The sequence below is a fragment of the Mycobacterium attenuatum genome, from assembly GCF_900566085.1.
In the GTDB taxonomy this organism is placed as follows: domain Bacteria; phylum Actinomycetota; class Actinomycetes; order Mycobacteriales; family Mycobacteriaceae; genus Mycobacterium; species Mycobacterium attenuatum.
Map to the genome: position 1 here is coordinate 1 of NZ_UPHT01000101.1, position 57,671 is coordinate 57,671.

General features: G+C 67.6%; 54 protein-coding genes, 1 other RNA gene and 2 pseudogenes (1 of these 57 running past the window's edge). 27 read left to right on the forward strand and 30 right to left on the reverse strand.

All coding sequences use genetic code 11. The features are described from left to right. From sucB to EET13_RS16935, 6 genes are all read left to right on the forward strand, one after another. Positions 1-1,139: 2-oxoglutarate dehydrogenase, E2 component, dihydrolipoamide succinyltransferase (gene sucB, locus EET13_RS16910; RefSeq protein ID WP_122443366.1), on the forward strand; the 1,139-nt coding region annotated here is incomplete at its 5' end. 36 nt (positions 1,140-1,175) lie between these two features. Then, on the forward strand, positions 1,176-2,087 hold the full coding sequence (locus tag EET13_RS16915; protein ID WP_122443367.1) for a TIGR01777 family oxidoreductase: 912 nt from the start codon (positions 1,176-1,178) through the stop codon (positions 2,085-2,087). A 111-nt stretch (positions 2,088-2,198) separates the two neighbouring features. Next, a complete protein-coding gene (locus EET13_RS16920; protein WP_122443368.1) occupies positions 2,199-2,951 on the forward strand; it encodes a flavodoxin family protein in 753 nt (250 codons plus the stop codon). A 32-nt stretch (positions 2,952-2,983) separates the two neighbouring features. Beyond that, positions 2,984-3,442, forward strand: coding sequence for a hypothetical protein (locus EET13_RS16925; protein WP_122443369.1), 459 nt, complete (start codon positions 2,984-2,986; stop codon positions 3,440-3,442). 21 nt (positions 3,443-3,463) lie between these two features. Next, positions 3,464-4,123, forward strand: a complete 660-nt coding sequence (locus EET13_RS16930) for an RraA family protein (protein ID WP_122443370.1) — start codon at positions 3,464-3,466, stop codon at positions 4,121-4,123. After that, positions 4,123-5,799 carry an acetolactate synthase large subunit gene (locus EET13_RS16935; protein WP_122443371.1) on the forward strand — a complete coding sequence of 559 codons (1,677 nt, stop codon included), beginning with the start codon at positions 4,123-4,125 and terminating at the stop codon, positions 5,797-5,799. The genes EET13_RS16930 and EET13_RS16935 overlap by 1 nt, the downstream gene beginning before the upstream one ends. A gap of 20 nt (positions 5,800-5,819) precedes the next feature. On the opposite strand, the gene EET13_RS16940 is transcribed toward EET13_RS16935, so the two are convergent. Further along, positions 5,820-6,197, reverse strand: a complete 378-nt coding sequence (locus EET13_RS16940) for a DUF1622 domain-containing protein (protein ID WP_122443372.1) — start codon at positions 6,195-6,197, stop codon at positions 5,820-5,822. A 104-nt stretch (positions 6,198-6,301) separates the two neighbouring features. Between EET13_RS16940 and lipB the strand changes: the two are divergent. The 3 genes and pseudogenes from lipB to EET13_RS16955 all read left to right on the forward strand — a co-directional run. Continuing rightward, positions 6,302-7,010, forward strand: a pseudogene (gene lipB / locus EET13_RS16945) (lipoyl(octanoyl) transferase LipB); the annotation flags it as partial. Between the two features lie 76 nt (positions 7,011-7,086). Beyond that, positions 7,087-8,022, forward strand: coding sequence for a lipoyl synthase (lipA, locus tag EET13_RS16950; RefSeq protein WP_122443373.1), 936 nt, complete (start codon positions 7,087-7,089; stop codon positions 8,020-8,022). Between the two features lie 26 nt (positions 8,023-8,048). Beyond that, positions 8,049-8,801: a DUF4191 domain-containing protein gene (locus tag EET13_RS16955; protein ID WP_122443374.1), complete on the forward strand. Its 753-nt coding sequence runs from the start codon at positions 8,049-8,051 to the stop codon at positions 8,799-8,801. 20 nt (positions 8,802-8,821) lie between these two features. Here the strand turns inward: EET13_RS16955 and EET13_RS16960 are convergent, their stop codons facing one another. Further along, complete coding sequence (locus tag EET13_RS16960; RefSeq protein ID WP_122443375.1) at positions 8,822-9,241, reverse strand: RDD family protein; 420 nt, start codon at positions 9,239-9,241, stop codon at positions 8,822-8,824. A gap of 240 nt (positions 9,242-9,481) precedes the next feature. Here EET13_RS16960 and glnA (EET13_RS16965) point away from each other — a divergent pair, with 240 nt between their 5' ends. Then, positions 9,482-10,918 carry a type I glutamate--ammonia ligase gene (glnA, locus tag EET13_RS16965; protein ID WP_122443376.1) on the forward strand — a complete coding sequence of 479 codons (1,437 nt, stop codon included), beginning with the start codon at positions 9,482-9,484 and terminating at the stop codon, positions 10,916-10,918. 148 nt (positions 10,919-11,066) lie between these two features. Here the strand turns inward: glnA (EET13_RS16965) and EET13_RS16970 are convergent, their stop codons facing one another. The 8 genes from EET13_RS16970 to EET13_RS17005 all read right to left on the reverse strand — a co-directional run bounded on the left by EET13_RS16970 (position 11,067) and on the right by EET13_RS17005 (position 23,590). Continuing rightward, complete coding sequence (locus EET13_RS16970; protein ID WP_122443377.1) at positions 11,067-11,927, reverse strand: TIGR03619 family F420-dependent LLM class oxidoreductase; 861 nt, start codon at positions 11,925-11,927, stop codon at positions 11,067-11,069. After that, entirely contained in the window at positions 11,924-12,559 is a 636-nt protein-coding gene (locus tag EET13_RS16975; protein WP_122443413.1) for a PaaI family thioesterase, read from the reverse strand. Before EET13_RS16975 ends, EET13_RS16970 begins: the two co-directional genes overlap by 4 nt. Before the next feature lie 16 nt (positions 12,560-12,575). After that, the gene (locus EET13_RS16980) at positions 12,576-15,557 is read right to left on the reverse strand and encodes a bifunctional [glutamine synthetase] adenylyltransferase/[glutamine synthetase]-adenylyl-L-tyrosine phosphorylase (RefSeq protein WP_122443378.1); all 2,982 of its coding nucleotides are present in this window, start codon (positions 15,555-15,557) and stop codon (positions 12,576-12,578) included. A gap of 62 nt (positions 15,558-15,619) precedes the next feature. Then, entirely contained in the window at positions 15,620-16,960 is a 1,341-nt protein-coding gene (gene glnA / locus EET13_RS16985) for a type I glutamate--ammonia ligase (protein ID WP_122443379.1), read from the reverse strand. 71 nt (positions 16,961-17,031) lie between these two features. Further along, positions 17,032-18,591 carry an alpha/beta hydrolase gene (locus EET13_RS16990; protein ID WP_122443414.1) on the reverse strand — a complete coding sequence of 520 codons (1,560 nt, stop codon included), beginning with the start codon at positions 18,589-18,591 and terminating at the stop codon, positions 17,032-17,034. Positions 18,592-18,678: 87 nt separating this feature from the next. Continuing rightward, complete coding sequence (gene ctaD, locus EET13_RS16995) at positions 18,679-20,406, reverse strand: aa3-type cytochrome oxidase subunit I (RefSeq protein WP_122443380.1); 1,728 nt, start codon at positions 20,404-20,406, stop codon at positions 18,679-18,681. Positions 20,407-20,582: 176 nt separating this feature from the next. After that, complete coding sequence (locus EET13_RS17000) at positions 20,583-22,139, reverse strand: alpha/beta hydrolase (protein ID WP_122443381.1); 1,557 nt, start codon at positions 22,137-22,139, stop codon at positions 20,583-20,585. A gap of 59 nt (positions 22,140-22,198) precedes the next feature. Next, the gene (locus tag EET13_RS17005; RefSeq protein WP_122443382.1) at positions 22,199-23,590 is read right to left on the reverse strand and encodes a WS/DGAT/MGAT family O-acyltransferase; all 1,392 of its coding nucleotides are present in this window, start codon (positions 23,588-23,590) and stop codon (positions 22,199-22,201) included. Positions 23,591-23,724: 134 nt separating this feature from the next. On the opposite strand from EET13_RS17005, the gene panB reads away from it, so the two are divergent. Beyond that, on the forward strand, positions 23,725-24,579 hold the full coding sequence (gene panB / locus EET13_RS17010; protein WP_122443415.1) for a 3-methyl-2-oxobutanoate hydroxymethyltransferase: 855 nt from the start codon (positions 23,725-23,727) through the stop codon (positions 24,577-24,579). Between the two features lie 22 nt (positions 24,580-24,601). Here panB and EET13_RS17015 read toward each other — a convergent pair whose 3' ends face one another. Further along, positions 24,602-24,967 carry a heme-binding protein gene (locus EET13_RS17015; protein WP_122443383.1) on the reverse strand — a complete coding sequence of 122 codons (366 nt, stop codon included), beginning with the start codon at positions 24,965-24,967 and terminating at the stop codon, positions 24,602-24,604. A gap of 218 nt (positions 24,968-25,185) precedes the next feature. Between EET13_RS17015 and EET13_RS17020 the strand changes: the two genes are divergently transcribed. Further along, the gene (locus EET13_RS17020) at positions 25,186-26,748 is read left to right on the forward strand and encodes a CYTH and CHAD domain-containing protein (RefSeq protein ID WP_122443416.1); all 1,563 of its coding nucleotides are present in this window, start codon (positions 25,186-25,188) and stop codon (positions 26,746-26,748) included. Positions 26,749-26,777: 29 nt separating this feature from the next. Here EET13_RS17020 and rnpB read toward each other — a convergent pair. After that, positions 26,778-27,189: RNase P RNA component class A (rnpB, locus tag EET13_RS17025), an RNA gene on the reverse strand. Positions 27,190-27,288: 99 nt separating this feature from the next. Here rnpB and EET13_RS17030 point away from each other — a divergent pair. The 6 genes from EET13_RS17030 to EET13_RS17055 all read left to right on the forward strand — a co-directional run bounded on the left by EET13_RS17030 (position 27,289) and on the right by EET13_RS17055 (position 34,590). After that, positions 27,289-28,005 carry a 2OG-Fe(II) oxygenase gene (locus EET13_RS17030; protein ID WP_122443384.1) on the forward strand — a complete coding sequence of 239 codons (717 nt, stop codon included), beginning with the start codon at positions 27,289-27,291 and terminating at the stop codon, positions 28,003-28,005. Positions 28,006-28,177: 172 nt separating this feature from the next. Beyond that, positions 28,178-29,359, forward strand: coding sequence for a VOC family protein (locus EET13_RS17035; protein WP_425293692.1), 1,182 nt, complete (start codon positions 28,178-28,180; stop codon positions 29,357-29,359). Then, positions 29,356-30,309 (forward strand): fumarylacetoacetate hydrolase family protein, encoded by a 954-nt coding sequence (locus EET13_RS17040; RefSeq protein WP_122443386.1) that lies wholly within the window; start codon positions 29,356-29,358, stop codon positions 30,307-30,309. The genes EET13_RS17035 and EET13_RS17040 overlap by 4 nt, the downstream gene beginning before the upstream one ends. Then, positions 30,306-31,871 carry a bifunctional 3-(3-hydroxy-phenyl)propionate/3-hydroxycinnamic acid hydroxylase MhpA gene (gene mhpA / locus EET13_RS17045; protein ID WP_122443387.1) on the forward strand — a complete coding sequence of 522 codons (1,566 nt, stop codon included), beginning with the start codon at positions 30,306-30,308 and terminating at the stop codon, positions 31,869-31,871. Before EET13_RS17040 ends, mhpA begins: the two co-directional genes overlap by 4 nt. Positions 31,872-31,873: 2 nt before the next feature. Next, a complete protein-coding gene (locus EET13_RS17050) occupies positions 31,874-33,505 on the forward strand; it encodes an MFS transporter (RefSeq protein WP_168991291.1) in 1,632 nt (543 codons plus the stop codon). 44 nt (positions 33,506-33,549) lie between these two features. Beyond that, a complete protein-coding gene (locus EET13_RS17055) occupies positions 33,550-34,590 on the forward strand; it encodes an alpha/beta fold hydrolase (protein WP_244603963.1) in 1,041 nt (346 codons plus the stop codon). 73 nt (positions 34,591-34,663) lie between these two features. On the opposite strand, the gene EET13_RS17060 is transcribed toward EET13_RS17055, so the two are convergent. Continuing rightward, complete coding sequence (locus tag EET13_RS17060; RefSeq protein WP_122443390.1) at positions 34,664-35,323, reverse strand: TetR/AcrR family transcriptional regulator; 660 nt, start codon at positions 35,321-35,323, stop codon at positions 34,664-34,666. 136 nt (positions 35,324-35,459) lie between these two features. On the opposite strand from EET13_RS17060, the gene EET13_RS32330 reads away from it, so the two are divergent. Beyond that, positions 35,460-35,594: a hypothetical protein gene (locus tag EET13_RS32330; RefSeq protein WP_280177719.1), complete on the forward strand. Its 135-nt coding sequence runs from the start codon at positions 35,460-35,462 to the stop codon at positions 35,592-35,594. Positions 35,595-35,615: 21 nt separating this feature from the next. Here the strand turns inward: EET13_RS32330 and EET13_RS29905 are convergent, their stop codons facing one another. After that, on the reverse strand, positions 35,616-36,893 hold the full coding sequence (locus EET13_RS29905) for a Zn-dependent alcohol dehydrogenase (protein WP_168991292.1): 1,278 nt from the start codon (positions 36,891-36,893) through the stop codon (positions 35,616-35,618). Here EET13_RS29905 and EET13_RS17080 point away from each other — a divergent pair. Next, positions 36,865-38,370, forward strand: a complete 1,506-nt coding sequence (locus EET13_RS17080; protein ID WP_122443393.1) for an aldehyde dehydrogenase family protein — start codon at positions 36,865-36,867, stop codon at positions 38,368-38,370. The genes EET13_RS29905 and EET13_RS17080 overlap by 29 nt on opposite strands. 21 nt (positions 38,371-38,391) lie before the next feature. On the opposite strand, the gene EET13_RS17085 is transcribed toward EET13_RS17080, so the two are convergent. The 7 genes from EET13_RS17085 to EET13_RS17105 form a co-directional block, all read right to left on the reverse strand. Further along, complete coding sequence (locus EET13_RS17085; protein ID WP_122443394.1) at positions 38,392-38,652, reverse strand: hypothetical protein; 261 nt, start codon at positions 38,650-38,652, stop codon at positions 38,392-38,394. Positions 38,653-38,760: 108 nt separating this feature from the next. Next, the gene (locus EET13_RS30435) at positions 38,761-39,045 is read right to left on the reverse strand and encodes a hypothetical protein (protein WP_136624885.1); all 285 of its coding nucleotides are present in this window, start codon (positions 39,043-39,045) and stop codon (positions 38,761-38,763) included. Beyond that, positions 39,042-39,416: a hypothetical protein gene (locus EET13_RS30440; RefSeq protein ID WP_168991293.1), complete on the reverse strand. Its 375-nt coding sequence runs from the start codon at positions 39,414-39,416 to the stop codon at positions 39,042-39,044. The genes EET13_RS30435 and EET13_RS30440 overlap by 4 nt, the downstream gene beginning before the upstream one ends. Positions 39,417-39,711: 295 nt before the next feature. After that, positions 39,712-40,335, reverse strand: a complete 624-nt coding sequence (locus EET13_RS17095) for a hypothetical protein (RefSeq protein WP_122443396.1) — start codon at positions 40,333-40,335, stop codon at positions 39,712-39,714. 343 nt (positions 40,336-40,678) lie between these two features. Then, positions 40,679-41,398, reverse strand: a complete 720-nt coding sequence (locus EET13_RS17100; RefSeq protein ID WP_122443397.1) for a hypothetical protein — start codon at positions 41,396-41,398, stop codon at positions 40,679-40,681. 66 nt (positions 41,399-41,464) lie between these two features. After that, the gene (locus EET13_RS30445; protein ID WP_168991294.1) at positions 41,465-41,629 is read right to left on the reverse strand and encodes a hypothetical protein; all 165 of its coding nucleotides are present in this window, start codon (positions 41,627-41,629) and stop codon (positions 41,465-41,467) included. A 267-nt stretch (positions 41,630-41,896) separates the two neighbouring features. After that, positions 41,897-43,333 carry an FAD-binding oxidoreductase gene (locus tag EET13_RS17105; protein WP_122443398.1) on the reverse strand — a complete coding sequence of 479 codons (1,437 nt, stop codon included), beginning with the start codon at positions 43,331-43,333 and terminating at the stop codon, positions 41,897-41,899. Positions 43,334-43,481: 148 nt separating this feature from the next. On the opposite strand from EET13_RS17105, the pseudogene EET13_RS32845 reads away from it, so the two are divergent. The 4 genes and pseudogenes from EET13_RS32845 to EET13_RS17125 all read left to right on the forward strand — a co-directional run. After that, a pseudogene (locus tag EET13_RS32845) lies at positions 43,482-43,584 on the forward strand (antitoxin); the annotation flags it as partial. A gap of 104 nt (positions 43,585-43,688) precedes the next feature. After that, a complete protein-coding gene (locus tag EET13_RS17115; RefSeq protein WP_122443399.1) occupies positions 43,689-44,882 on the forward strand; it encodes an amidohydrolase family protein in 1,194 nt (397 codons plus the stop codon). A gap of 8 nt (positions 44,883-44,890) precedes the next feature. Then, complete coding sequence (locus EET13_RS17120; RefSeq protein ID WP_122443400.1) at positions 44,891-46,615, forward strand: N-acyl-D-amino-acid deacylase family protein; 1,725 nt, start codon at positions 44,891-44,893, stop codon at positions 46,613-46,615. Further along, a complete protein-coding gene (locus EET13_RS17125) occupies positions 46,608-47,852 on the forward strand; it encodes a cytochrome P450 (RefSeq protein WP_244603959.1) in 1,245 nt (414 codons plus the stop codon). The genes EET13_RS17120 and EET13_RS17125 overlap by 8 nt, the downstream gene beginning before the upstream one ends. 59 nt (positions 47,853-47,911) lie before the next feature. Here the strand turns inward: EET13_RS17125 and EET13_RS17130 are convergent, their stop codons facing one another. The 4 genes from EET13_RS17130 to cobC are packed head-to-tail and all read right to left on the reverse strand — an operon-like array spanning position 47,912 to position 51,952. Continuing rightward, on the reverse strand, positions 47,912-49,036 hold the full coding sequence (locus EET13_RS17130; RefSeq protein WP_122443401.1) for a bifunctional RNase H/acid phosphatase: 1,125 nt from the start codon (positions 49,034-49,036) through the stop codon (positions 47,912-47,914). Continuing rightward, positions 49,033-49,770, reverse strand: a complete 738-nt coding sequence (locus tag EET13_RS17135) for a zinc ribbon domain-containing protein (protein ID WP_122443402.1) — start codon at positions 49,768-49,770, stop codon at positions 49,033-49,035. Before EET13_RS17135 ends, EET13_RS17130 begins: the two co-directional genes overlap by 4 nt. Continuing rightward, positions 49,767-50,903, reverse strand: coding sequence for a Nif3-like dinuclear metal center hexameric protein (locus tag EET13_RS17140; RefSeq protein WP_122443403.1), 1,137 nt, complete (start codon positions 50,901-50,903; stop codon positions 49,767-49,769). Before EET13_RS17140 ends, EET13_RS17135 begins: the two co-directional genes overlap by 4 nt. Further along, on the reverse strand, positions 50,900-51,952 hold the full coding sequence (gene cobC / locus EET13_RS17145) for an Rv2231c family histidinol phosphate aminotransferase CobC (protein WP_244603960.1): 1,053 nt from the start codon (positions 51,950-51,952) through the stop codon (positions 50,900-50,902). The genes EET13_RS17140 and cobC overlap by 4 nt, the downstream gene beginning before the upstream one ends. Before the next feature lie 328 nt (positions 51,953-52,280). On the opposite strand from cobC, the gene EET13_RS17150 reads away from it, so the two are divergent. From EET13_RS17150 to EET13_RS17160, 3 genes are read left to right on the forward strand one after another with little or no spacing between them, the layout of a single operon-like run. Then, a complete protein-coding gene (locus EET13_RS17150; protein WP_244603964.1) occupies positions 52,281-52,907 on the forward strand; it encodes an HAD-IA family hydrolase in 627 nt (208 codons plus the stop codon). Further along, positions 52,900-53,397: a low molecular weight protein-tyrosine-phosphatase gene (locus EET13_RS17155; RefSeq protein WP_122443406.1), complete on the forward strand. Its 498-nt coding sequence runs from the start codon at positions 52,900-52,902 to the stop codon at positions 53,395-53,397. The genes EET13_RS17150 and EET13_RS17155 overlap by 8 nt, the downstream gene beginning before the upstream one ends. Positions 53,398-53,408: 11 nt before the next feature. Further along, on the forward strand, positions 53,409-54,224 hold the full coding sequence (locus EET13_RS17160; RefSeq protein WP_122443418.1) for an SURF1 family cytochrome oxidase biogenesis protein: 816 nt from the start codon (positions 53,409-53,411) through the stop codon (positions 54,222-54,224). On the opposite strand, the gene EET13_RS17165 is transcribed toward EET13_RS17160, so the two are convergent. The 5 genes from EET13_RS17165 to EET13_RS17180 all read right to left on the reverse strand — a co-directional run. Next, positions 54,206-55,144 (reverse strand): cobalamin biosynthesis protein, encoded by a 939-nt coding sequence (locus EET13_RS17165; protein ID WP_122443407.1) that lies wholly within the window; start codon positions 55,142-55,144, stop codon positions 54,206-54,208. The genes EET13_RS17160 and EET13_RS17165 overlap by 19 nt on opposite strands. 41 nt (positions 55,145-55,185) lie before the next feature. Continuing rightward, a complete protein-coding gene (locus tag EET13_RS29910) occupies positions 55,186-55,374 on the reverse strand; it encodes a hypothetical protein (protein WP_136623179.1) in 189 nt (62 codons plus the stop codon). Positions 55,375-55,446: 72 nt separating this feature from the next. Continuing rightward, positions 55,447-55,644, reverse strand: coding sequence for a hypothetical protein (locus EET13_RS17170; protein ID WP_122443408.1), 198 nt, complete (start codon positions 55,642-55,644; stop codon positions 55,447-55,449). Positions 55,645-55,708: 64 nt separating this feature from the next. After that, entirely contained in the window at positions 55,709-56,638 is a 930-nt protein-coding gene (locus EET13_RS17175; protein WP_122443409.1) for a cation diffusion facilitator family transporter, read from the reverse strand. A 55-nt stretch (positions 56,639-56,693) separates the two neighbouring features. After that, a protein-coding gene (locus tag EET13_RS17180) for an epoxide hydrolase family protein (protein WP_122443410.1) crosses the window boundary here: on the reverse strand, positions 56,694-57,671 show its 3' portion. Its footprint extends 150 nt past the window's final position; 978 of the gene's 1,128 nt are visible here — the last part of the coding sequence; its start codon lies off the right edge, out of view — the gene reads right to left on this strand; the stop codon is at positions 56,694-56,696.

The following is a 57,671-nucleotide window of genomic DNA, read 5'->3' on the forward strand; positions in this document are numbered from 1 at the left end:
CGCCCCAGCCGGCCCCCGCACCCGAGGCCAAGCCGGAACCCAAGCCGGAACCCAAACCGGAACCCAAGCCGGAACCCAAGGCCGAGCCCGCCGCCAAGCCGGCTCCCGAACCCAAGCCGGAACCGGCCACCGCGCCCGCGCCCAAGGGCGAAACGGCGCCGGCTGAGCCCGCGGCCCGCCCCGAAGGCGAAGGCACCCCGTATGTCACGCCGCTGGTACGAAAATTGGCTTCACAGCACAACATCAACCTCACCGAGGTCACCGGCACCGGTGTCGGCGGCCGGATCCGCAAGCAGGACGTGCTGGCCGCAGCACAAGGCAAGGAACAAGCCAAGGAACCGGCCAAGCCGGCGCCGCCCCCGGCGCCGGCGGCGAAAGCTCCCCCAGCATCCGCGCCGGCTCCCGCGCTGGCGCATCTGCGCGGCACCACGCAAAAGGCCAGCCGGATCCGGCAGATCACCGCGAACAAGACCCGCGAGTCCCTGCAGGCGACGGCGCAGCTCACTCAGACCCACGAAGTCGACATGACCAAGATCGTGGCGCTGCGCGCCCGGGCCAAGGCGGCATTCGCCGAACGGGAGGGGGTGAATCTGACCTTTCTGCCGTTTTTCGCCCGAGCGGTCATCGACGCCCTCAAGATCCATCCCAATGTCAATGCCAGCTACAACGAACAGACCAAGGAGATCACCTACTACGACGCCGAGCACCTCGGGTTCGCCGTCGACACCGAGCAGGGTTTGCTCTCCCCCGTCATTCACAACGCCGGCGACTTGTCGCTGGCGGGCCTGGCCCGCGCGATCGCCGATATCGCCGCCCGCGCGCGGTCGGGCAATTTGAAACCCGACGAGTTATCCGGCGGCACATTCACCATCACCAACATCGGCAGCCAGGGCGCCCTGTTTGACACTCCGATACTGGTGCCGCCCCAGGCCGCCATGTTGGGAACCGGAGCAATCGTCAAACGCCCCAGGGTGATCGTCGATTCCTTCGGCAACGAGTCGATCGGCGTCCGCTCGGTGTGCTATCTGCCGTTGACCTACGACCATCGCCTCATCGACGGCGCAGATGCCGGACGTTTCCTCAGCACCATCAAGCACCGCCTCGAAGAGGGAGCATTCGAAGCAGACCTGGGTCTTTGATGGGCTGTCAGGCAGGGCGAGAAAGGCTATGACGCGGTGGCCGAGACGATTGTCGCGATAGCGGGTTCGTCCGGCTTGATCGGCTCGGCTTTGGCCGCCGCGCTTCGCGCCGCCGACCACACGGTGCTTCGCATTGTGCGCCGGACACCGGCGAGTTCGGACGAATTGCACTGGAATCCCGACAGCGGCGAGTTCGATCCCGACGCGCTCGCCGGCGTCGACGCCGTGGTCAATCTGTGCGGCGTCAACGTCGGCCGGCGCCGGTGGTCGGGCGCCTTCAAACAGAGCCTGCGCGACAGCCGGCTGACACCCACCGAGGTGCTGTCGTCCGCGGTCGCCGACGCCGGCGTCGGCACCCTGATCAACGCCAGCGCGGTGGGCTACTACGGAGACACCCGCAATCGCGTTGTCGACGAAAACGACTCAGCCGGAACGGGTTTCCTGGCCCAGCTGTGCGTGGACTGGGAAGCGGCCACGCTGCCGGCCCAATACGCCGGCACTCGTGTGGTCTTGGCCCGCACCGGACTGGTGCTGGCTCCGGCCGGAGGCGCGCTGCGCCCGATGCGGCCGGCGTTCTCCGTGGGACTGGGCGCGCGACTAGGCGGCGGCCGTCAGTACATGTCATGGATCAGCCTCGAAGACGAGGTGCGGGCGCTGCTGTTCGCCATCTCCAACCCGGAGCTATCCGGGCCGGTGAACATGACCGGGCCTGCCCCGGTGACCAACGCCGAGTTCACCACCGCGTTGGGCCGGGCACTGAACCGCCCTACCCTGATGATGCTGCCCGGGTTCGCGGTACGCGCCGCGCTCGGCGAATTCGCCGACGAAGTACTGCTGCGCGGTCAGCGCGCCATCCCGGCCGCGCTGGAACAAGCCGGTTTCCAGTTCCACCACAACACAATTGGTGAAGCGCTGCGCTATGCAACCGCGCAGCGCGACCACGCCTGACAATCACCTGCTTTTCGTTTGGCGTATCCCCTTCCGATTAGCAGCCATTCGTGTACTCTGCGCTTGCGGTCTCATCCACATTCCACCAGCGGTCAACAAACGGAGAAACGCGTGGCGACGTCGGTATTCCACGACCTGAAAAAGGAAGGGCCGCTTTACGCGCTCTTTCTGAACTGCACCCTGAAAAATGCGCCGGAGGTTTCGAATACCGAAGCGCTGTGCAATCTGCTGATCGAGCGTTTGCGCGCTCACGAGCCCGACATCGAAACCGAGATCGTCCGGGTTGTCGACTACAACGTGAAGCCCGGGGTGATGAACGACGAAGGCGACGGGGACGAGTGGCCAGCGATCCTGGAAAAGGTCAAGCGCTGCAACATCATTGTGCCTGCGATGCCGATCTGGATGGGGGTCCGGTCATCGGTGATGCAGCGGGTGATCGAACGACTCGACGGCACCACCAAGACGGTGATGTGCGAGCGGACCGGCCAGTTCCCGCTGTACGGCTCGGCGGCGGGCATCGTGGTCACCGGCAATGAGGACGGCAGCCATGATTGCGTGGCCAACACTTTCGCCAACCTCCTGCACTTCGGCGCGACGGTTCCGCCCAATACCGATGTGTATTGGGTCGGCGACGCCGGACCCGGAGCCAGCTACATCGAGGCCGGCGGCGAATTGTCGCCGTACGTTCGCCGCAACGCCGAGCTGACCGCGCTCAACCTGCTCTTCACGGCAAAGCTGTTGCGGGATAACCCCTACACCATCAACATCGCCGAACATAACGCAAAGATGATGGCGCGCAACAAAGTCAAGGAAGCAGCGATGAAGCTCGCGATCGAGCATATGCGCGCACACATGCCAGACTGAGCCGGCGACGGACCAGTCAGAAAGGCATCGTCATGCGGTCATCCGGCGTTCGGGTTCCCAGTATCGGTGAGGCCGAGGCCACCGGGGAAATCGCCGGCCTCCGTGCCGATATCCGCCAACCGCTCGCAATGATCGTCGTCAGCCTGATCTGGCGCAATCTCGCATCGATTCCGGGTGCGTTGCGCGCGACGGCGGAAACCATGCAACCCCTGACACATTGGCCCGGCATGCTGGTGCTCTGCCAGATGGTGCCCCAACCCCGGCACGGCAACAGCTCGCCGCCGGCCGCCGTCGACGCCGTGCTTGCCGACGGCAGACAGCGCGGGCATGCAGTCAGCGGCGCGCTAGGAACCACCGGCCTACCCGACGTCGAAACCGCTACGGCCATCAGGGATTCACTGGAAAACCGGGTACCGAACGCAATGGCACGGATGATCCCGGTGATGAGCCTGTTACTTCGCTTGATGCCCGCGCCGGACGGGCGTTCCTAACAGAAGGGATACCACGAAGTCATGCAACTCACCGAACTCGTAGCCGGTCTGGGAGTCGCCGACGTCGTCGACGCGATGATGATGACGCACCAGCACCGGGCGCACATCATCGAGCTGAGCAGCCCGGACCCCGACCGGGTGCTCGTCGGCCCGGCGGTGACCATCTCCTTTCTGCCGGTGCGCAAGGACCTGATGGATCCGCAGAAGCACAGCCTCGGTCCGGCCATCTACCGCGCGGTCGCCGAACACGAGGCCAGGGGCGCCGTCCTGGTAATGGCGTCCAACGGGCACCAGCACACGTCGCTCGGCGGCGGCACCAAGCTCAGCCGGGTGCACAACCTCGGCATGGCAGGCATCCTCGCCGACGGAATGCTGCGCGACTTCGAGGAACTGAACACCTACAGCTTCGCGACGTACTGCCACGGCGAGACGGTGCGCGCCGGCGGCAACGAGGTTCAGCCCTATCTAGCCGATGTTCCGGTGGCGGTCGGCGGGGTCACCGTGGTGCCCGGTGACATGATCTTCGCCAAAGGGTCGACGGCCGTGGTCATTCCCGGCGCCGAGGCTGAAGCGATCCTGACCAAGGCGCGCCAGGTGATGCAGAAGATGGACCAGATGAAGGAGGGCCTGAAAGCCGAAGACCCGGAAGCAGTGCTGCGCCACGGCAGCGGTGAGCTCTGATGGCACCGTCGAATACCAGCGAGCAGATTGTCGAGGCGCTGGCCGCCGAAGGCGTCGAGTATGTTTTCGGCATTCCCGGCGATGAGAACCTGCACTTCCTGGAGGCGCTGCGCAAGGACGGGCGGATCAAGTTCGTCCTGTTCCGCCACGAACAGGCAGCGGGTTTCGCGGCCGCGGCCTACGGTCGCCTGACCGGCAAACTCGCCGTTGCCATGTCGACCCTGGGCGCCGGGGCGATGAACCTGACCACCCCCGTCGCCCACGCCTACCTGGCGGCCATGCCGATGCTGGTCATCACCGGCCAAAAAGCGGCGCGCGACAACCGTATGGGGCAATACCAACTGGTCGACGTGGTCAACGTGATGCGCCCCATCACCAAGTTCGCGGCCAAGATCCCGTCCGGGCATATGGCCGGATCGCTGCTGCGACAGGCGATGATGTCGGCATTGGGCGAACGTCAGGGGCCCGCACATCTGGAACTGCCAGAAGACGTGGCCCGCGAGACCGAGCTCGGTCCACTGGTTGCGTGCCGTCACACCGACATTCCGGTGGCAACGCAGGACAGCATCGACACCGCTGCGGAGCTGATCCGCAACGCGAGCCGGCCGCTGATCATGATAGGCGGCGGCACCCGCGCCAACCGGCCGGCTGTGGCAGCGGCGGTGCGGGAGTTGATCACCCGGACCCAAATTCCCTTCGTGGCAACCATGATGGGCAAGGGCGTGGCCAACGAGGACGACCCGAACTACCTCGGCTGTTCGATCATGCCCGGCGATTACCCGAACTGCGCCATCCAGGCAGCCGACGTGCTGCTCAACGTCGGCCATGACGTCATGGAGAAACCGACCCTGTTCATGGCAGCCGACGACGGGCGCACTGTCATCCACCTCAATCCCTTTGCCGCCCAAGGAGACAACTCCTATTTCCCGCAGACACAGGTCGTCGGCGACATGGCGGACGCGTTGCGGCGCCTGACCGCCCAACTCACCCCCAACCCGGCGTGGGATCACGACGGCTTCCGCCGTCTCGGAAAAGCCATGCAGGACAGCATCAAACGTTCTGCTGCCGACGCCTCGCTGCCCGCCAAGCAGGGATATCTCGTCGCCACGCTGCGCGAATTCATGGCCGACGAGGACATCCTCTCGCTCGACAACGGCATCCACATGATGTGGGCCACACGCAACTTCAACGCCCGCCAGCCCAACACCATGCTGATCGACCATGCGCTGGGCTCTATGGGGATCAGCCTGCCGGCGGCCATCGCGGCCAAACTCGTTTACCCCGAACGTAAGGTCGTGGTGCTCACCGGCGACGGCGGATTCGCGATGAACAACCAGGACCTGGAAACCGCCGTCCGCCTCGGGCTGGATCTGATCGTCGTGGTGTTCAACGACACCAGCCTGGCCATGATCGCACTCAAGCAAATGGTGGACGGCTATCAACGCTACGGCGTGGATTTCGGCAACCCGGACTTCGTCGCGTATGCCCACAGCTACGGAGCGACCGGCCATCGCCTCGACGATCCCGCCACGTTCCGCGCGATCCTCGACGAGGCCGCGGCGGCCGGCGGAGTGCACGTCATCGATGCACCGGTCGATCCGCAACAGAACATCGCGCTGATGATGGAGATGCGCTCGGTCGACTGCCACCAACTACTAGCCGGCGGGGGGCAGTAGGCGCCACCCAGCCTCGGTTGCTAGGCGTCCTTGACCGGCTCGCCGGGTGCGGCCGCGGGCGTCTTGTTCTGCTGCCAGGGCCACCGCCCGGTCATTTCCACAGTGAGCGAGAAGCTCAAGAAGGTTCGGATGGCAACGATGCCGGCCAGGGCGGCGACACTTTGTGCGTTGGGTTTCAGGGCGATCGTCTTGATGATGTCACCGGCCACCAGCAACTCCAACCCGACCAAGATGGACCGGCCGAGCTGAACCCGAAACTCCCGGTAGGCCTGGGCGGCGTTGCGCGGCACCCGGCACAGGAAATACACGATTGCGAAGACCGCGCCGAGGATGATCACCGCGACGCCCAGACCATCGATGACCATGCCGACGTCGACCACGGTGTCGATGAAGCTCATGGCAGGCACATTATCGCGACACAACGCTGTTTGCTGGCAACGAACCGCTGCGACATAGCGGACATCACTGCAACCAGGGTCGGGCCGCGAGTAGCCTCGTCATCGTGGCTGGTTCCATCCGGTCGAGCCGGGCCGACATCGACGTGCGTCAGCTCGACACCATCGACTACGACGACGCCTGGCAGTTGCAGCGCAAGCTCGCCGACAGCCGGATCGCCGGCGGACCGGACACGCTGCTGCTGCTGGAACACCCGGCGGTCTACACCGCGGGCCGGCGCACCGAACCGCACGAACGTCCGACAAGCGATCCCGCTGGCACCCCCGTCATCGACACCGACCGCGGCGGCAAGATCACCTGGCACGGCCCCGGACAGCTGGTCGGCTACCCGATCATCGGCCTAACCGAACCGCTGGATGTGGTGAATTACGTTCGGCGCCTTGAGGAATCGCTGATCAAAGTGTGCGGCGATCTGGGCCTGCAGACCGTCCGCGTGGACGGCCGGTCCGGGGTATGGCTGCCGGCCGCGGCGGGACGCCCGGCACGCAAGGTCGGCGCCGTCGGCGTGCGGGTGTCGCGCGCCACGACCCTGCACGGGTTCGCCCTCAACTGCGACTGCGACCTGGGTGCGTTCACCGCCATTGTGCCGTGTGGTATCAGCGACGCCGGGGTGACGTCACTGTCGGTTGAGCTGGGGCGCGCGGTGACGGTGGCCGAAGTCCGCTCGGCTGTCGCCGACGCGGTGTGCGACGCCCTGGATGGCGTCCTGCCGGTCAGTGATCACGTGCCCCCGCAGGCAGGTGCCTTCGCCACTCCCCCGCAACCGGGCGGTACCCCACAGGCATCCGTGGGACGCGCGCAGCATCCCGGCGCACGCGTAGCATCAGCGATGTGACTGTCGCACCCGAGGGCCGGCGCCTGCTGCGCCTGGAGGTGCGCAACGCGCAAACCCCGATCGAACGCAAACCGCCGTGGATCCGAATCCGGGCACGCATGGGCCCGGAATACACCGAGCTAAAAAGCCTGGTCCGGCGCGAAGGCCTGCACACCGTCTGCGAAGAGGCCGGCTGCCCCAACATCTTCGAATGCTGGGAGGACCGGGAAGCCACGTTCCTGATCGGCGGCGACCAATGCACCCGCCGCTGCGACTTCTGCCAGATCGACACCGGAAAGCCCGTAGCCCTGGATCGTGACGAACCGCGACGGGTCGCCGAGAGCGTACACACCATGGGACTGCGCTACGCCACCGTCACCGGGGTGGCCCGCGACGACCTGCCCGACGGCGGCGCCTGGCTGTACGCGCAAACCGTGCGGTCGATCAAAGAGCTCAACCCGCACACCGGCGTCGAACTGTTGATCCCAGACTTCAACGGCGAGCCCGGCCGGCTGGCGGAGGTCTTCGAGTCAGGCCCGGAGGTGTTGGCGCACAATGTCGAAACGGTGCCCCGAATCTTCAAGCGGATCCGGCCCGCATTCACCTACCGGCGCAGCCTGGAGGTGCTCACCGCGGCCCGCGACACCGGCCTGGTGACCAAGAGCAACCTCATCCTGGGTCTGGGTGAAACCTCCGACGAGGTGCGCACCGCCCTGACCGACCTGCATCGCGCCGGTTGCGACATCGTCACCATCACCCAGTACCTGCGACCGTCGCCGCGCCACCACCCGGTCGAACGGTGGGTCAAGCCCGAGGAATTCGCCGAGTTCGCGCAGTACGCCGAGGGGCTGGGCTTCGCGGGCGTGCTGGCCGGGCCGCTGGTGCGCTCGTCGTACCGGGCGGGCCGGCTCTACCGCCAGGCCCGGCGCCCGGCGGCCTCGGACTCCGGTTAGCCGGTGCGTACGTATCCTTGAGGACTATGGCCAAACCCCGCAACGCCGCTGAGAACAAGGCCGCCAAAGCCGCGGCAAGTGCTGCCCGCAAGGCCGCCGCCCGGCAGCGCCGCACTCAGCTGTGGCAGGCGTTCAACATTCAGCGCAAAGAGGACAAGCGCCTGCTGCCCTACATGATCGGCGCGTTCGTGCTGATCGTCGGAGTGTCGGTGGGCGTCGGCGTGTGGGCTGGCGGGCTAACCATGATCACCCTGATCGTCTTCGGTGTGGTGCTGGGCGCGCTGGTGGCGTTCATCATCTTTGGCCGCCGCGCCCAGCGCAACATCTACCGCCAGGCCGAAGGTCAAACCGGCGCCGCCGCCTGGGTGCTGGACAACCTGCGGGGCAAGTGGCGGGTCACCCCGGGCGTGGCCGCCACCGGCCACTTCGACGCCGTACATCGGGTGATCGGCCGACCGGGTGTGATCCTGGTCGGCGAGGGTTCGGCCGGACGCGTCAAACCCCTGCTGGCCCAAGAGAAGAAGCGCACCGCCCGCCTGGTCGGCGACGTGCCTATCTACGACATCGTCATCGGTAACGGCGACGGCGAGGTGCCGTTGGCCAAGTTGGAACGCCACCTCACCAAACTTCCCGCCAACATCACCGTCAAGCAGATGGACACCCTGGAATCGCGTCTGGCGGCCCTGGGTTCACGCGCCGGTGCCGGCGCTCTGCCGAAGGGCCCGTTGCCCAACGCCGGCAAGATGCGCGGCGTCCAGCGCACCGTGCGCCGTAAGTAACCGCAAATAGCCGGGCGCTCTCAGCGCCGTACCACCGCAGTGCCGGTCAGCCGGTCGTGTAACCCGCGCCCGTCGGAGTCGGTGAACAGCGGCGGGATCACCAGCGCGATCAGCAGGCCCCGCGCCACCAACCGGCCGGCCCCCACGGGCAGCCGACCGTCGACCGCCACCACCACCAGTCCCAGCAGCAACTGGCCCGGGGTGAATCCAAACAGGCGCACCGCGGTGACGCCCAGCAGCAGCCAGATCAGCAGCACCATCGACGACAGCATGGTCTGCGACCAGGCGCCGACACCCAAGCCCAGGAGCGCCAGCCCGTAAGCCACCAGCCAGTCGATACACAGCGCGGCGAGGCGGCGCCCCATCGGGGCCAGCGAACCGGGGCCGGTCCGCGGAAAACCGAGCGTCTTGCCGGGATATCCGGTAGATTCCGCCGTCATCGGCCCGGTCCGATCGGCTGGCTCCGGATCGCACCGGGCCGGCCGCGGGACGGCCCGGACAAACCCATCGGTTGACCGGTTACGATCTTGCGGGACATGGCCCCACAATAGGACCCGGCCACCAAACGCGGACTGTTGGCGGGCGTATGGTCACGTAACGTCTGCGCAACACGGGGTTGACTGACGGGCAATAACCGCTCCCTAGCGTCGGCCGCGAATCACCAAGTAAAGGAGCACTCTGTGACGGATAAGACGCCCGACGACGTCTTCAAACTCGCCAAGGACGAGAACGTCGAATTTGTCGACGTTCGGTTCTGTGACCTGCCCGGCACCATGCAGCACTTCACGATCCCGATTTCTTTTTTCGACGAGAGCGTATTCGAAGACGGCTTGGCCTTTGACGGCTCGTCGATTCGCGGGTTCCAGTCGATCCACGAATCCGACATGTTGCTGCTTCCCGACCCGGTGACCGCAAAGGTCGACCCGTTCCGCGCCGCCAAGACGCTCAATCTCAACTTCTTTGTCCACGACCCGTTCACCCTCGAGCCCTACTCGCGCGACCCGCGCAACGTCGCCCGCAAGGCCGAGAACTACCTGGTCAGCACCGGCATCGCCGACACCGCCTATTTCGGTGCCGAGGCCGAGTTCTACATCTTCGACTCGGTCAGCTTCGACTCGCGCACCAACGGCTCCTTCTACGAAGTGGACGCGATCGCCGGCTGGTGGAACACCGGCGCGCCCAACGAGACCGACGGCAGCCCCAACCGCGGCTACAAGGTTCGCCCCAAGGGCGGCTACTTCCCGGTGGCCCCCGTCGACCACTACGTCGACCTGCGCGACGCGATGCTGCGCAATCTGATCAACGCCGGCTTCAGCCTGGAGAAGGGCCACCACGAGGTGGGCACCGGCGGGCAGGCCGAGATCAACTACAAGTTCAACACGCTGCTGCACGCCGCCGACGACATGCAGCTCTACAAGTACATCGTCAAGAACACCGCGTGGCAGGCCGGCAAGACCGTCACGTTCATGCCCAAGCCGCTCTTCGGTGACAACGGCTCTGGCATGCACACCCACCAGTCGCTGTGGAAGGACGGCAGCCCGCTGATGTACGACGAGACCGGGTACGCCGGTCTGTCGGACACCGCGCGCCACTACATCGGCGGTCTGTTGCACCACGCGCCGTCGCTGCTGGCGTTCACCAACCCGACGGTGAACTCCTACAAGCGGTTGGTTCCCGGTTACGAGGCCCCGATCAACCTGGTGTACAGCCAGCGCAACCGCTCGGCGTGTGTCCGTATCCCCATCACCGGCAGCAACCCGAAGGCCAAGCGGCTGGAGTTCCGCTGCCCCGACTCGTCGGGCAATCCCTACCTGGCGTTCTCGGCCATGCTGATGGCGGGCCTGGACGGCATCCGCAACAAGATCGAGCCGCAGGCTCCGGTCGACAAGGACCTCTACGAGCTGCCGCCGGAAGAGGCCGCGAACATCCCGCAGGCCCCCACTCAGCTGGCCGCCGTGATCGACCGGCTCGAGGCAGACCACGAATACCTCACCGAGGGAGGCGTTTTCACGTCCGACCTGATCGAGACGTGGATCAGCTTCAAGCGGGAGAACGAGATCGATCCGGTCAACATCCGCCCGCACCCGTACGAGTTCGCGCTCTATTACGACGTCTAAAGACGAGTAACCCCGGGTACAGCAGCCCGCTTGGCGATTACCTCATCGATCGCCAAGCGGGCTGTCTGTATTCGCACGCCGAAACGTCAAGCAGCGCAGATATTTCGGCGCAGCGCCGCGGCCGGTGTGTCACCGAGTTAGCGCGGGCTTAACCGTCCAGCGCCAGATCTTTGCGGAAACGCCGCATGGCGTCCACCTTTTCGGCCAGACCGGCATCCGGCCCGGCGTAAAACATCCATGGCATGGTGAGGATCCCGGTGATGCCCGCCTCCTCGGCCCGCCGATAATCGGCGGCGGTAAAAGCATCGGTGAGTGGCGTCAGGATGGTGAAATCCTGTACCGGCAAGCCATTTTCGACGCGCAACTCGCGTAGCCGGCCGGCCGCTTCGATCGCGCGGTCGGTCTTGATCAGGTCCCCGATCCAGCCGTCATAGCGGGCCGCACGGCGCAACGCGATGTCACTGAGCCCACCGACATACACCGGTATCGGCGGCGGCGTCGGCTGCATTTCGAGCCGCGGAGTCCCGTAGAACCGGCCGTCGAATTCCGTCCAGCCCGGCTTCCACAGCTCCCGCATCAACTCCAGCATTTCGTCGGTGCGTCTGCCCCGGGCCGCGAACTGCTCGCCCATCAGGGTGAACTCCTCTTCGCACCAGCCGACCCCGACGCCCAGCTCTACCCGGCCCGAAGCCAAGAAGGCTGCAGTGCCAATGGCTTTGGCCGCCGAATAGGGGTTCCGCATGGCGGGAATGTAGACCGTGGTGACGAACTTCAACCGTCGTGTGACCTGCGCGAGCGCACCCACGAGTACCCAGGGATCTGGCCAGTCGGTGAACGGTGGCCAGCGCCGCTGTCCGTCTTTGGTGTAGGGGTACGGGGAGATCAGGGTTTCCAGGTTGACGACGTGGTCCGGGATACCGATGCCGTCGTAGCCCAGATCGTCGGCAGCCTTGGCGATCTCGACGATCTCCGCGGTGGCCAGGAAGGCGCTGCTGATATAGAACTTCATTCGCCTTCTCGCGCCCAAGCCGGCTTGATGAAGATGCCTTCGGCCTCCACGGTTACTCCCGCGTTGTCCGAAATGAAGCCGCGCGCAAAGGTCTTGATCCCTTCTGTGCGGTCGATCCAGGCCTCGGAACGAAGCGGCCCCAGCGGTGTGCCGCGCAGGTACTTCACCGTGATGGTTCCGGTGAACAGCGGCTGGGTCAGCCCTCGGCTGGCCGCCTCGCCCAGCATGTGGTCCAGCACCAGGGCGGACACACCGCCATGCGCCAGCCCGGGCGGCCCCTCGTAGGCCGTGCCCAGCACGAACTCGCTGAAGCAGCGCCCATCCCGGGCATCCGGGTCATGGTGGACAATTAGCGGCGGGGCGATCGGGTTACATTGGCCCACAGCGGCATTGCCAAACGGCACCGGGCGCCCGTCGACCCGGTAACTGATCCCCGAGGGGCGGATCCGCTGACCGCGCAAGGACCGCGTCACCGCTTCGATCGCGGTGCGCGCCTGAAGGATGACGTCGTCGTCGGCCTCGGTCCGGATGGTGGCGTCGATGAGGTCACGAACGGCCGCGGCCAGCGGCGCATACGTCGCGGTGACGCGATTGTGCTCGGCTTCGCTTAACACCTCGAACGTGGCGTCCAACTCCAACTGTCCTCCCCTAACTTCCGAACACCTTGCGCACCACTGCTTTTGCGCGCCGCGTCACACGCAGATAGTTGTCCAGGAACTCCCCGCCATCGTCGTTGCGCCAGCCCGCGGCCACCGCGACGGCGTTGAGCTGACGTCCCGGTCCGGGCAGCTGGTCGGTGGGCTTGCCGCGGACCAGTACCAACGCGTTGCGCGCCCGGGTGGCGGTCAGCCAGGCCTGGCGCAGCAGGCCAACCTCGTCGTCGGGGACCAGCCCGGCCGCGGCGATCGCGTCCAGGGATTGCAGCGTCGAGGTGTTGTGCAGGCCCGGCACCTCGTGGGCATGCCGCAGCTGCAGCAGCTGCACCGTCCACTCGATGTCGGTCAGTCCGCCGCGGCCCAGCTTGGTGTGGGTGTTGGGGTCGGCCCCGCGGGGCAACCGCTCGGACTCGATACGCACCTTGATTCGGCGGATCTCGCGCACCGCCTCGGCGGACACGCCGTCGGGCGGATATCGCGTCCGGTCCGCCATCAGCAGGAACCGCTGGCCCAGCTCGGCGTCGCCGGCCACCGAGTGTGCCCGCAGCAGCGCCTGGATTTCCCACGGCTGGGCCCACTGTGCGTAGTAGGCCTCATACGAGGCCAGCGTGCGGACCAGCGGTCCGTTGCGGCCCTCGGGACGCAGGTTGGTGTCGACCTCCAGTGGCGGGTCGACGCTGGGTGTGCCCAACTGCGTTCGCACCTGCTCGGCCACCGACGTCGACCATTTGACGGCCTGAGCGTCACTGAAACCGTCGGCCGGCTCGCACACGAACATCACGTCGGCATCCGAGCCGTAGCCCAGTTCCGAACCGCCCAGCCTGCCCATGCCGATGACGGCGATGGCCGCGGGGGCGTGGCCCTCCTCGGACAGGTTGGCCCGGATGGTCGCATCCAGCGCGGACTGCAGCACCGCTACCCACACCGAGGTGAGCGCGTGGCACACGTCGGTGACCTCGAGCATGCCCAGCAGGTCAGCCGAACCGACGCGGGCCAGCTCCCGGCGGCGCAGAGTGCGGGCGGCGGCGATGGCGCGCGCCGGGTCGGCATAGCGCCCGGCCGAGGCGATCAGCGCCCGGGCCACCGCGGCGGGTTCGGTCTCGAGCAGCTTGGGCCCGGCCGGGCTGTCGGTGTAGTTCTGAATCACCTCCGGGGCGCGCATCAACAGATCCGGCACGTAGGCAGAGGTGCCCAGCACATGCATCAGCCGCTTACCCACCGTGGGTTTGTCCCGCAGCGTGGCCAGGTACCAACTCTGGGTGGCCAGCGCCTCGCTGAGTCTCCGGTAGGCCAGGAGCCCGCGGTCGGGGTCCGGGGCATACGACAGCCAGTCCAGCAGCCGGGGCAACAGCACCGACTGCACCCGCCCGCGGCGACCGCTCTGGTTGACCAGCGCCGACATGTGCTTCAACGCGGTCTGAGGGCCCTCGTAGCCCAGTGCCGCCAGCTGACGCTCGGCGGCTTCGGACGTCATGCCGCGGCCCGCGATTTCGAGCCCGGCCGGGCCGATCGACTCCAGCAGCGGCTGATAGAAGAGCTTGGCGTGCAATCGGGACACCCGCACGTTCTGGTGCTTGAGCTCCTCGCGCAATACCCCAGCGGCATCGTGTCGTCCATCGGGCCGGATGTGGGCCGCGCGCGCCAGCCAGCGCACCGCCTCGTCGTCATCGGCCGGGGGTAGCAGATGAGTGCGCTTGAGCCGCTGCAGCTGCAGCCGATGCTCGAGGAGCCGCAGGAACTCGTAGGAGGCGATCATGTTGGCGGCGTCCTCGCGCCCGATGTAGCCGCCTTCGCCCAACGCCGAAAGCGCGTCGACGGTGGAAGCAACATGCAACGAGTCGTCGCTGCGGCCGTGCACGAGCTGCAGCAGCTGCGCGGCGAACTCCACGTCGCGCAGGCCGCCGGTGCCGAGCTTGAGTTCGCGGCCGCGGATGTCGGCCGGTACCAGCTGCTCCACCCGGCGGCGCATGGCCTGCACCTCGGCCACGAAATCCGCACGCTCGCAGGCGGTCCACACCATCGGCATCAGCGCTTCCAGGTAACGCTTGCCGAGTTCGGTGTCGCCGACCGCCGCGCGGGCCTTCATTAGCGCCTGGAACTCCCAGGTCTTGGCCCAGCGCTGGTAGTAGGCGATGTGCGATTCGACCGTGCGCACCAGCTCCCCGCTGCGGCCCTCCGGTCGCAGTCCGGCGTCCACCTGGAAAAACGCCGACGACGCAACCCGCATCATCTCGCCGGCGACGCGGGTGGTGACCGGGTCGGCACGCTCGCCGACGAAGATAACGTCGACATCGCTGACGTAATTCAGTTCGCGCGCACCACATTTGCCCATCGCAATGACGGCCAGCCGCGGCGCAGCGCGGTCACCGCACACCGTCTTCTCGGCCACCCGCAGCGCCGCGGCCAGCGCCGCGTCGGCGATGTCGGCCAGGTGGGCAGCCACCACGGTGAACGGCAACACCGGCTCGTCTTCGACGGTTGCGGCCACATCCAACGCCGCCAGCACCAGCAGGTGGTCCCGGTACAGGGCGCGCAACCGGTGTCCCACCGAGCCCGGCGCATCCGAGGAATCCTCGACACACGCGAGGAATGACTGCTGCATCCGGTCACGCGAGGGCAGGGTGATCTTGCCGCTCAGCAGCTTCCAGGACCGCGGGTGCGCGACCACATGGTCCCCCAGCGCCAGCGAGGAACCCAGCACCGCGAACAGCCGTCCGCGCAAGCTGCGTTCGGTGCGCAGAGCCGCGTTCAGCTCTTCCCATCCGGCGTCTGGGTTTTCGGCCAACCGCACCAGCGCTCGCAGTGCGGCGTCGGCGTCCGGGGCCCGCGACAGCGACCACAGCAGGTCGACGTGGGCCTGGTCGTCTTCGTCAGTCCAACCCAGCTGGGTCAGCCGGGCGCCGGCCTGCGGGTCGACCAGTCCGAGACGGCCGACGCTGGGCAGCTTGGGTCGCTGCGTCGCGGGCTTCGTCACGACCTTGACGGTAGCGCACTACGGCTCGGTGCCGGTGCGCCGCGTTGAACTGCCGCGTTGGGCTAGAGCGACAGGTAGGTGCGCAATTCGTAGGGCGTGACGTGGCTGCGGTAGGTCGCCCATTCACGGCGCTTGTTGCGCAGGAAGAAGTCAAACACGTGCTCCCCCAACGCCTCCGCGACCAGTTCGGAGGCCTCCATGGCGCGCAGGGCGCTGTCCAGACTGGACGGCAACTCTCGATAGCCCATGGTGCGGCGTTCCTCGGGTGTGAGATCCCAGACGTTGTCCTCGGCCTGCGGGCCCAGCACGTAGCCTTTCTCGACGCCCCGCAGTCCGGCGGCCAGCAGCACCGCAAACGTCAGGTAGGGGTTGCACGCCGAGTCGGGGCTGCGTACCTCGATGCGCCGGGAGGACGTCTTGTGCGGCGTGTACATGGGCACCCGCACCAGCGCCGAGCGGTTGGCCGCGCCCCACGAGGCAGCGGTGGGCGCCTCACCGCCCTGAACGAGCCGCTTGTAGGAGTTGACCCATTGGTTGGTCACCGCGCTGATCTCGGAGGCGTGCTCGAGGATTCCGGCGATGAACGACTTGCCCACGTCAGACAACTGGAGCGGATCATCGGGGCTGTGGAAGGCGTTGACGTCGCCCTCGAACAGACTCATGTGGGTGTGCATCGCCGAGCCCGGGTGGTGCCCGAACGGCTTGGGCATGAACGTAGCGCGCACGCCCTCGTCCAGCGCGACTTCTTTGATGACGTAGCGGAAGGTCATCACGTTGTCGGCCATCGACAGCGCGTCGGCGAAGCGCAGGTCGATCTCCTGCTGGCCGGGCGCGCCCTCGTGATGACTGAATTCCACCGAGATGCCCATGAATTCCAGCGCCTCGATCGCATGGCGGCGGAACTTGGAAGCCGATTCGTGCACCGCCTGGTCGAAGTAGCCGGCGTTGTCGATCGGGATGGGCTCCGACCCGTCTTCGGCGCCGGGTTTGAGCAGAAAGAATTCGATTTCGGGATGGACGTAGCAGGAAAAGCCGAGCTCGTTGGCCTTGGTCAGTTGCCGGCGCAGCACATGGCGCGGGTCAGCCCACGACGGTGAGCCGTCCGGCATGGTGATGTCGCAGAAGATCCGCGCCGAGTGGTGGTGCCCGGAGCCCGTCGTCCACGGCAGCACCTGGAACGTCGACGGATCCGGGTTGGCTACGGTGTCGGATTCCGATACCCGGGCGAAGCCCTCAATCGAGGACCCGTCGAAGCCGATACCCTCCTCGAAGGCGCCTTCGAGTTCGGCAGGGGCGATGGCGACCGACTTGAGGAAGCCGAGCACGTCGGTGAACCAGAGCCGAACAAAGCGGATGTCACGTTCTTCGAGCGTGCGCAGGACGAATTCCTTTTGCCGATCCATGACTGGAACACTATGCAAGCTCTGTTAATACCGTGTTACCAATGCCCGGCCAGACACATTGCCAAGCCGGCTCAGGACCCGCAGCGAAGATTCGCCGGCGGCACCGTCAGGTCGACGAAGTAGCGCACCACCGCGGTGTCCACGCAGTCGTTGCCGTCGAAGACCGCGGTGTGCTGAGTGCCGTCGTAGGTGATCAGCGCGGCGCCCAGTTGCCGGGCCAGGTCCACCCCGGCCTGGTAGGGAGTGGCCGGGTCGTGGGTGGTGGAGACGACGACGACTTTGCCGGGTGCGGTGGGTGCGGCGGCGTGTGGTGTTGAGGTCGCCGGCACCGGCCACAGCGCGCACAGATCGCGCGGCGCGAAGCCGGTGAACTGCCCGTAGCTGAGGAACGGAGCGGCCTGGCGGAACTGCTGATCGGCCGACACCCAGGATGCGGCATCCGTCGGCGCCGGCGCGTCGACACAACGGATGGCGTTGAACGCGTCCTGGTCGTTGTCGTAGTGGCCCTCGCGGTCGCGGCCGTTGTAGTCGTCGGCAAGGGCCAGCAGGTCGCCGGCGTCGGTGCCGTGCTGCAGCCCCAGCAGGCCGCTGGTGAGGTATTTCCAATGCTGCGGGGTGTACAGCGCGTTGATGGTGCCCGTGGCGGCGTCGGCGTAGCTCAGGCCCCGCGGATCGGAGGTCTTGCCTGGCGTGGCTACCAGCGGGTCGACCAGCGCGTGGTAGCGGTTGACCCACTGGGTCGGGTCGGTGCCCAGCGGGCAGGCCGTCGAGCGGGCGCAGTCCGCGGCATAGTCGTTGAAGGCGGTCTGAAATCCGGCCAGTTGCTTGGCATTTTCCTCGATCGGACCGATGCTCGGGTCGATCGCGCCGTCGAGCACCATGGCCCGGACGTGGGCGCCGAACCGCTCGACGTAGGCGGTGCCCAACTCGGTGCCGTAGCTATAGCCGAGGTAGTTGATCTGGTCATCACCGAGGGCCTGACGAATCCCGTCCATATCGCGCGCTGCCGACGCGGTCCCCACGTTGGCCAGGAACCCGGGCCCCATCCGGTCGACACAGTGCTGTGCCAGCTCCCGGTACAGCTGCTCGATGTGGGCCACCCCGGTCTGGCTGTAGTCCACCATCGGGTCGCGCCGGTAGGCGTCGAACTCGGCGTCGGTGCGGCACCGCAGGGCCGGTGTCGAGTGGCCGACGCCTCTGGGGTCGAAGCCCACCAGGTCGAAGTGGCGGGCGATGTCGGTGTCTTTGAGTTCGGGCGCCATCACGGCGACCATGTCGACCGCGGACGCACCGGGCCCGCCGGGGTTGAACAGCAGCGACCCGATCCGCTGCCCGGTCGCGGGAACCCGGATGACCGCCAACTTGGCTTGCGCCGTGCCGGGGTGGTCGTAGTCGACCGGGACCGCCACGGTCGTGCAGCGTGCCGTCGGGATATCCCGGCTGTCGGGTACGAACGCGGAGCACGAACCCCAATTCTGTTGCTGCGCTGCGGCCGCGGGCGTTACTGGGCTCTGAGTCTGACCGGTGTCGGCCTCGGGAGTCGCGCGGGCCGACGCCAGTTGACCACCGAGCACGAGTCCCACTGACAGCAGCGCCGAGCTGAACGGTCTGCGACGCGACATGGCCAGCATCGTCTCACCCACGGATACCCGCCGCGACACGAAGGTGTCACGCCTTGATCTCGCACGGCGTGGCGTGCGGTGGGTCCGCGACGGGCCTCAGTCGGCGCCGACGGTTTGTGCTTCCGTGACTTCTTCGTGTCGACCGACATGGGCCTCGGCGCGCATGCGCTTCACCATGTGCGGGTAGTGCAGCTCGAACGCCGGCCGCTCGGAACGGATTCGGGGCAGCTCGGTGAAGTTGTGCCGCGGCGGCGGGCAGCTGGTGGCCCATTCCAGTGAATTGCCGTGACCCCAGGGGTCGTCGACCAGCACCGGTTCGCCGAAGCGCCAACTCTTGAAAACGTTCCAGACGAACGGCAACACCGAGACGCCGAGAATGAATGCCCCCACGGTGGAGACCACGTTCAGCGTTTGGTAGCCGTCGGTGGGCAGGTAATCCGCGTAGCGCCGCGGCATCCCGGCATTGCCCAGCCAATGCTGGACCAAAAAAGTGGTGTGAAAGCCGATGAACGTGAGCCAGAAGTGCAGCTTGCCCAGCCGCTCGTCAAGCAGACGCCCGGTCATCTTCGGGAACCAGAAATAGACACCGGCGTAGGTGGCGAACACGATGGTGCCGAACAGCGTGTAGTGGAAGTGCGCCACCACGAAGTAACTGTCGCTGACGTGGAAGTCCAGCGGCGGGCTGGCCAGCATCACACCGGTCAGGCCGCCGGCCAGGAAGGTGACCAGGAACCCGAACGAGAACAGCATCGGTGTCTCGAACGTCAACTGGCCCTTCCACATGGTGCCGATCCAGTTGAAGAACTTCAGACCGGTCGGCACCGCGATCAGAAACGTCATGAACGAGAAGAACGGCAGCAGCACCGCCCCGGTGACGAACATGTGGTGGGCCCACACCGCCACCGACAGTGCCGCGATGGACAGGGTGGCGTAGACCAGCGTGGTGTACCCGAAAATCGGTTTACGGGCAAACACCGGGATCACTTCGGAGACGATGCCGAAGAACGGCAACGCGATCACGTACACCTCGGGGTGTCCGAAGAACCAGAACAGGTGCTGGAACAGAATCACCCCGCCGTTGGCGGCGTCGTAGATGTGGGCGCCGAGATGGCGGTCGGCGGCCAGGCCGAACAGCGCGGCGGTCAACAGCGGGAAAATCATCAGCACCAGCACGCTGGTGACCATGATATTCCAGGTGAAGATCGGCATCCGGAACATCGTCATGCCCGGCGCGCGCATGCAGACCACGGTGGTGAGCATATTGACCCCGCCCAGGATGGTGCCCAGGCCGCCGACACCCAGGCCCAGGATCCACAGGTCGCCGCCGGGGCCCGGGCTGTGGATCGCGTTCGACAGCGGGGTATAGGCCGTCCAGCCGAAGTCGGCCGGACCGCCCGGCACGATGAAGCCGCTGAGCGCGATCAGCGCGCCGAAGATGAACAACCAGAACGACAACGCGTTGAGCCGCGGGAAAGCCACGTCGGGCGCGCCGATCTGCAGCGGCAGCACCAGGTTGGCAAACCCGAACACGACCGGGGTGGCATAGAACAGCAGCATCGCCGTGCCGTGCATGGTGAACAACTGGTTGTACTGCTCGTTGGAGAGGAATTGCAGCCCGGGAGCGGCGAGTTCACCGCGGATCAGCAGGGCCATCAGGCCGCCGATGAAAAAGAAGATGTAACAGGCGACCATGTACATGATGCCGATCATCTTGTGGTCGGTGGTGGTGATGATCTTGTAGATCAAGTTGCCCTTCGGCCCGACCCGGGCCGGAAATGGCCGGCGGGCCTCCAGGTCTTGGGCGGGCGGCGCTTCAGTGGTCACGGGTTGACTCCAGGGGGTCTCATGATCGGAGCAGCGGGCAGCGTCAAGCGGCATCGGAACAGCAATTCACAAGCCGTCCAAGTATTCCGGGCGGCCACGACCGCGCCCTAGGGCCAAACGTCCCTAAATTCCGTGGATCTCACTCGAAACTCAACGGCCGGACTTGCCGGCCGCCGTCAGCATTTTGCGCCGCTGGGCGGAGTGGTCCCGCCGATCAGGTAGGCGGTGACGTAGTCGTCGATGCAACTGTCGCCCTGGAAGACGACGGTGTGCTGGGTTCCGTTGAAGGTCAGCAGCGAGCCGTGCAGCTGGTTGGCCAGGTCTACCCCGGCCTTGTACGGCGTCGCGGGATCGTGGGTGGTCGACACGACGACGGTCGGCACCAGACCCGGCGCCGAGACGGCGTGCGGCTTGCTGGTCGGCGGCACCGGCCAGAAGGCGCAGGTGCCAAGCGGCGCATCGCCGGTGAACTTGCCGTAGCTCATGAACGGCGCGACCTCGCGGGAGCGTCGGTCCTCGTCGATGATCTTGGCGCGGTCGGTGATCGGCGGCTGGTCAACGCAGTTGATGGCCACCCGGGCGTCGGTGGCGTTGGTGTAGTGACCGTGCGAATCGCGGCGCATGTACATGTCGGCCAGCTGGAGCAGAGTATCCCCGCGATCGTCGGCCAACTCGGCAAGGCCGTCGGTCAGGTGATGCCACAGGTTGGGCGAATACAGGGCCATGATGGTGCCCACGATCGCGTCGCTGTAGCTCAGGCCGCGCGGGTCGGTGGTGTGCGCCGGCCTACTCACCTGCAGGTTGTTGGGGTCGACCAGTGGGTCGACCAGGCTGTGGTAGACGTCGACGGCTTTGGCCGGGTCGGTGCCCAACGGACAGTTGGAGTCCTTGGCACAGTCGGCGGCATAGTCGTTGAACGCGTCCTGAAACCCCTTGGCCTGACGCAGATCCGCCTCGATGGGATCGGCGTTCGGGTCGACGGCTCCGTCGAGGATCATCGCGCGCACCCGCTGGGGGTAAGCCTCGGCGTAGGCGGAGCCGATCCGGGTGCCGTACGAATAGCCCAGGTAGGTCAGTTTGTCATCGCCCAGCGCATTGCGGATGGCGTCCAGGTCCCTGGCGACATTGACCGTCCCGACGTTCTCCAGGAACTTCTTGCCCATCTTGGCGACACAGCGGCTGACGAATTGCTTGGTTTCGTCTTCGATGCGTGCCACACCGGCCGGGCTGTAGTCGACCTGCGGCTCCGCCCGCAGCCGGTCGTTGTCGGCGTCGGAGTTGCACCACACCGCCGGACGCGAGGACGCCACGCCGCGCGGGTCGAACCCGACCAGGTCGAAGCGTTCGTGGACCCGCTTCGGCAAGGTCTGGAACACGCCCAGTGCGGCCTCGATGCCCGATTCACCGGGGCCACCGGGGTTGATCACCAGCGAACCGATCTTGTCCCCCGTTGCGGGGAAGCGAATCAGGGCCAGGGCCGCGATGTCATTGCCGGGATGGTCGTAGTCGACCGGGACGGCGAGCTTGCCGCACAACGCGCCGCCGGGAATTTTGGCCGCCGGATTGGAGCTGCGGCACGGCGTCCACTGCACGGGCTGTCCCAGCTTCGGCTCCGCCATGTGAGCACGCCCGCCGACCACGCGGACGCAGCCCGCAAGCACCAGGCCCACAGCGGCGATCGCGGTCCAGATCATCAACATGCGCGCGAACTTTTCGCGGCGAGACAGACACATGGCAACCTATGGTGCCAGAGCGTGCCGAAGATGCTGGCTAACGACCATCGTGGGACGAATCACCCGATGCCCGCCAGCAGTTCTTCCATCGCGACCGCAAACTCGTCGGCCATTTCCCACAAGTCCGGCAGCAACTCCGGACACGAGACCAGACCGACATCGAGCTTGCCGTTGAGCGACATGACCGTGACGTTGAGACCGGAGCCGTGGAAGATCGGGCCCAACGGGTACATCGACTTGACCTGGCAACCCAGCAGGTACAACGGCACCTGCGGCCCCGGCACATTGGAGACCACCAGGTTGTGCACGGGCAGGCTCTCGGTCAACCGGGTCCGGGCATAGACGCGCATCGCCACCCCGAAAACGGCCGGCGCGGCGAACTGTGACCAATCCTGCAGCAGCGTCGCGCCGATGGCCGAACTATGGTTCTTGGCAGCCGAATTCGCTTGGGCGATGGCCCGCAACCGCTCCACCGGGTCGGCGATTTCGGTGTGCAGGCTGGAAAACATGGCCGAAACCTGGTTGCGGCCGGGCCGATCGGACTTGCCGTGCACCGACACCGGCACCGACGCCACCAGCGACGAGTCGGGCAGGGCGTTGCGCTCGGCGAGGTATTGCCTCAGCACCCCGGAAACCAGCGCCATCACCACGTCGTTCACCTTGACGCCGAAGTGGTTCTTCACCGTCTTGATGTCCTCGAGATCCAGTTCGGCGTAGGCGATGTTGCGGCGGCCGCTGATGCTGGCGTTGAACACGGTACGGGGCGCGGCGAACGGACGCGCCATGGTCAGGCCGTCGCGGGCCCGCAGCACGGTGGAAACCACCGAGGACACCGTCTGCGGCATCACGTTGGCCAGCGCCAGCGGCCGCGTGGCAAACCTGGCCAGACCGCCGGCGGCGATCTGCCAGCCGGTGCCACCGCCCACTCCGTCGACCGGATCGGGTGCGGGCGCGTCGGCTTCGGTGGTACACAGCTGCGACATCAGGTTGGCACCGGTCACGCCGTCGACTGCGGCGTGGTGCACCTTGGTCATGATCCCGATGCGGCCCCGGTGGTGGCAATCGGTACCCGCCACACCTTCGACGACCCACATCTCCCACAGCGGGCGCCGGCGATCCAACGGCAGCGAGGCGATGTGCCCGCAGATTTCGGACAGTTCCGCCCGGCCGCCCGGTGACGGCAGGCCGATGCGGTGCACGTGGCGATCGATGTGGAAGTCGTCGTCATCCACCCAGACCGGATGGTCGAGGTTCAATGGGCTGCTGGCGAGCTTCTCCCGGAACTCCGGCAACGCCTTGACGCGAAGCGACAGGGCCTCGCGCAAGCGGTCGAAGGTGTAGCCCCCTGGCATCGTCGAGGTGTCCAAGTCCATGATCGAGCACACGTGCATCGGCTGCGACGAGGTTTCCAGGTACAAGAAGCTGGCATCGAGGCCGCTGAGCCGCTGCATCCGCCGATGGTAAGCGCAATCACGGCGTCTCACGGTGTATCTGCGCCGAAGAGATGGCAGACTGTTGGTGTCAGACGAACCCGGGGACCCATGCTGGGCCACGAGGATCGACCCGACCAACACTAGGGACAATGATGTCTGAGCAGAATATCTACGGGGCTAGCCCGTCGGCACCCGCCAGTCCGGCCCCGCCGCGGACCAAGATCCGCACCCACCACTTGCAGAAATGGAAGGCCGAAGGCCACAAGTGGGCCATGCTCACGGCCTACGACTACTCGACCGCACGGGTCTTCGACGACGCCGGCATCCCGGTGCTGCTGATCGGTGATTCGGCCGCCAACGTGGTCTACGGCTACGACACCACGGTGCCGATCTCGATCGACGAACTGATCCCGCTGGTCCGCGGCGTCGTTCGGGGCGCCCCGCACGCGCTGGTGGTCGCCGACCTGCCGTTCGGCAGCTACGAGGCGGGACCCACCGCCGCGCTGGCCGCGGCCACCCGGTTCATGAAGGAAGGCGGCGCGCACGCCGTCAAGCTCGAGGGCGGCGAACGGGTCGCCGAACAGATCGCCCGCCTGACCGCGGCCGGCATTCCGGTGATGGCGCACGTCGGCTTCACCCCGCAAAGCGTCAACACACTGGGCGGGTTCCGGGTGCAGGGCCGCGGCGACGCCGCCGAGCAGACGGTGGCGGACGCGATCGCCGTCGCCGAAGCCGGGGCCTTCGCGGTGGTGATGGAAATGGTGCCGGCGGAGCTGGCCACCCAGATCACCGGCAAGCTGACGATTCCGACGGTCGGCATCGGAGCCGGCCCCAACTGCGACGGCCAGGTCCTGGTGTGGCAGGACATGGCCGGCCTGAGCACCGGCAAACCCGCCCGATTTGTCAAGCGCTACGCCGACATCGCTGGCGAGTTACGCCGTGCCGCAACACAATACGCCGACGATGTGGCCGGCGGCGTGTTCCCCGCCGGCCAGCACTGCTTCTAAGTCGTCTAGATCTTCGGGGTCGTCACTGGCAGCGATTCCGGAAGTCGGTCAGTGGCTGGCGAATGCCCTGCAGGTCGGCATGAACGGCCGGGTTGGCGTCCATGTACTGCTGCAACTGGTCGCGGATGCCCTCCCGGGGCTGACCCTTCAGGCTGGTGAAGTAGTCGTTGACGTCTGGATGGGTGAAGAGGTACGCGGAGGTCGCCGCCGCGACCCCGGCGGACACCCCGGCCAGGTCAGCCGCCGTGCAATTCGGCGGTGGCGCCGCAGGGTCGGTCGCGTCCGCCCAGGCAGTCCCGGTCCCTCCCAGCAGCATTGCGGTGCTGATCGCAACGGCAGCCAGGCCCCCGGCGACCACCCGCGACGAGGTACAACCCAACAACAACATCGACAGCTCCTTCGTCAGGGATCCGATCGGCCTCCCACAGCCAAGCCGCAGCGGTGGCCGGCACCGCAAACGATAAGCGGTTGCGACGGCGGGCATCGACCAACATGCCGTACGCCCCGTGACCCGAGCCTGCGGCGGGCGGCTAACGCTGGTGTGGCACTCTATGAGGCCTACCCACGATGCACGACCGCGGCGACGCGCTGTCACCGGAGGCCGAAATGCCCGTACCTGCGCCGAAGACGGCGCGCCAGTTGGAGGTCGAGCGCAAGTTCGACGTCGTCGACTCGACAGTGTCGCCGTCGTTCGAGGGCATTGCGGCCGTGGCGCGGGTGGACAAGCAGCCGCCCCACGAACTCGACGCGGTGTACTTCGACACGCCGGCGCAGGACTTGGCCCGTAACCGGATCACCCTGCGACGGCGAACCGGTGGCCCCGACGCCGGGTGGCACCTGAAGTTGCCGGCCGGGCCGGACGCCCGAACCGAAGTCCACGCGCCGATCACGGCCGGAGACGCCGTGCCGGCCGAGTTGCTGGACGTGGTGTTGGCGATCGTCCGGGACCGCCCCGTCGAGCCGGTCGCACGGATCACCACTCAGCGGGAAAGCCAGTTTCTGTACGGCGCCGATGGCGCCGCATTGGCCGAATTCTGCAGCGACCACGTCACCGCATGGTCGGCCGGACCGGCCGACGGCTCCGATGCCGGGCCCGCCGAACAACAGTGGCGGGAGTGGGAACTCGAGCTCATCGACGCGACCAGGGCCGCCGGTCACGAGCTGCTCAACAGGCTGAGCAACCGGTTGCTCGACGCCGGGGCCGCCCCCGCCGGGCACGGCTCCAAGCTGGCCCGCGTGCTGGGCAGGACGTCACGGTCAGCGCGCGAGCCGGCGCCAGTGGATCCGGTCCATCGGGCGGTAGCCCAGCATGTGGAAGAGCTGCTGACGTGGGATCGTGCGGTGCGCGCCGACGTCGACGACTCCGTGCACCAGATGCGGGTGACCACCCGCAAGATTCGCAGCCTGCTGCGCGAGGCCCAGGATTCGTTCGGATTGGCCGACGGCGCCTGGGTTCTCGACGAACTACGGGAACTCGCCGGCGTCTTAGGGGTGGCGCGTGACGCCGAGGTGCTCGCCGAGCGCTATCAGAAGCAACTGGACCGGCTGGACCCGGAGCTGGTGCGCGGACCGGTGCGCGAACGTCTCGTCGACGGCGCCCGCCGCCGGTATCAGACCGGGCTGCGACGGTCGCTGATTGCGATGCGCTCGAAGCGATACTTCCGCCTGCTGGACGCTCTCGAAGCGATGGTTGCCGAATATCCGGTGACCACGTTCGGGCCGGGACCCGAACCGGTGACTCCGCCGAACATCGACGCGGCCTACCGCCGCGTCAAGAAGGCCGTCAAGGCGGCGCGGGCCGCCCACGACGAAGGCGCCCCGACCGGCCACACCGACGACGGCCCGGGCGCAGTGCTCCACCCCGACGAAGCGTTGCATCGAATTCGCAAGCGCGCCAAGCGATTACGCTACACTGCGGCGGCTACTGGAGCGAGCGGGGTGTCCCAGCAGGCCAAGGCTGTCCAGACATTGCTCGGAGATCATCAAGACAGCGTGGTCAGCCGGGAACATCTTCTCGAGCAGACCGAAGCCGCCCATGCCGCGGGCGAGGACACCTTCAGCTACGGTCTGCTCTACCAGCAGGAAAGCGATCTGGCCGAAAGCTGCCGGGCACAACTGGGCGCGGTGCTGCGCAAGCTCGACAAGGCGGTGCGCAAAGCACGGCGGTGAGCCGGGCCGGGTCCGTCGGGGCGCTAGCGCGGGCGAGTTGGCCTGTAAGCCGGATTCTGTTCCCTGCCGCCGCGGCTGAACCAACGGCGGCACGGCGGCGACCATCCATCTGGGCACACCGTCACCGGGTGCCTCGAGCGGCCTACCCGCAGACTCGGGCGAGCAACCCTCGAGCGTCTGCGCGGCCGCACCTTCGGTGCGGCCTTCTTGGCCTTGCTTCGGGTGGGGTTTGCCGAGCCACCCCGGTCACCCGGGATGCTGGTGCGCTTTTACCGCACCGTTTCACCCTTACCACCGCGAGGGTGGCGGTCTGTTTTCTGTGGCACTTTCCCGCGAGTCACCTCGGATTGCCGTTAGCAATCACCCTGCTCTGTGAAGTCCGGACTTTCCTCGACTCGGCGCTGGCACTCCAACTCAAGCCGCGGCCGCCCGGCCAACTCGTCCGCGACCAACACCGTACCTCCTGGGGATAGTCCAGGCCAGCAACCGTGCGGCGCCTACTATTCTGCCGTCAGCGTGGATGGCGTGAGGAGCGGCTCGATGTCGGACACCCGGTGGCAGACCCGAGCTGAGTCCGGCGATTGGGACGCCATCGGCGCGCAGCTCGACGCCTATGGCGGTGCGCTGCTGCCCAGGCTGCTCACAGCCCCCGAAACGGCGCACCTCCGTGCGCTTTACACCAGAGACGACCTGTTCCGTAAGACCGTCGACATGCAGCGCCACCGCTATGGCGCCGGCGAATACCGTTACCTCCGACGGCCCTACCCGGAGCCGATCGAACAGCTCAAGCAAGCCCTGTACCCCCGGTTGCTGACCATCGCGAGGGACTGGTGGACCAAACTCGGCCGCGAGAGCCCCTGGCCGGACACCTTGGACGAATGGCTGCAGAGGTGCCATGCCGCCGGCCAGACCAAGCCCACCGCGCTGCTGTTGCGCTATCGCGCCGGGGATTGGAACGCCCTGCACCGAGACCTCTACGGCGACTTGGTCTTTCCGCTCCAGGTGGTCATCAATCTCAGCGACCCCGCCACCGAGTACACCGGCGGCGAGTTCCTCCTGGTCGAGCAGCGGCACCGAGCCCAATCGCGGGGCACCACACTGCAATTGCCGCAAGGGCACGGGTACGCGTTCACCACCAGGGACCGACCGGTGCGGTCGGCTCGCGGGTGGTCGGCCGCACCGGTGCGCCACGGTATCTCGGTGGTGCGTTCGGGAGAACGCTACGCGTTGGGGCTGATCTTTCACGACGCCGCCTGAAACCTTCGGGTGTAGCCCGGCAGCGCAGGCGCGGCGCGGGCAATCGTCACTGCAAGCGCCGAGTTGCGGCGTGGTTGGCGACGATCCTTCGCGCGTGGCCGGCGCTACGGACGGAGCAACCCAGCACCCTGAACTCAGTTTTGAATTTTTCTTCAAAACCTCTTGACTGATGATCCCTTCGCCAGTGAAGATATCGTCAGAATCAAATTTTGGAGGATGTCTGGTGACGTACGATCTGGCTGCCCACGACCACTTGCACAGCGAGCACGGCGCCCGTAAAGGCGAACACCCCGGACGCTCGTCCAACCCGGTGATCAAGGTTCACGACATTGCCTGGCTGGAGTTCGAGAAGCCCGACCTGGACCGCGCCGGGGCATTCGCTGCGGCGTTCGGCTTCGCCGTTTCCGCCCGCACGCCTGACGAGCTGCACCTGCGCGGCGCAGACGCCGGTTCGCCATGCATCCTCATCCGGCGCGGCCATCGGTCCGGGCTGGTCGGCGCGGCATTCACCGCCCAGGACAAAGACGACCTGCTGCGGTTGTCCGACGCGACCGGATGCCGCCCACAGCGACTGCCCCAGGCGCTCGGCGGCCTCTCCGTCGACCTGACCGATCCGGGCGGGCTCACGGTTCGCGTGGTGGCGGGCACCCACCAGTTGGAACCACTGCCGTGGCAGCCGCCGCACACCTTCAACATCGGCCACGAGGTGCAGCGCGTCAACGCCACCCAACGCCCGCCGCGGCGCCCGGCCACCGTGCAACGGCTCGGGCACCTGGTCCTGCAGACCACCACCTATCTGCGGACACTCAACTGGTACCTCGACACGCTGGGGATGATCGTCAGCGACTTCCTGTTCTACCCAGGACAGCGCGAGCGGGGCCCGACCATGAGCTTCATCCGCTGCGATCGCGGCCTGACCCCCACCGACCACCACACGCTGGCGCTCGCGCTGGGTCCGGCCAACCGCTATGTGCATTCCGCCTATCAGGTTTGCGACCTGGATTCACTGGCCGCCGGGGGGCAATACCTGGCCGAATGCGGCTATCGCCGATCCTGGGGAATCGGCCGCCACATCCAGGGCAGTCAGCTCTTCGACTACTGGCGCGACCCGGACGGGTTGCTGGTCGAGCACTTCACCGACGGCGACCTGTTCGACTGCACACTCCAACCCGGGTGGGCGCCGTTCGCGGCATCGGGCCTTGCCCAATGGGGCCCGCACGCCACCCGAGACTTCTTGGGCGCCAACCTCAAATCCCTACCCCGAGAGGCTCTTTCGATGGTCCGTGCGCTGCGCGCCGAAAACGAGTTCGACTCCCGCCGCCTGATGGCCCTGATCAAAGCAGCCAACTCATGACTGTCTCCATCCTGCGCACCGCGGACGCCTGGTGGGTCCAAACCGCTAGCGGCGCAACCCAAGTCACTACCCACGCCACGAACACCGCTGGCTTGCTGGCCGACCGCGCCGCCATAGCCGCAACCGCCACGTCAGCGGCCGACGCCGGCGGGGACGTCGTCTCCACCGATAGCCTGCACCTGGTTTCGCCGGTGACGGCGCCGTGCCGGGTGGTGGCACAGATGACCAACTTCGCCTCACACGTCAAAGACGCGGGTATGGACCCGAAGACGACTCCCCTGACCTTCTTCCGAAAAACGTCCGGGTCGATCAGCGGCCCGTTCGACGACATCGTCAAGCCCGCGCACGTCCGGTTCCTGGACTACGAGGTGGAAATCGGGCTGGTCATCGGCCGGGAGCTACCCGTCGGCGCCACCGTCACCGCCGCCAACTGGACCGACTATGTCGCCGGCCTGGTGGTCACCAACGACGTGTCCGCCCGCGACATCCAGCTTCCCAAAACCCAGTTCTACGAATCCAAGTCGTATCCGACGTTCACCCCGGTGGGTCCGGCCCTGGTGCTGCTGGATGCCGACGAGCTCGGACGATTCGGCGAGCTGCGGCTGCGGCTGCGGGTGAACGGCGAACCGCGCCAGGATATGCGGGTAGCCGGCGACATGATCTATTCGCCGCTGCAGGCCCTGCAGGGGTTGTCGCGGTTTCAGCATTTGCAGCCCGGAGATCTGGTGCTGACCGGCACCCCGGTGGGCACCGCGCTCAGCGCTCCGGCCAAACCCGTCCAGATCGTCAGTTCCCTGTTGCCACCCGCGGTCAAGTGGAAAGCCTTCTTCAAGAGCCAGCTCCGCAACGCCAAGTACCTCAACGACGGCGACGTCGTCGAGGCCACCGTCGGCACCGATGACGGGGCGATCGACCTCGGCACGCAACGCACGGTGGTGCGCTACCAATGATTTCCCCGGCTGCTTCGACCACTGCCGTACCCGTCGTCATCGTCGGGGCGGGACCTACCGGGGTCACCGCCGCCACCCTGCTCGCCCAGTACGGCATCCCCTCCCTGCTGCTGGACCGGTGGGAAACCGTCTACCCGCAACCGCGCGCGGTACACCTCGACGACGAGATCCGGCGGGTCATCACATGGCTAGGTGTCGGTGAGGAGTTCGCCGCCATCTCGCGCCCGGCCCTGGGGCTGCGGCTCGTCGACCCGGAGCTGCGGACACTGGCCCAATTTTATCGCGATCCGGCGCACAGCGCGCACGGCTTTCCGCAGGCGAACATGTTCGACCAGCCGGAGCTGGAGGCACTTCTTCGAGCAAACCTCAAGAAGCACAACGAGGTTCGGTTCCGCGGCAACACCGAAGTAACCGAAGTCAGCCAGCGCGAGCCCGGGCGGGTGCGGGTCAGATATACCGATCGGATCAGCGGTGAGCAGCAGATCGTCGACGCCGGCTACGTCCTGGGTTGCGACGGCGCCAACAGCGTCGTGCGTGCCTCGATCGCTGGCGCGCTGCGTAGTCTCCGGTTCGAGCAACGCTGGCTGGTCGTCGATGTGGCGACCGACTCCGCGATCGACCGGTGGGACGGGGTGCACCAAGTCTGCGACCCCTACCGCGCCGCCACCTATATGCGTATCGGTGAAAGCCGCTACCGCTGGGAATTCCAGCTGCGGGACAACGAAACCGCAGCCGACTTCGCCACGATGACGACCCTGTATCCCCTGCTGGCCCCGTGGGTCAACGAAGTGCCGCCCGACGAGCTGTCGGTGGTGCGAGTTGCCGAGTACACGTTTCGGGCAGCCGTGGCCGACACCTGGCGCCGGGGCAACGTCTTCCTGCTCGGCGACGCCGCTCATCTGACTCCGCCGTTCATCGGCCAGGGGATGGGAGCCGGCATCCGCGATGCGGCGAATCTGGCCTGGAAGCTGGCCGGCGTGCTGACCGGGAACCTTCCCGCCACCGTTCTCGACACCTACCAGCAGGAGCGAAAGCCGCACGCCCGCGCCATGATCGGACTCGCCCTGACTGTAGGTTGGTCCATGACGGCTGGCGGCAGGTTCGGCAATGCCGTGCGCGGCGCCGTGGTGCCGCGGCTGCATCTCGTCCCCGGGATGCGGTCACGGCTAACCACCAGCCGAACACCGGCACTGCACCGCAGCGCCCTGGTGCACAAGACGTTGACCGGCTGGCGGCGCGCAGGGACATTGTGCCCCAACGCAATCCTTCCCACCGGTGAACGACTCGACGCGGCGCTGGGACGAGGCTTCGCGCTCATCACCACCGAGACACCCAATTCTGTTCAGCGCGAACAACTCCGTCGCCGCGGTGCCGTGGCAATCGACGCGGCGCCGGAAAGCGAGCTTGCTCACTGGCTGCAGCGGGGCGGGGTGACGGCGGCCATCATCCGGCCCGACCGCACCGTGCTGCATGCCGGCCGCCGATTGGCCGTCCTCTGCGCTGCGGTGCCGCGATTTGTGTTGCCCGGCAACGGCGATAGTGCCGATTACGAGAGGAGATGACGATGCGCAAAGATCCCCGCGGCGTCGTGCTAGCGTGCTGCGGCGCCTTGGTGGTGGTCATGTCGGCGGTCGCCGGCGTCAATGTGGCGCTGCCCGACATCGCCCTGGACCAAGGCGCCAGCGCGACCGATCTGACCTGGATCGCCGACGCCTACACCGTGGCGCTGGCAGCGCTGGTGCTGCCGGCCGGAGCCATCGGTGACGACTTCGGCCGCCGGCGCACCCTGCTCGGCGGCACACTGCTGTTCGGGCTGGCCAACGTCATGGCGGCCGCCGCGGGCTCACCCCACGCCATCATCATCGCCCGGGTGATCATGGGTATCGGTGCGGCGCTCATCATGCCCAGCACGCTATCGACGATCACCGCCGTCGTGCATCCCGACCACAAGGGCCGCGCGGTGGGCATCTGGGCCGGATTCGCCAGCGCGGGATCGGTCATGGGGCTGCTGATCAGTGGCCTGTTGCTCGAGCACTACTCCTGGCGGTCCACCTTCGTCGGCACCGCCGCGATGGCCGCGGTATCGCTGCTCGTCACGGTGGCGCTGGTGCCCAACACCAAGAGCGCCGAGGAACCCGCGCCGGACTTCCCCGGGGCCGGTTTGAGCGCGATCGGGATCGGCGCACTGGTGTACGGCATCATCGAAGGCGCCGACCATGGCTGGACCCATTCCACCGTGGTGGTGGCTTTCGCGGCGGCGGTGTCGGCGACGACGCTGTTCGTGGTCCACGAACTGCGGATGGCACGCCCGATGCTGGATCCGCGCCTGTTCGCCGACGCCGGATTCAGCACCGGCACGGCAGCGCTGATCATCCAATTCCTGGGCACCTTCGGCTTCTTCTACGTCGGGCTGCAATACATCCAGCTGATGCTCGGCTACGGGCCGATGAAATCTTCCCTGGCGATGCTGCCCATGGCCGCAGTGATCCTTCCCCTGTCCGCGATCGCACCGAAACTCGGTGAACGCCTTGGCAATCGCATAGTGATCGCCGCAGGTTTGGCGTGCATGGTCGCCGGCTTTACATTGCTGGCCCGGCTCGACACCGCCTCCACCTACACCGATCTGCTGATCGGCATGCTGGTCTTCAGCGGCGGCCTGGCATTGTCGGCCACCCCGGCAACCAACACCATCGTCGACTCGCTGCCGCCGGACAAACAGGGCGTCGCCTCGGCGATGAACGACGTCACCCGCGAACTGGGCGCAGCACTGGGCATCGCCCTGCTCGGCTCGCTGTTCAGCGCCGGCTACCGCAACCACCTCGCGCTGCCCGCGGCGGTGCCGGCGCAAGCGGCCGGCACCATCCGCGAATCACCCGCGGCGGGCATGCACGTGGCCGCCGACCCGCAACTGGGTGCGCTGGGCCCCAGCGTCAACGACGCGGTGCGCGATGCCTTCGTCACCGGCCTATCCCACGCGTTCACCGCGGGTGCGGCCATCACCGGGCTGACACTCGTTCTCCTGCTGGCCTTTCCGCTGCCGCGACGTGGCCGGCACCGCAAGACGCGGCGCTTGCCGGCGCCACCGGCCCCGACATGGTGGCTGCCGCTGCTGCGCGGCCGGCTGCCCAGCCTTCCCAGTCCGGCCAAATCGACCGCATCAGCCGCATCAGCCGCGAAGATGTTGCGCCGCAACTGAGACTCGCCGGCGTCAAGGCCTCATCGACCAAGGAGACGACAGTGATGGTTGATTTTTCCTACACCGAGCCGCCGCAGCGCGTCACCGAAAAACTCGAGGACGGCCTGGCGCAAGCCATACGGGCCGCCGAAGAGATGGTGTCCGGGCTACCCGACACCGCCGCCCGGTCTGATCGCGACGGTGATATCGAGCACCTCGGCGCCGTCACCGCGGTCCACCGGTTCGTCGACGCACCCGGGGACAGCGAAACCCTGCGGTGGCACGTCGTGGAAGCCGGCGCCCGCTCGGACCCCACGGTGGTTTTCCTGCACGGGCTGCCCGACTCGTGGTGGCAGTGGCACCATGCCCTGGAAGGTCTCGGGCAGCGCTATCACTGCCTGGCGGTGGACCTCAAGGGTTACGGTCAATCCGACAAGCGCAGCGGTGATTACCGGCAGGCCGGCGTCGCGGCGCAGCTCGGGGCACTGCTCGACGAGCTGGGCGTCGGCGAGTTCACGCTGATCACCCATGACCGTGGCAGCCCCGTCGGTGACCACCTGGTCGCGGCCATGGGTGCGCGGGTGCGTGGCTACGGCCGTGGGCAGCAACATCTTTGGCATCTGCATCCGCGGCTGCATCCCCAGGAACAGCTGATGCAGTCGGCCGGAGCCCCGGCTATGCTGGGCGAGGCCCCGAGCTTCGTCACGACCGTCTATACCTGGCTCGCGGAACGCCCGGTTGCCCAACCGGATCTGCTGCGCACCATCGCGGAATTCAGTCATCCGGGTATCGCCACCGCGGTCCCCCGTTACTTCCACTCCTCGTCGTTCCGGCAGGAATGGGTGGACCGCCGGAGCCGGCTCATCCCGGCATGGACGGCTCCGGTGCTGCTTTTGCAGGGCGCACATGACCCGCTGCAGCCGCGCGAGTTTTACCAGGAACCAAGCCTTTTGGCGATGCTACCGCCGGGCAGCGACGTGCATCTGTTCGACACCGGCCACTTCTGGCCGTTCGAGGCGCCGCAGGAAACGGTTAGGGTCCTCGCCGACTTCTGCGACCGGGTCGCTCCGAGATCCTCGCCGCTGGCCAGCGCCACGCCAGCGTAGGCGCTCGGGTCCACCACAGATGTTGCGCACTCACTTTCGGCCGACGTCGGCGGGCGGCGTCGCCGCGTGCCGCTCAGACCGCCGGGCCCGCGCCGTCACCGTCATCCAGGAAAGGCAACGGCCGCAGGCAAATTCGATGCGCCTCAGCGGCGGGCATGCCGAACAGCCGCAGTAGGCTTTCGGTGACTTCGTCGGTGGCTCGGGCGTCGTCGCGCTCGGGCCGATCGCACAGTAGTTGACCGAGACCCAACAGTGCCCCGCCGGCAACCGCCATCGCCAGTTCGGGGTCTGTCACATCGAACCGGCCTGCTGCTGCTGCTGCGGCGATATCCCTTCTGACCCGCGGGGCCAATCCACGGTCCGAGGCAATCAAATCCAGCCCATGAGAGAGCACGACACCGCTCTCCTGCGGGCGCCGGCGAAACATCCGGCCGGTCAGCCGAAAGCTGCGCGCGAACGTCTCCGCGGGGTCTTCGGAGGACTCCGCAATGGCGTCCAGCAACGCCCCGTGAGCGTCGAGCACCTCATTGACCGCCGCCTGAAACAGCTCCTCCTTGCTGTCAAAGTGGTTATAGAACGACCCGACACCCACGTCGGCAGCGTGGCTGATGTCCTGGACCGGCACGTTGACCTTGCCGTCGGCAATGAAGCGTTGCGCGGCTTTGATCAGCGCGGCCCGGGTGCGCTGCTTACGACGTTCCTGACGGTTTGCCGGCCTGTCGGAATCGTTCACGCAGCTATCTCCTCGCCCCACCTCGATATGGCTCTTATCACAATACCTCAATATTGAAGAAACGCTCAGATAGTTGTTAACTGATGCTCTGCTGCGTAACTGAATAACTCTTCAGCATGTAGCCCGGAGGTGCGCGATGACGTCGCAGAACGCGGGAGGCTCGTCGTCGCTGCCCGCGCTGCCGTCGACGCCATCCGTGTCGCCGCCGACACCCGCGCCAGCGCCGCCAGTGGTTGTGGCGCCCGCGGCGCTGCTGCCGCCGGTGCACTGAGGCAGGTGGGATCCGGCCGAATCAGCCGGACGCACCGAAACAGACGACGCTGCGCGCCCCCCGACCGGCGGCCATGTCACTGAACGCGGCTTCGACATCCTCCACGCCGATCCGCCGGGTCACCAGCGCCTCGAGGTCAAGCCGGCCACGCCCGGCAAGCTCGGCCAGCAGCGGAATATCGCGGGCCGGGTCGCTGGCGCCGTAGACGCTTCCCTGGATCTTCTTGCCGTCGGCCATCAGCATCAGCGCGGGGAACGTCACCGACTCGGTGAAGCCGGCGGCACCCACCAGCGTGACGGCTCCGCCCCGGCGGGTCGCGTCAAAGGCCGCGCGGATGGTCGCCGGCTTACCCACAACCTCGATCCCGTGATCGACGCCGGCGCCCCCGGTGAGGTCGCGGACTGCGTCCAGGAGGTCGGTCTGGGCGGCGTCGACGGTGTCGGTCGCGCCGTTGGCGGTCGCCGCCGGAAGTTGCGCGCCGTTGCGGTCGGCAGCGATGATCCGCGCCGCGCCGGCCAACCGGGCGCCCTGGATGGCGGCCAGTCCCACCCCGCCGCAGCCGATGACCAGCACACTCTCGCCGGGGCGGACGGCTGCGGTGCGCAGCACCGCGCCCACCCCGGTAGTAACGCCGCAACCGAGCAGCGCCGCGTGGTCCAGTGGCAGCGACCGGTCAACCGGCACGACGGCGGCGGCCGGCAACACGGTCTCTTCGGCCAGTGTCCCGGCGCCCATCTCCGGCCACACCGGGCCGGTTGAACTCTGGGCATAAGGCTCGCCGAAGGCGTGCTTGAGACCCCGGGGGCACAGTTGGGCCTCACCGCGCAGGCAGTGCGGGCAGCGCCGACAGGGCACATTCCACGTCAGCACCACATGGTCGCCGGGGCTGACGGCAGTGACGGCGTCGCCCACTTCGCTGACGATTCCGGCGCCCTCGTGACCCAGCGTGCAGGGCAGCAGCGCCGGCATGGAGCCGTCGCGCACCGACAGGTCGGTGTGGCACACACCGCTCGCGCCAAGGCGCACCCGCACGTCGTGGACGCCGATCCGGCGCAGCTGGAGTTCCTCGACCGCGGTGGTTTGCCCCACCTCCCGCAGCACCACCGCCCTCATGGAACCGGCCTCCTGCATCCAGCCCGGCGGGGTCGCCGCCGTTTCGGCCGAGCGGGAAATGGCGGGGCGGTCAAGCACTTCATAGCGACCTACGATGGCGAGATAACCACGCCGGGTCAAGGTTGCCCCGACGGTCAGGTAAGGAGACGGGCCGAACATGAGCAAGACGGGATCAACGACGATCACCCGCAAACGCCAATCCTCGCGCGGGGGGCCAGTTTTGACCATCGGCGGTGAGCCGCAGCCGGGCGCCGCGGGAACCTATCCGGTCCACAATCCGGCCCGGCCGGCCGAGATCGTCGGCCACGCGCCGGCGGCCGACCGCGCTCAGCTGGACGCCGCCGTGGCGGCCGCGCGGCGGGCAGCACCGGCCTGGCGGGCACTCGGCGTCGCCGAGCGGGTGTCCGCGCTCTCGGCCGCGGCCACCGCGGCGGCCGCGCAGCTGACCGCGCGAGACGGCGCGCGGCTGTACACCCGAGAACACGGAAAAGTGCTCAGCGAGGCCAACTTTGAAATCAGCACCGGTCCGGGGCTGGCGGCGCTGATCGGGTCCATGGCCCAGGCGGCGCTGGCGCCCGAACAGGTCGACCCGCGATCGGCCTACCCGCGTCTGCAACGGGAGCCGTTCGGCGTGGCCGCGCTGGTGTTGCCGTTCAACTGGCCGCTGGCGCTGACCATGACGAAGCTGACGTCGGCCCTCAGCGCGGGTAACACAGCCGTCGTCAAGGTTCCGCCGACCTGCCCGCTTGCCGCACTAGAACTCGCCGGGGCGCTGGCCGCGGCGCTGCCACCGGGAGTGGTGAACGTGCTCGCCGGCCCGGGCAGCGATCTCGCCCAGGCGTTGGTCACTCACTCGGGCATCGACCTCATTTCGCTGACGGGTGGGGTGGGCACGGGCCGCGCCGTGATGGCTGCCGCGGCGGCGCGGCTGACTCCGGTGCTGCTGGAGCTGGGCGGTAACGACGCGGCGATCATCGCCCCCGACCTCGCGGTCAGCGACGAGCTCGTCGAGCGGCTGGTGACAGCGGCCTATACCACCGGTGGCCAGGTCTGCATGGCCATCAAGCGGCTCTACGCCGCCGCCGAACGGACCGCCGAGTTGGCCGAAGCGGTGCTGGCCCGCTGTGAGCGGGAGGTGATCGGCGACGGCCTCGCCGACGAGACGACGTTGGGCCCACTGCATACCGCGGCCGGCCGCAACCGGGTGGCCGCTCTGGTCGACGACGCGCGGGCGCGTGGCGCATCGGTCCGGACGGCCGGGCGGGTCCGTGACGCCGACGCCGACGCCGGCGGCTACTTCATGCTGCCGACCGTCGTTACCGATCTGGCCCCGGACTCGGCGCTGACCACCGAGGAGCAGTTCGGCCCGGTACTGCCGATCTTCGGTTACGACGACCTCGACGACGCCGTAACCGCCGCCAACGCAACCGAATTCGGACTGACCGCGTCGGTGTGGACCGGCGACGAGGCGCTTGCCGACCGGGTGGTGTCGCAGCTCGTGGCGGGCACGGTCAGCGTCAACTGCCACGGCCTGGCCGCACAGGACCCACGCCTGCCGTTCGGGGGTTGCGGCCAGTCGGGCATTGGCCGCGAACTCGGCGTCGAAGGGATCCGGGCATTCACCCAGCCGCGGACGTTCGTGCGGCATCCGGTTCCGCGCTAGCGTCTAGGCCCTCACGGAACGTCAGGTCATCGCTGCGGCCCATGCGATGTGACCCTCGAAGCCCGGCGATGCCGCCATGGCGCGGTATCGATCCCGCAGGCCGCCGTAGCGGCCTTGATCACCCCGCGCCCGCGCCAGCATCGCGCGCCACCGCAGCAGGTTGATCTCGCGCGACCTCAGATCCTCATCCCCCCGGGCGGCCGCCAGCCTGGCGACAGCTTCAGCGGCCGCACCGATGTCGCCTCCGTCGCCTTCCCCCGCGCCGGTCAGCAGTGTCTCCACCAAAGCACCGGTGGACGTGCCGAAGTGCCCAAGCTGCCTGGCGCGGCAGAGGTCGTCGGCAGCTTCTCGCAATCGCGGTAGTGCGCGGTCGCGATCACCGCGCCGGGATCACTCCCGTGCGGCCCACACCTCGGCGACGGGAAGGTCCGACGGGGAATAGCGGTCCTGCAAACACATTTCGCGGACCTGTCCGAGCACCTCGAGTCCGTGCACACGATCCGCCCGGGAGTCCCGACGCACGAGCGCGATGCCGTGCGTCAACCGTGTCAGACCCAGCGCCCGATCGTCACCCGACCGCTCGGCGATCCGCAGGGCCTCGTCGATCTCGCACCGGGCCGCATCGTCAGCCCGCAAAACCCCATTGGGTACCGCACCGAGGTACTTGTACGTCACGACCATGGCGTGCGACCACGATTCGGTTCCGCGGGCCGTCGCAACAGCCTCCTCGAGATCCGTTCGCCACCCGACACGACCCCGTGCCAATCGGGCGGTGCCCCGCGTTGCCAGTGCCACCACCAGCGGCGAACCCACAATGGCGTTTCCGCGGGCCCCGTCACCGTGGGCCAGCTCAATGACCAGCTGTGACCAGCGCGGCACCGCCCCATCTCGGCGGACTGGATCTTGGTGGCGATCGCCCCCAACGACAGCCCGATCGTGAGCGTCGGATCACCGATCGATTCGACCAGCGCCATGTGTTCGGAAGCCAGTCGCGGCGCCGTACGTATCCGGCCGTAGACGAAGTGCTCCATGATCAGTCCGGCCATGCCGATGGCCAGCGACGTCGTCCACGGCGGCCGAACACAACTCCCGTAGTTCCTCGAAGCGCGCTCCGATTTCCAGATGCGCCCGGAACCCGTTGGCGCACAGCAGGGTATGTGACGTGATTCGCATCGCGACGCAGTCTGCGACGTCGTCGGGCAGGGCGTCGGCGATCTTCCGGGCACGCTCCCAGCTCAGACACGCCGCGGCCTTGTTGCGAGCGGTCGCCCACTCTCCGGCGCGCGGGTGCCAGCCGGTAGGCCTCGCACAGGTCCCCGGCGGCCTCCCGATGCTCGGCGATCAACGCCGCATTCTCACCGATCGATCACGGCTCGCGCTCCTCGACGGCGGCAGCCAGCCGCCGGTGTAGCCGAGCGCGGTCGGACTTGAGCTGTGACTCGTGGCAACCATGCGGATCAGCGGGTGACGAAACGCATACTCCTCGCGCGCACCGAAGGTGACGCGGTCGATCAGCTCGGTGTCGAGCAAACCGCGCGGAACCACGTCGACGCACAGTAGGGCCAGCAGGTCGCCGCCGAAGCGCGATCCGATCACCGCCGCAACGCACAGCACGCGCTTGGCCTGCGGGCCGAGTCGGTCGATGCGAGCGGCGATAGTCGTCTGAAGCGTCGCCGCGACGGTGACGTCGCCGACGTCGGCGTGGCATGTGTAGGCCCCAGGGTCGCCGGACAGCACGCCGCGTTCGGCCAGATCGCGCACGAACTCCTCAGCTAACAACGGATTGCCCGCGGCCCGGGCCCGAATCGTTGCCGTCAGCTCGGCGACCGACCGGTCTCCTCCGAGCCGCTCGCCGATCAGGGTGGCCGAGCCCGTATCGTTCAGCGCGGCAAGGGTGATCGATGCAGCCGATGCGCCCAGGCCTGCCCTAGAAAGCCCCCACGTAACAACGCAACACAACGCCACGACGACGGTGTCTTGCGGCGCTGGAGGTCGCCACCGTCACAAGCACCGACCGCCGCACCGACCGGCACCGCGCGGATCACTGGCACGCCGACATCAACTCCTGGCTCACCAAAACCCCAAGACCACAATGCATTCCCCCCCCACCACCAGGCTCGCGGCTCAAGCTCGTCGAAGTGCTCTTCTGCAGCATCACCCACCAAGCAAACCGCCGCCGAAAACCGCCGGCGAAATCCTGCCCCACACCCGTAAACGCAATTCAGATGCCGGACACCAGATCTGTAAATACCGCTGCGGGTAGCGGGTGGGCTGCCGACCTTAGTCGTGAGTCAGTGAGCCGGTCGGCTCACTGATCAACAACGTCCTGGTCCGGGCTGCGCTTCGAGCGCACAGTCGGGCGCGCCGACCGCCGCCGCGGAATGCGGTCTGCGATGCCACTCAGCGAGTTGACCATCCTGTTGAGGGTATCGACCGCAGACTCCAAGGTGTCGGCGGTCGGCGTCAACCGCTCGATGGCAGGCTGCAACCGACTCAGGATTTCCGCGGCTTCGGTGAGCTGTTCGAGCGGTCCATTCTTAGCCAACAGCTTGTCGATAACGCCGTCCTCGGCGAACATCCGCTCGATAATGCCGTCCTCGGCCAACATGCGCTCCAGCGGCCCCTCCTCAGCGAGTAACCGATCGGCGAGCCCACCGGGCGCCACGATCCGCTCCAGCGAGGAGCTCGCTCCGTCGGACACCCGATCGAGTAGACCGCCGGGCGAGGTCAACAGGTCGACAACCCCACCCGGACGCATCAGCTTGTCCGCGGGCCCGCCACGGACCAGAGCGCGCCCCATCGCCCTGTCGTTTTCGGTTAATTCGGCAACCCGGTTAGCGCCCACGAGCGCGCCGCGCAGCGGAAATAGGTCGGTAATCGGGTCCACCGTCTTCGGGCCTTCCTCGCCCAAGGACTGCTTCACAGCCCCGAGCACGATGGCCCCAACGGCGAGCCCGGCGTCGGCCACCGCAACACCGGCCCGCACCGGGGCTGTCGCTACGCCGACGATGACTTTGCTGATGTTCACGCGGCAAGTGTATGCGCCAGTGCCTGAGTCGACGCGGTTTGAGAGTCGGGGTTGCCTGATTCGGATTCAGTTGACCTCGCAGGCCACCGCGGGGTATGGGTGTATCTGCATCCCGCATGTGTACTCGGCCGGCATGCGGTAGCCCAGCACCGAATGCCGGTGTCGGTGCTCGTGCTTGACGTGGCCGATGACCATGCCGGGCTTTTCGGACGATTCGATATGACCGTTCACCCAAGGACATTCAGATGGGATGCAGACCGAACCCGTCTGGTACTCGCAGAACCGTTGCCGCGCTTGGGAAACCAACTCTGGGTCGGCGTCTCACCGAAGCACCTGCAGCGGCCCGCCTGGCACCGTGAACGCCTTCTCGGTGACGAGGCGTTCGGCGGTGATTGAGGGTGGAGTCGAAGTGAAAGTCGATCGCCCACACACAAGGGATTGCGGACAGTTCAGGGTCCGCCCTTCTAGTCTAGCGCCCCCACGAAGCCCACCGCACGACTACAAGTTCAGCCCGGAGAACATGACCCGGCGGGGATCGTATTTCTGCCGTACCGCGCTCAGTCGGGCTAGATTCGGGCCGAAGTAGCGCGACGCCGGCTGGTTTGCCTCAAGATAGTTTACATAGCCGCCGACCGAATACCGTTGCACCGCTTGGTGTGCGGTGTTGAGCCAACTGGTCGCCGCCGAGGGGGAACCGGCGTTTTCGACATACCACTGCACCAGCGCGCCCTGCCGGCGCCACGGAAAGGCGGTGGCCCCGGGCGCCACGCTGGCCAGCGCGCCGTCGAGCGCATGCATGATCGCCAACATGCGGCCCGCGTCGCGGGGAAATGCGTCCACCGCCGAGGCGATCCCCGCGGCGACGGCCGCGTTGACCGTGGGAAAGACGTCGGATCCGCCGACATATCCCAGCGGTGACGGGTTCAAGTTGTTGACGGCCAGATACTTCACCAGGTCCAGGTGATTGAACGTATGGTGCTCAGTGCCGGCCGGTTGCACGCCTACGGCTGACGTGATGGCGTTCGCCGCACTGCCACCGGACCCGACCGGGCAGGTCGCGAGGATACGGCAATGCGTTCCGAGCGCGTCGGTGGTGCTGTCGGCCAGTGCCCAGCTGTTCCGGTCGGCGGTTCGCAGCCAGTTCTGCCAACCGACCAGAACCTGCGCGAACGACTGCGGCGGAAAATTGATGTTCACCACGTCGAGATCCTTGGTGGCGAACGTAGCGAAGGTCAACGAGGTCGTCACGCCGAAGTTGCCGCCACCGCCGCCGCGCAGCGCCCAGTACAGGTCGGGATTGCTGGTTGCAGACGCGGTGACCGCCTGGCCGCCGGGCAACACGACCGACGCCGACGTCAATTGGTCACAGAGCAGACCCGCGTGCCGGGAACTGGCGCCCAGGCCGCCACCCAGGGCATGGCCCGCGGCACCGACTGTCGGGCAGGTCCCCGTGGGGATACCGCGACCGGCTTCGGCCAGCGACTCGTGCACGGCGTACAGACCGGTCGCGGGCGTCACCGTGACCTGTCCGGTGCTGGCGTTGTAATCGACTCCCCCGGGCAGCTGGCGCAAGTCGAGCACCATGACGCCGTCGGCCGTGGACGCCCCGGTATAGGAGTGTCCGCCACTGCGCGCGGCGACCTTGAGATTGTGCGCGCCAGCGAATGCCATCGCCTTTTGCACGTCCGCCGCCGATGCCGGGGTGACGATTACCGCCGGTGTCGACCCGTTGTAGTTGGTGTTGAAAACTTGTTTGGCCGTTGCGAATTGGGAGTCGTCCGGACGTATCACTCTGCCGCCGACGGCGGTGGACAGGCCGTCCAAACCGGAGGGGCTCGGATCAGCCGCGGCGCGAACCGGTCCCAAGGCGACGCCGGCGGCTAATGCTCCGACAGCGCCCCGCAGAAACGCCTGGCGCGATATCTCACGAGCCAACGTCGGGCTCCCGCGATTGCGTCATGCCCGACATTGTCAGCGACGGGAACCACCAGACCGCACCACATGTCGCAGAATAACCGGAACGTTCCCGAACCGTTACCCCGCACGGCATCGGGTACCTACCTGAGTAATCCGTACTCCCACCATGAGTAAGCGTCTGCAGGTGCGCGTCGACGAAATACAGCAGATCGCACGTCGGCATCGGACGACCGTCTCGCCGCACCCTACGCAAGGCGCCGGAGCGCGAGCAGACGGCGATCGACTGACCTGACGCAGACCAAACTTTGCATTGATAGTATAGATAGCGCGAAAAGCCATTGACAGCGGCCGACGCCCGTCGTTAGCTTCATTTATGGCGCTGCTGCCAGACCCCGATCCCCGGCAGCGACAACACGTCGTGATCTCGGTCGACGACCATGTCATCGAGCCGCCGGATCTGTTCGTCGGACGGCTACCCACCGCATTGGCCGGCCGCGCCCCGAAGGTCGTCGAGACCGACGACGGACGCCAGGTGTGGCGCTACGAAGGTCGGGAATACCCCAACATCGGGCTCAACGCGGTGATCGGGCGCCCGCGCGAGGAATGGAGCATGGAGGCGGCCCGGTTCGACGAAATGCGGCGTGGCTGTTGGGATATCGACGCCCGGATCACCGACATGGACCTGGCCGGCATCTGGGCGTCGCTGAACTTCCCGTCGCTGATCGCGGGGTTCGCGGGCACCGTGTTCTGGAAGAGCGACGACTTGGTGCTGGGGCTGGCGACGCTAAGGGCCTGGAACGACTGGCATCTCGAGGTGTGGGCGGGTAGCTACCCGCAACGGATCATCCCCCTGCAGCTACCCTGGCTGGCCGACCCGCAGCTGGCGGCCGAGGAGATCCGCCGTAACGCCGAGCGCGGGTTCAAGGCGGTCAGCTTCCCGGAGTTGCCCGCCCAATGCGGCCTGCCGAGCCTGCACACCCGGGCGTGGGATCCGTTCTTCGCCGCCTGCCAGGAGACCGACACCGTCGTGTGCCTGCACACCGGCTCGGCGCAGTGGGCGCCGATCCCCTCCTTCGACACCCCGTTCGAGACCATCACCACGCTGTTCCCGGTCAACGGCCTGGTGGCGTGTGCGGACATGCTGTGGTCGGGCATCCCGGTGCGGTTCCCGCGGCTGAACATCACGCTGGCCGAAGGCGGGCTGGGCTGGGCGGCCATGCTCGCCGACCGCGCCGATTACGTTCTGGCGCATTCGGCTTCGGGCCAGGAGGGCGGATCGTGGCAGGGCGACCTGCTGCCCAGCGAGGTGCTGCACCGCAACTTCTGGTTCTGCTCGATCGACGACCCGCACGCGTTCGGCGCGCTGGAGGCGATCGGCGCCGAGCGCATTCTCGTCGAAAGCGACTACCCGCACGCCGACTCGACCTGGCCCGACACCCAACAGGTCGTGGCGCGCAACGTCGCGGGTCTGTCGGCGGAGGACGCCGCCAGGATCACCCACCGCAACGCCGCACGGCTGTTCCGTCACCCGCTGCCGGACGACGGATGGCTGACGGCCACCGGATAGGAGGCGTCATGCTGGACCTATTGATTCGCGATGCCGAAATCGTCGACGGCACCGGCGCGCCCGCCCACCACGGCGACGTCGGCGTCCGTGACGGGCGGATCGTCACCGTGGGAGAAACCGACGATTTGGCATCGAAAACCGTTGATGCCCAAGGACTTACGCTAGCGCCTGGTTTCGTCGACCTGCACACCCACTACGACGCGCAGCTGTTCTGGGACCCGACCGCCAGCCCGTCGGTGCAGCATGGCGTCACCACGGTCTTCGGTGGCAACTGCGGCTTCAAGCTGGCGCCCGCCGCGGACGACCAGCACGACTACCTCACCCGCATGCTCGCCCGGGTCGAGGGGATGCCGCTGGACGCGCTGCGGGCCGGACTGGACTGGGGATGGGCATCGTTCGGCGATTGGCTCGACCGCCTCGAGGGCCGCATCGCCGTCAATGCCGGCTTCCTGGTTGGTCATTCGGCACTGAGGCTGGCGGCGATGGGCGGCGACGCGGTCGGTGGCCAGGCCGGCCCGGAGCAGATCGACACAATGGTCGGGCTGCTGCACGACGCACTGAACGCTGGCGCGCTCGGGCTGTCGACCTCCCAGTCGCCGACCCACAACGACGGTTCCGGACAAGCGGTGCCGTCGCGCAGCGCATCGCGGGACGAACTGGTAAAGCTGGCATCCGGCGTGCGCGAGCATCCGGGCACCACGCTCGAGGCCATCATTCCGGGCTGCCTGTCGGGGTTTACCGACGACGACATCGCACTGCTCACCGACATGTCCGTGGCCGCCGACCGGCCGCTGAACTGGAATCTGTTGGGTGTGACGGCGGCCAACCCGGCGGGGCACGAAAAGCAATTGCGCGCTTTCGGTGTCGCAGCCCAACGCGGCGGCCGGGTGGTGGCCCTCACTTTGCCGCAGGCCATGAAGATCCGGCTGTCGTTCCTGTCCGGTTTCGTGCTCGACGGACTGCCCGGCTGGCGCGACACCATGCACCTGCCGGTTCCGCAGCGACTCGAGGCCCTCGCCGACCCGCAGGTGCGTTGCCGGCTCGCCGAAGGCGCCACCGCCAAGGAGGCGGGCATGCTGCGCGGCCTGGCGCAGTGGGATCGACTGGTCATCGTCGAGACGTTCGCACCCGAGAACGCCGACGCGACCGGGCGCGGCGTCGGCGACGTTGCGGCGGCCCGTGGCGCCGAGCCGTTCGACACGCTGTTGGACATCGTGATCGCCGACGAACTGCGCACCGGGCTCTCCCCGCCACTGACCGGGGACGACGCGGCCGACTGGCAGGCGCGCGCGCAGGTGTGGCGCCACCCCGGCGCGGTGATCGGTGGCTCGGACGCCGGCGCTCACCTGGACATGATGTGCGGCGCGATCTATACGACGTCGCTGCTGGGCAAGGGCGTCCGGGAGCACCGGGTGGTGACGCTTGAAGAGGCGGTCCGGTTGATCACCGACGTGCCGGCCCGGTTCTACGGGCTGAGCGAGCGTGGCAGGATCGCGCCGGGCTGGCACGCCGACCTGGTGCTGTTCGACCCCGCGACCGTCGGCCCCGGACCCGAGCGCACCCGCTACGACCTGCCCGCGGGAGCGCCCCGGTTGGTCGCCGACGCCCGCGGGATCACCTCGGTGTGGGTCGGTGGGGTCGAGGTGTGCCGCGACGGCGCCGCCACCGGCGCTCTGCCGGGCACCGTGCTGCGGTCGGGCCATGATACCGAGACGGTGTCGGCTCATGGCTGAGCCGATGTCCCCGCTGCCCGGCGAGTTCAACCCGACCGAGCTGCAGGGCGGGCTGCTCATGCAGGTCGAAAACGTCCACGAGCGGCTGCGCGAGGCGCGCGCCAAGCACCGTGTCATGCTGGGAAACCCCTTCACCGAGGTCGGCTCGGGCCAAGTTGGCGACTTCGGAGTGACCGTGCTCGGCTACGACGAGTGCCAGACGGTGCTCACCCACCCCGACACGTTCTCCTCGTCGATCTATGAGCGCATCATGGGTCCGGTCATGGGCCGCACCCTGTTGGAACTCGAGGGAGCCGAGCATCGCGCCAGCCGGGCACTGGTCTCGCCGTCGTTCCGGTCGGCGCTGCTGGAGCGGTGGCGCAGTGAGCTGGTGGAGCTGGTGGTCCACGAACTCATCGACCGGTTCGCACCGCGCGGGAGCGCCGAACTGGCCCGCGAATTCACCTTCGCGTTTCCCGTCCAGGTGATCGCGCGGATCATGGGACTGCCGCGACGGGACTACGTGCGCTTCCAGCGGCTGTCGATCGAGCTGCTCAATGTGGTCTACGACTGGGACTGCGGGCTGACCGCGTCCAGATCGCTGAAAGCCTACTTCACCGAGATCCTCGCCGAACGCCGGCGCAACCCGCGGGACGACCTGATCAGCACGCTGGCGGAGTCCGAGATCGACGGCGCGCGGCTGACCGACGACGAGATTTTTGCGTTCCTGCTGCTGATCTTGCCCGCTGGAGTCGAGACGACATACCGCGCCTCGGGCAACCTGCTGGTCGCGTTGCTCACCGAGCCGGAGCTGCTGGACGCGGTGCGGGCCGACCGCACCATGGTCCGCGCTGCCATCGAGGAGGCGTTGCGCTGGGAGCCGCCGATCACCACGGTAGTTCGGCTGGCGGCCCGAGACTGTGAACTCGGCGGAGTGGCAATCCCGGCGGGTACCAACGTCAGCGTCAGCGTCGCGGCCGCCAACCGGGACCCGGCGCGTTATCCGGACCCGGACCGCTTCGATCCCACCCGCAAGAACATCGCGCACCTGACATTCGGCGGCGGCCCGCATCTGTGCCTCGGCATGCACCTGGCGCGCATGGAGACCGCGGTGGCCGTCAACGCACTGCTGGACCGGTTGCCGAAGCTGCGGCTGGACCCCGGGGTTCCGCCATCCCATGTCGTGGGAGTCGCCTTCCGCTCGCCGGCGGCGCTGCCGGTCGTCTTCACCCCTACCCCTCGTCGAACGTGCACGTAGTGCGAACAATCGCGCCGGAATTCGCAGTGGATACACGCTCGGAGCGCATCGTCGGCGTGCTACAGATAGCCCGTCTGGTTCACCAGCCGCACCGACGATGCCCCGTCGGCGTAGAACTCGGCGATGCTCAGCGACGCCAGGTCAAGGTGCAAGCGGTACAAGACGTTCGGGCCCACGTCCAAGGCCATCCGCAACAACGTCTTGATCGGCGTCACATGGGAGACCACCAGCACGGTGGCTCCTTCGTGCCCGGCGATGATCCGGTCGCGTCCCCGACGAACCCGCTGCAATACATCATCGAAACTCTCACCACCGGGCGGCGTGGTGCTGGTGTCGTGCAGCCAACGGCGGTGCAAATCGGGATCGCGCTGGGCCGCCTCGGCGAAAGTCATTCCCTCCCAGGCGCCGAAGTCGGTCTCCACCAGGTCATCGTCGACGCTCACCTCCAGGCCCAGCGCCCGGGCCGCCGTCGTCGCCGTGTCATAGGCCCGCTGCAACGGCGAGGACACCACTGCCGCGATCCCGCCGCGCTGCGCAAGGTAGCGGGCGGCCAGCCCGGCCTGTCGCCACCCCACCTCGTTCAATGCCGGGTTGCCGCGCCCGGAATAGCGGCGCTGCACCGACAACTCGGTCTGCCCGTGCCGCAACAACAGCAGCCGGGTGGTCGTGCCGCGCCGGCCCGTCCATCCGGGAGCCGTCGGGGACTCCGTCGCCAGCTTCTTCGGCGGGTCGGCGACAACCACAACGGGCACTGTGGCGTTATCCCCGCGGCGATTGGTGCGAACCGCGGCGTCCATCGCCTCATTGGCCAACCGGTCAGCGTACGCGTTCCGGGACCGCGGCACCCAGCCGTAACTGATCCGGCGGAATTGCTGTGCCAGCGCCTGGGCTTGCGCGTGCAGCTCCACCAGGTCGGGGTGCTTGACCTTCCAGCGCCCGCACATCTGTTCCACCACCAGCTTGGAGTCCATCAGGACCATTGCCTCGGTGGCTCCCAGCTTCACCGCGTCGTCCAGGCCGGCGATCAATCCGCGGTATTCGGCGACGTTGTTGGTGGCCCGGCCGATCGCCTGCTTGGATTCCGCCAGCACCGTCGAGCGGTCCGTGGTCCACACCACCGCGCCGTATCCGGCCGGCCCAGGGTTGCCGCGGGACCCGCCATCAGCTTCGATGATGACTTTCACTGCTCAAAGCCCTTGACCCGCAACAGGATTGCGCCGCATTCCGGGCAGCGCAACACATCGTCTTCGGCGGCCGCCGAGATCCGGGCCAGCTCACCGCGGCCGATCTCGATCCGGCAGGCACCACACCGATGACCCTGCAACGGTCCGGCGCCCGGTCCTCCCCCGGCCCGCTGCCGTTCGTAAAGTGCGGCAAGGTCCGGATTCAACGCCGCGGACAGCTCCTCGCGCCGCGACACATGTTCCTGGCGGGACTGCTCGAGTTCGGCCAGCGCGGTGTCGAGAGCCTGCCGGGCACCGGCCAACTCGGCCTGAAGCTGCTCGAGTGCCGCCGACTCGGCGACCTGGCGGGCCTGCAGTTCCTCGCGGCGCTCCATCACCTCAAGCAGTGAATCTTCCAGGCTGGCCTGACGGCGTTCCAGGGTCTCCAGCTCGTGCTGCAGATCCGACAGTTGCTTGGCGTCGGTGGCGCCGGTGGTGAGCAGCGACCGGTCGCGCTCTTCACGCGTGCGCACCGCATCGATTTCCGCCTCGAACCGCGACACCTGGGCATCAAGGTCCGCCACCGCGATTCGCACCGCGGCCAGCCGGTCACCGGCGGCGTTGTGCTCGATTTGTACCCGCTCATAGGCCTCTCGTTGGGGCAGATGCGTGGACCGATGCGCGAGCCGCGACAGCTCGGCATCCAGCTTCGCCAATTCCAATAGCGAACGCTGCTGAGCCACTTCGGCTTTCATGTCCCATCTCCAGGTCTAGTTGCCACATTCCACGGATCGGTGCGCAGGGTGGACACCCGCACCGGCAGCGACGCGCCGAAATGGGACCGCAGCACGCCGGCAGCTTGGCCGCACCAGGGGAATTCGCTGGCCCAATGCGCGAGGTCGATCAGGGCCACGGCCGAGGACCGGCAGTGCTCGTCGGCCGGATGATGACGCAGATCGGCGGTGACATAGGCCTGCACGCCGGCCGCGGCCGCCGCGCCCAGCAGCGAATCGCCGGCGCCGCCGCAGACCGCTACCCGCGAAACCAGCAGAGCGGGATCCCCGGCGGCACGTACCCCCCACGACGTCGCAGGCAATGCCGCACCGACACGGGAGACGAAGTCGCGCAGCGGTTCCGGGTGGGGCAGCGTGGCGATGCGCCCCAATCCGACATCGGCCGGGGGCGGTATCAGCGCGAAGATGTCGAATGCCGGTTCCTCGTAGGGGTGTGCGACCCGCATCGCCGCCAGCACCGCGGCCCGCGCCCGCGCGGGTGCGACGACCTCGACGCGATCCTCGGCCACCCGTTCGACGGTGCCGATGCTGCCGATGGCGGGTGACGCCCCGTCCAGGGGCAGGAACTGTCCGGTACCCGTGACGCTCCAGCTGCAGTGCGAATAGTCACCGATGTTTCCGGCGCCGGCGTCAAAGACCGCTGCCCGCACCGCATCCGCGTGCTCACACGGCACATAGATGACCCACTTGTCCAGATCGGTCGCAGCGGCCAACCGGTCGAGTACGGCCTCGACGGTCAGGCCCAGTGCCTGCGCCAGCGCGTCGGACACCCCCGGTGACGCCGAGTCGGCATTGGTGTGCGCGGTGAACAGCGACCGGCCCGACCGGATCAAGCGGTGCACCAGCGCGCCCTTGGGCGTGCTGGCTGCGACCGTATCGACCCCGCGCAACAGCAACGGATGATGGGCCAGCAACAGGCCGTTGGCGGGGACTTCCTCGACGACCGCCGCCGTCGCGTCCACCGCGACGGTCACCGAATCCACCACATCAGCGGGATCACCGCAGACCAGGCCCACCGAATCCCAGGACTCGGCCAGCCGCGGCGGATACACCTGGTCCAGCACCTCGATGACGTCAGCCAACCGGACACTCATCGGCGCCTCCCGTTGAGCCCGCAAGCGATGGCTTGAACCAGTCGCGGCCACTCGGCGCGCACCGCCGCTCGCAAATACCGGTCGTCCAGGCCGACGAACGTATCACCGCGTCGCACCGCAATACTCTTGTGCTGCAAATTATTTCGGATCATCTCGGCATCGCGCATGGTGAACAACACAAACGGTGCACACCCGTCGACCACCGTGGCACCCACCGACTGCAACCCGGCCACCATCGCCGCGCGCACGCCCACCAGCCGCACGGCATCGACGGCGGCCTCGGCCACGGCCCCGGGCGCACAGCACGCCGTGATGGCAGCCAGCTGCAGCGTGCCCACCGGCCAGTGCGCCCGCCGCGCGGTCAGCCGGGCCAACAGATCCGGCGAGCCCAGGGCGTAGCCCACCCGCAACCCGGCCAGTGACCACGTTTTGGTCAGGCTGCGCAGCACCAGCACATCGGGCAGGCAATCACCGGCCAGCGACTCCGGCTCCCCGGGAACCGCATCGGCGAATGCCTCGTCGACGACCAGGATGCGTCCCGGCCGCCGCAGCGCCAGCACTTGCTCGCGGGAGTGCAACACCGAGGTCGGGTTGGTCGGGTTGCCGACCACCACCAGGTCGGCCGCCTCGGGCACCGCCACACCGGCCAGGCCGAACGGCGGCTCGAGGACAACGTGGTCCACCGGAATTCCGGCCGCGCTCAGCGCCACCGCCGGCTCGGTGAACGCGGGCGCGATGATCGCCGCGCGCGCCGGACGCAGGTTGGGCAATAAGGCGAAACCCTCCGCCGCCCCGGCCAGGGGCAGCACTTCGTCGTGGGTTCGGCCGTGCCGTGCGGCCGCCGCCTCTTGTGCCCCGCGCACCTCGCCCGCGCCTGGGTAGCGGGCCAGATCAGGCAGCCGGGTCGCCAGCACGTCGACAAGCCATGGCGGCGGGCGGGTGTCACGGACATTGACGGCGAAATCCAGCATGCCGGGCGCGACGGCCTGATCACCGTGATAACGCGCCGCGGCAAGGCAAATTGACGCGCTGTGATCCAGATCCGCCATCAGTGAAACACTAGTGCGCCGGTGGACCACCCAGGCATCCGGAGCACCGGGCCCGCCGAGCATGGCGCGGTTCGGGTCCCTGGTGACAACTCCTGTCGTCGCCCACAGCGCTACCCCAACGTAAAGGCGGGTCCCGGCCGGTGTCGGGTCAGCCTGTGGTGCCCGCTGCGCTGCCGCGCCGATGCCAAGCCTTCTGGCCGGTCGGTGCTGGGCACCTCGCCGCATCACCGACAATGGATGCGTGACAGGTTCGATCGCGGCCGATTCGCCCACCGACTGCGGCGCCGCCCGCCGCTCTACCACCGCCTCCGACGGGTCGCCGCAGCTGGTGATCTTCGATCTCGACGGGACCCTGACCGATTCGGCACAGGGGATCGTGGCCAGCTTCCGGCATGCGCTCGAGCACATCGGCGCCGACATTCCCGAGCGCGACCTGGCCGCGTGGATCGTCGGTCCGCCGATGGACGACACCTTTCGTTCGATGGAACTCGGCGACCGCGTCGAAGCGGCGATCGCGGCGTTCCGGGCCGAATACGGCGCTCGCGGCTGGGCGATGAACACCGTGTTCGACGGGATAGCGCCGCTGCTGGGCGATCTGCGTGCCGCCGGTGTCCGGCTGGCGGTGGCCACCTGCAAGCTCGAGCACACCGCGCGTCGCATCCTGGCGCATTTCGAGCTGGAGCAGCATTTCGAGGTCGTCGCCGGAGCCACCGGCGACGGCTCGCGCAGTACCAAGACCGAGGTGCTGGCTCACGCGCTGGCCCAGCTGGGGCCGTTGCCCGAGCGCGTGCTCATGATCGGTGACCGCAGCCATGACGTCGAGGGTGCGGCCGCCCACGGCATCGACACGGTGGTGGTCGGTTGGGGCTACGGACAGGACGACTTCCCCACCGGCGCCGACGGGGTCCGGCGCGCCGGGACCATCGACGAGCTGCGGGAGGCACTGGGTGTCTGAACCGCCAACGTTGCACGTCACATTCGTGTGCACGGGCAACATCTGCCGTTCGCCGATGGCCGAAAAGATGTTCGCCCATCAGCTTGGGGAGCGCGGGCTGGGCGACGCTGTGCGGGTAACCAGTGCCGGCACCGGCGACTGGCATATCGGCCACGGGGTCGACGAGCGGGCGGGGCGGGTCCTGCGCGCTCACGGTTACCCCACCGACCATCGCGCAGCGCAGATCGCCGCCGAGCATCTGGCGGCAGATCTGGTCATCGCGTTGGGCCGCAACCATGCTCGGCTGTTGCGTCAGCTCGGCGTCGAAGCCGAGCGGCTGCGCATGCTGCGCTCGTTCGACCCACGGTCGGGGGCTCATGCGCTTGACGTCGATGATCCTTACTACGGCGGGCACGACGAGTTCGAGGAGGTTTTCACCGTCATCGAGGCCGCCCTGCCCGGCCTGCATGACTGGGTGGACGAGCGACTGGCCCAGAACGGATCCCCGTGATGCCCAGAAGGATTCCGCGGCTGACGTTCCTGCTGCGGCCGGGATGGATAGCGCTGGCCCTGGTGGTCGTCGCGTTCACCTATCTGTGCTTCACCGTGCTGGCCCCGTGGCAGCTGGGAAAGAACACCAGGACCTCCCGGGAGAATCACCAGATCGACTATTCCCTGCACACGCCGCCCGTGCCATTGAAAACGCTTCTACCACAACAGGATTCATCGGCTCAGGGCGCGCAGTGGCGCAGGGTGACGGCGACGGGGCACTATCTGCCGGACGCCCAGGTGCTGGCACGGCTGCGGGTGGTCGACGGTGAGCAGGCATTCGAGGTGCTGGCGCCATTCGTCGTCGACGACGGGCCGACCGTGCTGGTCGACCGGGGTTACGTGCGGCCCGAGCCCGGCTCGCACGTGCCGGCGATTCCCCGTCCGCCGGATCAGGTGGTGACCATCACGGCACGACTGCGCGATTCCGAACCGACCGCACCGGGCAAGGAGCCGTTCACCCGCGACGGTTTCCCGCAGGTGTATTCGATCAGCACGGCGCAGGTCTCGGCATTGACGGGAGTGCCGCTGGCCGAGTCCTACCTGCAGCTGGTCGAGAACCAGCCCGGCGGTCTGGGAGTGATCGGTATACCGCATCTGGATGCCGGACCGTTTCTGTCCTACGGCATCCAGTGGATTACCTTCGGCATCGTGGCGCCGATCGGACTGGGTTATTTCGTCTACGCCGAGCTGCGGGCGCGTCGCCGCGAACGGCAGCAACCGCAACCGGCGGATGAGCCGATGACGGTCGAGGAGAAACTCGCCGACCGCTACGGCCGCCGGCGGTAGAGCCCGACCCCGACGCCCAAGGCCGCCGCGGCCTGCACGGCCCGCGACAGCACCACCGCGCGGCGCAGATCGGCGACCGTCGGCTGACGGCCGTCACCGAGTGTGGGCCGGATCTGCAGCCCGTCGTGGTACCGGGTGGGCCCGCCGAGCCGCACCCCCAGCGCCCCGGCGAATGCCGCCTCCACGACGCCGGCGTTGGGGCTGGGATGGCGCGCGGCGTCGCGGCGCCAGGCGCGCATGGCTCCCAGCGGCGATCCGCCGGCCAGCGGCGCGCACACCACCACCAGCGTCGCGGTCGCGCGCGCCGCCGCATAGTTGGCCATATCATCCAATCGGGCTGCGGCCCAACCAAATCGGACATAGCGGGGCGTGCGGTAGCCGATCATCGAGTCCAGCGTGTTGACCCCGCGGTAGCCCAGCACCGCGGGCGCGCCGCCGATCGCGGCCCACAGCAGCGGCGCCACCTGGGCATCGGAGGTGTTTTCGGCCACCGACTCCAGCGCCGCGCGGGTCAATCCGGGCAGATCCAGGTGGGCCGGATCGCGCCCGCACAGCGACGGCAACAGCCGTCGCGCGGCCTCGACGTCGCCACGCTCTACCAGCTCGGCCATCGCCCGGCCGGTGCTCGCCAAGGAGGTTCCGCCCAGCGACGCCCAGCTGGCCGCCGCGATGGCCGCAACGGGCCGCAACCTACCCGGGCCGTGCTGCAGCGCCGCGCCCAGTAGGCACACAGCACCGACCAGCGACCCGGCGTGCACCGCCCCGGCCAGCTTGCTGTCGCGATAGCTGATCCGTTCCAACTTCGCGGCCAGCTGTCCGAACGCCGCGACCGGATGTCCTCGCTTCGGGTCGCCCAGGGCGAGGTCAGCCAGGTAGCCGGCGAGGGCACCGCCGATCCGGATCTGCCGCGACGCAACCACCCCGGCAGCGTCTCATACGTCTGGGTCAACAAGCGGGCCCGCTACGCGGCCAGCGCGATAGCCAGCACAATGATCGCTACGACGACGACAACGAACAACCACCACAGCAACATGGCACGGTTTGGCTTGTCTCCTGGGCGCGTCGCCTGGGGACTGGTAGACGGGGCAACACCCCACTTACCTTTCGGCGACATGTTGGGCGGATCGGGAGGCGGGGGCGAAGTGCTCACCTGTAAGCCTGTGCCCGTTTCTCGCCGGGCCAACCCTCGAACCCGACGAGAATCTCGTCCCGCCAGCCAGAGCTAGACCACCAGGATGACGACGAGGACGATAACGATGACGAGCTGCGCGGCAAGCATCCACCAGACCTCCCCCGCCTGGCCGTAGTGACCCGCCGACCGCGCAGCCCTGCGCTTTGCGATCCAGGACGGATTGGGCAGCTCGCTCGCTGGGCCGGTCGCCGCAGCGCCGGTGCCGAGTGGCGGCGGTGTTAGTGACATGCGGTCAATGTGCCCGTTTTTAGGTCGGCTAACCTTCAGACCGGCAAGATTCTCGTCACCCGTCTCATGCCAACGGCGCGCCGCGCGCCGCCCAGACGAAACTGCGCATCTCGGGCAGTCTCGCGGAAAGTCGTTCGGCCACCACGCGGCCCATCGCGTCGGCCTCGGCCACCGAGGTGGTCGGATCGACCCAGCCCTCCACCGCCACTCGCAGCGTGCGGCCGGTCCAGCGGGCACGGGCGTGGGCGTGGAGGACGCCCGGGGTTGCAGCGGCTACCTCCTCGGCCGCGGCGACCACCGCCGGATCCACCCCGTCGAGCAACCGGTGGCCGATGTCGGAAGTGACCTCCCAGCCGACATGGCAGATGAACCCCGTCACCATGATGCCGGCGGCGCCGTCGGCCCATCCCCAGCCCGCGGCCACCCCGCACAGGCCCAGTAGCGCGCCCGCCGACGACAGCGCATCCAGCCAGGAATGCTTGGCATCGGCGATCATGGTCGACGACTGGATCCGCCGGCCGACCACCAGCTTGTAGCGGGCCACCAGCTGGTTGCCGGCGATGCCGACTGCCGCCGCCGCGATACCCCAGCCCACGTGTTGGGTGGTGCCGTGGCGTAACAGCTTGTCCACGCTTTCCGCACCGGCTATCGCGGCACTGGCCCAGATCACCAGTGCCACCCCGATCCCGGCGAGATCCTCGGCGCGCTCCAGGCCGTACGGATAACGCTGGCTCGCCGACTTCTGCGAGCTGCGGAATCCGACGAAGACCACCAGGCTCGTCGAGACATCGGAGAGATTGTGCAGGGCATCGCTGAGCAACGCCACCGACCCGGACACCATCGCAATCGCCAGCTCGATCAGTCCCGTCAGCGCCAATCCCAAAGCACTCAGCGCCACAGCGCGATTGGCCCGGGTGCGCTCCGCCCGGTCGTCGAACCGGTGTGCCAACGGGAAACTGGCGGCCGGGTCCCGCAGACCCTTGATCACATGCATGCCCAATAGCGTGCCACTTAGTGCTCGGCGCGCCGACTCTGCACCCGGCGGGACCTCACCGCACCATGGCGAAAAACCTCCGGACGTCCGCCACGAACAGCGCCGGCTGCTCGAATGCGGCGAAGTGGCCGCCGCGCGGCATGGTCGTCCAGTGGGTGATGTTGTAGTTGGGCTCGCACCACCGCCGCGACGCTCGCAGGATCTCCTTGGGAAACGACGCGACGCCGGTCGGCAGTTCGACCCGGCCGCCCGGCCGGAAGCTCTTCATGCCTTCCCAGTACAGCCGGGCCGAGGATGCTGCGGTGCCGGTCACCCAGTACATCATCACGTTGTCCAGCAGCTCATCGCGCGTGAGCACGTTCTCGGGGTTACCGTCGCAGTCGATCCACGCCCAGAACTTCTCGACGATCCAGGCAAGTTGTCCCACCGGTGAATCCACCAGGCCGTAACCCACCGTCTGGGGCCGGGTCGCTTGTTGCTTGGAATAGCCGGTGCCCCACTTGCGGTGGTAGGCCAGGTCCTGCAGCGCCTGCCGCTCGTCTTCGGTGGGCTCGTCAGCCGTGGGCCAGGCGATCGGCATGTTCAGGTGGATCGCCACGCAGTGACCTCCGGAAAGGCCGGCGTCGCGGCCGATCTGGGTGGTGACGGCCGCTCCCCAGTCCCCGCCCTGGGCACCGTAGCGCCGGTAGCCAAGGCGCTGCATGAGCGTTTCCCAGGCCTGAGCGATTTTCTCGACTCCCCAGCCGGTGCTGTCCGGCTTGCCGGAGAAGCCGTACCCGGGAAGCGACGGACAGACGACATGGAAGGCGTCTTCGGCGCGTCCGCCATGGGCGGTGGGATTGGTCAGTGGCTCGATCACCTTGTGGAACTCCACGATCGAGCCTGGCCAGCCGTGCGTGATCACCAGCGGGAAGGCGTCGTCATACGGTGACCGTTGATGGATGAAATGGAGGTCCAGCCCGTCGATTTCGGTGACGAATTGGTCGAAGCGGTTCAGCGCCGCTTCCCGCGCCCGCCAGTCGTAGTCGCCTGC

What these genes read in the sequence shown, in the direction of transcription:
- cobC (WP_244603960.1), bottom strand. Translation starts at nt 51,952, where the DNA reads ATGGCGGATCTGGATCACAGCGCGTCAATTTGCCTTGCCGCGGCGCGT.
- EET13_RS17115 (WP_122443399.1), top strand. Translation starts at nt 43,689, where the DNA reads ATGGCGCTGCTGCCAGACCCCGATCCCCGGCAGCGACAACACGTCGTG.
- EET13_RS17030 (WP_122443384.1), top strand. Translation starts at nt 27,289, where the DNA reads ATGTCGGACACCCGGTGGCAGACCCGAGCTGAGTCCGGCGATTGGGAC.
- EET13_RS17175 (WP_122443409.1), bottom strand. Translation starts at nt 56,638, where the DNA reads ATGCATGTGATCAAGGGTCTGCGGGACCCGGCCGCCAGTTTCCCGTTG.
- EET13_RS16955 (WP_122443374.1), top strand. Translation starts at nt 8,049, where the DNA reads ATGGCCAAACCCCGCAACGCCGCTGAGAACAAGGCCGCCAAAGCCGCG.
- EET13_RS16990 (WP_122443414.1), bottom strand. Translation starts at nt 18,591, where the DNA reads ATGCTGGCCATGTCGCGTCGCAGACCGTTCAGCTCGGCGCTGCTGTCA.
- EET13_RS17125 (WP_244603959.1), top strand. Translation starts at nt 46,608, where the DNA reads ATGGCTGAGCCGATGTCCCCGCTGCCCGGCGAGTTCAACCCGACCGAG.
- EET13_RS17050 (WP_168991291.1), top strand. Translation starts at nt 31,874, where the DNA reads ATGCGCAAAGATCCCCGCGGCGTCGTGCTAGCGTGCTGCGGCGCCTTG.
- EET13_RS17140 (WP_122443403.1), bottom strand. Translation starts at nt 50,903, where the DNA reads ATGAGTGTCCGGTTGGCTGACGTCATCGAGGTGCTGGACCAGGTGTAT.
- mhpA (WP_122443387.1), top strand. Translation starts at nt 30,306, where the DNA reads ATGATTTCCCCGGCTGCTTCGACCACTGCCGTACCCGTCGTCATCGTC.
- EET13_RS17040 (WP_122443386.1), top strand. Translation starts at nt 29,356, where the DNA reads ATGACTGTCTCCATCCTGCGCACCGCGGACGCCTGGTGGGTCCAAACC.
- EET13_RS17120 (WP_122443400.1), top strand. Translation starts at nt 44,891, where the DNA reads ATGCTGGACCTATTGATTCGCGATGCCGAAATCGTCGACGGCACCGGC.
- EET13_RS17170 (WP_122443408.1), bottom strand. Translation starts at nt 55,644, where the DNA reads ATGTCACTAACACCGCCGCCACTCGGCACCGGCGCTGCGGCGACCGGC.
- EET13_RS17015 (WP_122443383.1), bottom strand. Translation starts at nt 24,967, where the DNA reads ATGTTGTTGTTGGGTTGTACCTCGTCGCGGGTGGTCGCCGGGGGCCTG.
- EET13_RS16925 (WP_122443369.1), top strand. Translation starts at nt 2,984, where the DNA reads ATGCGGTCATCCGGCGTTCGGGTTCCCAGTATCGGTGAGGCCGAGGCC.
- EET13_RS17080 (WP_122443393.1), top strand. Translation starts at nt 36,865, where the DNA reads ATGAGCAAGACGGGATCAACGACGATCACCCGCAAACGCCAATCCTCG.
- EET13_RS16940 (WP_122443372.1), bottom strand. Translation starts at nt 6,197, where the DNA reads ATGAGCTTCATCGACACCGTGGTCGACGTCGGCATGGTCATCGATGGT.
- EET13_RS16930 (WP_122443370.1), top strand. Translation starts at nt 3,464, where the DNA reads ATGCAACTCACCGAACTCGTAGCCGGTCTGGGAGTCGCCGACGTCGTC.
- EET13_RS16970 (WP_122443377.1), bottom strand. Translation starts at nt 11,927, where the DNA reads ATGAAGTTCTATATCAGCAGCGCCTTCCTGGCCACCGCGGAGATCGTC.
- EET13_RS17135 (WP_122443402.1), bottom strand. Translation starts at nt 49,770, where the DNA reads ATGAAAGCCGAAGTGGCTCAGCAGCGTTCGCTATTGGAATTGGCGAAG.
- EET13_RS16960 (WP_122443375.1), bottom strand. Translation starts at nt 9,241, where the DNA reads ATGACGGCGGAATCTACCGGATATCCCGGCAAGACGCTCGGTTTTCCG.
- EET13_RS17055 (WP_244603963.1), top strand. Translation starts at nt 33,550, where the DNA reads ATGGTTGATTTTTCCTACACCGAGCCGCCGCAGCGCGTCACCGAAAAA.
- EET13_RS17005 (WP_122443382.1), bottom strand. Translation starts at nt 23,590, where the DNA reads ATGCAGCGGCTCAGCGGCCTCGATGCCAGCTTCTTGTACCTGGAAACC.
- EET13_RS30440 (WP_168991293.1), bottom strand. Translation starts at nt 39,416, where the DNA reads ATGGCCGGACTGATCATGGAGCACTTCGTCTACGGCCGGATACGTACG.
- panB (WP_122443415.1), top strand. Translation starts at nt 23,725, where the DNA reads ATGTCTGAGCAGAATATCTACGGGGCTAGCCCGTCGGCACCCGCCAGT.
- glnA (WP_122443379.1), bottom strand. Translation starts at nt 16,960, where the DNA reads ATGGATCGGCAAAAGGAATTCGTCCTGCGCACGCTCGAAGAACGTGAC.
- EET13_RS17000 (WP_122443381.1), bottom strand. Translation starts at nt 22,139, where the DNA reads ATGTGTCTGTCTCGCCGCGAAAAGTTCGCGCGCATGTTGATGATCTGG.
- EET13_RS16935 (WP_122443371.1), top strand. Translation starts at nt 4,123, where the DNA reads ATGGCACCGTCGAATACCAGCGAGCAGATTGTCGAGGCGCTGGCCGCC.
- EET13_RS17020 (WP_122443416.1), top strand. Translation starts at nt 25,186, where the DNA reads ATGCCCGTACCTGCGCCGAAGACGGCGCGCCAGTTGGAGGTCGAGCGC.
- EET13_RS32330 (WP_280177719.1), top strand. Translation starts at nt 35,460, where the DNA reads ATGACGTCGCAGAACGCGGGAGGCTCGTCGTCGCTGCCCGCGCTGCCG.